Raw genomic sequence first — 57,671 nt, 5'->3', positions numbered from 1 at the left:
AAGCATTGCTTGGTGTACTTCGGAGTGATGACACGATTGCTGTAACTGGCGGCTCCACACTGGCCGAAATGGCGGATCAGCTTACACCGCCGCTACCCCTATCTTACAAGGATGCCTGGTTCGTACCGGCTCGTGGAGGATTAGGAGAAAGCATGGAGATACAGGCCAATACGATTGCCTCAACAATGGCAAAACGGGTTGGAGCACAATACCGGTTGCTGCATGTTCCAGATCTGCTTGGTGAGGATGCTTACCAGTCCCTTGCCCAGGATTCCAATACAAGGGAGATTGTGCAGATTATCCGTCGTTCACGTATTATTGTTCACGGAATTGGAGACGCCATCGAAATGACTCGACGCCGGAAGCTGGATGAGGCAACGGTTTTGGAGATTCAGGAAGAAGGCGCAGTAGCCGAATCATTCGGTTATTATTTTAATGAAGATGGTCAGGTTGTTCACACTATGCTTACGATGGGACTGCGTCTTGAGGATATCATTCGCACGGAAGTCGTAGTCGGTATAGCTGGTGGCAAACGCAAATCCAAAGCCATTCACGCCATGCTCCGGTTTGGGCAAGAGGATATTCTTGTGACGGACGAGGCGGCTGCAGTGGAAATTGGCAGAGAAATTGATGAACATGTACAATTAGTGCACTAGCTTCCATTATGTGGGGGGCGCAATCTGTTTTTTTGCATTATACTTAACTTTGTTGTCTTGACAAGCTTAACGGCCTGTCTTGAATAAATAAAACGAATTCTAGGAGGAACTATTCAATGAGTGTTAAAGTTGGTATTAATGGTTTTGGACGTATTGGACGCCTTGCATTCCGCCGTATTCAAAATGTAGAAGGTATCGAAGTGGTAGCAATCAATGACTTGACTGACGCTAAGATGCTTGCTCATTTGTTGAAATATGATACAACTCAAGGAACTTTCAACGGTGATGTTGAAGTTCATGAAGGTTTCTTCAAAGTAAACGGTAAAGATGTTAAGGTTCTTGCGAACCGCAACCCTGAAGAATTGCCTTGGGGCGAGCTCGGCGTTGATATCGTACTGGAATGCACAGGTTTCTTCACAACTAAAGAAGCTGCTGAGAAACACTTGAAAGGCGGAGCTAAGAAAGTAGTTATCTCTGCACCAGCTACTGGCGACATGAAAACTGTCGTTTACAACGTAAACCATGACATTCTTGATGGTACTGAAACTGTAATCTCCGGTGCTTCTTGCACAACTAACTGCCTGGCTCCTATGGCAAAAGTTCTTCAAGACAACTATGGCATTGTTGAAGGTTTGATGACAACAATTCATGCTTACACTGGCGACCAAAACACTTTGGATGCTCCACACGCGAAAGGCGACTTCAGACGCGCTCGTGCAGCAGCTGAGAACATTATCCCTAACACAACTGGTGCTGCTAAAGCAATCGGTTTGGTTATTCCTGAACTTAAAGGCAAATTGGACGGTGCAGCTCAACGTGTTCCAGTAGCAACTGGTTCCCTGACTGAATTGGTTACTGTTCTTGAGAAAAATGTAACTGTTGAAGAAATCAATGCAGCTATGAAAGCCGCTTCTGATTCCGAAACTTATGGTTACACTGAAGATGAAATCGTATCTTCCGACATCAAAGGAATCACTTTCGGTTCCCTGTTTGATGCTACACAAACTAAAGTATTGACTGTTGGCGACAAACAATTGGTTAAAACAGTTGCTTGGTATGACAATGAAATGTCCTACACTGCACAATTGATCCGTACTTTGGAGCACTTTGCAAAAATCGCTAAGTAATATTGATTTTATATAAGTTCAGCTCGGGGAGCGGAAACAGAACGTCCTTGTTTCCGCTCTTTCTGAGAAAATAAGCAAAGTATAAGGTTAACTTCATACTTTGCTTATATTTCTTGAAAGTACATTCCTTGGATTCCTGACCGTATAAATTTTGGGTGTGGAGGAAATAGACATGAATAAGAAAAGTGTTCGTGATGTAGAAGTAAAGGGTAAACGCGTTTTCGTACGGGTGGATTTCAATGTACCTGTAGAAGATGGAAAAATCACCGATGATACACGTATCCGTGAAACTCTTCCAACAATTAAATATTTGATCGAGAACGGTGCAAAGGTTATTCTTGCGAGCCATATGGGCCGTCCTAAAGGCGAATTCGTAGATTCCATGCGTTTGACAACTGCAGCAACTCGTCTGTCCGAACTTCTGGGCAAACCGGTAGCTAAAGCTGATGAAGCTATTGGCGAAGCTGTAAAAGCTCAAATCGCTGAACTTGGCGAAGGCGATGTAATCGTTCTTGAGAACGTTCGTTTCTACCCAGGTGAAGAAAAGAATGATCCTGAACTGGCTAAGCAATTCGCTGAGCTTGCTGATCTGTTCGTAAATGACGCTTTCGGCGCAGCTCACCGTGCTCATGCTTCGACAGAAGGTATCGCTCATTTCTTACCGGCTGTATCCGGTCTGTTGATGGAGAAGGAATTGTCTGTTCTAGGTAAAGCTCTTTCCAACCCGGAACGTCCTTTCACGGCTATCATTGGCGGTTCGAAAGTTAAAGACAAGATTGATGTTATCGATAACCTGCTGACTTTGGCTGACAATGTTCTGATTGGCGGCGGCCTTGCATTTACATTTACTAAAGCTCAAGGTCACGAAATCGGTAATTCCCTTGTAGATAACGACAAAATCGATACTGCTCTAGGATTCATCGAGAAGGCTAAAGCCCTTGGCAAAAACTTCTTGCTTCCAGTGGATGCAGTTATCGCTGACAAATTTGGTGCTGATGCCAACACTAAAGTGGTTGACGTAGCAGATATTCCTGAAGGTTGGATGGGTCTGGATATCGGTCCAAAAACTGCAGCAATGTATGCTGATGTAATCAAAAACTCCAAATTGGTTGTTTGGAACGGACCTATGGGTGTGTTCGAAATCGATATTTTTGCTGAAGGTACTATTGCAGTAGCTAAAGCTTGTGCAACTACTGAAGGTTACACTGTTATCGGCGGCGGAGATTCCGCAGCTGCAGCAGAGAAATTCCAACTGGCTGACCAAATGGATCATATCTCCACTGGCGGCGGCGCATCACTCGAGTTCATGGAAGGCAAGGCGCTTCCTGGCGTAGAAGCTTTGAACGACAAGTAGGACGTAGAAGGAGGCTATCAAGTTATGAGAACACCAATTATTGCAGGAAACTGGAAGATGTTCAAAACGGTTCCGGAAGCCGAAAGCTTTATCTCCGAAATCAAAGGCCAAGCAGAAGTAGAAGGCGTAGAGACTGTGATCTGCGCGCCATTCACTAACCTGCCGGCTTTGGTAGCAGCGGTAAAAGGCACAACCATCAAGGTTGGCGCACAAAACCTGCACTTCGAAGATAACGGCGCCTACACAGGCGAGATTAGCGGCGTAATGCTGAAGGATCTCGGTGTGGATTATGTTATCATCGGACACTCCGAGCGTCGCGCTTATTTTGGCGAGACTGACGAAATCGTGAACAAAAAGATGCATGCGGCATTCCGTCACGGCATCACTCCAATTGTCTGTGTTGGCGAAAAGCTTGAAGAGCGTGAAGCTGATCAGACTAAAGATGTGTGTAAAGTTCAAACTGAAGCTGCATTCGCAGGACTCAGTGCTGAACAAGCTGCACAAGTAGTTATTGCTTACGAGCCGATCTGGGCTATTGGCACAGGTAAATCTTCTACATCTCAAGATGCTAACGAAGTTATTGCTTACATCCGTACCCTTGTAAAAGGTCTGTATGATGAAGCGACAGCTGAAGTTGTTCGTATTCAATACGGCGGTAGCGTGAAGCCTGAGAACGTAACTGAATATATGGGCCAAAGCGATATCGACGGCGCGCTTGTTGGCGGTGCCAGTCTGCAACCTGCTTCCTTCGTTTCACTAGTTGAGGGGGCATTGTAACGATGTCAACACCAAGACCCGTTGCTTTAATCATTATGGATGGTTTCGGATTGCGTAACACAGCTGAAGGCAATGCAGTTGCCCAAGCTAACAAACCTAATTACGACCGTTATTTGACTCAATATCCGAACACAACTCTTACCGCTTGCGGTGAAGCTGTTGGTCTTCCGGAAGGGCAAATGGGCAACTCCGAAGTTGGCCATTTGAATATTGGAGCAGGACGAATCGTATATCAGGATTTGACTCGCATTGACAAATCTATCCGTGACGGAGAGTTCTTCGAGAACGAAACGCTGGTTGCTGCAGTAAGAAATGCTAAATCAACCGGCAAAAAGCTTCACCTGTATGCGCTTGTATCCGACGGAGGGGTACATAGCCATATTAAACACTTGTTTGCCATGCTGGATCTTGCTAAGAAAGAAGATATGCATGAAGTATATATCCATGCATTCATGGATGGCCGCGACGTAGCTCCCGACAGCGGACAAAAGTTCGTCCAAGATCTGATTCTCAAGATTGAGGAAGTCGGCGTAGGAACAATTGCTACCGTATCCGGACGTTATTTCGCGATGGACCGTGACAAGCGTTGGGAACGTGTTGAAAAGGCCTACCGCGCTATGGTTTATGGCGAAGGCCCGAAATATACCGATGCACTTCAGGCGATCACTTCTTCTTACCAGAATTCTGTGTATGATGAATTTGTTGAGCCAAGTGTAATCGTAGACAGCGAAGGTAAGCCAGTAACAGCAGTTGAGAGCGGCGATTCCGTGGTGTTCCTCAACTTCCGTCCTGACCGTGCCATCCAACTGTCGCAAGTATTCACGAACCAGGATTTCCGCGGTTTTGATCGTGGACCCCTGTTCCCGCAAAATCTACACTTCGTATGCTTGACCACGTTCAGTGAAACGGTGCAAGGCTTCGTTGCCTATTCTCCGAAGAATTTGGATAACACATTAGGTGAAGTGCTTGTACAACAGAACAAGAAGCAGTTGCGCATCGCGGAAACTGAAAAGTACCCGCATGTTACCTTCTTCTTCAGCGGTGGACGTGATGAGGAGCTTCCTGGTGAAACCCGCATTCTGATTAACTCCCCTAAAGTGGCAACTTATGACTTGCAGCCAGAGATGAGTGCTTACGAAGTGGCGGCGGCCTGCGTAGCAGAAATTGAAGCTGATAGACAAGATGCCATTATCCTGAACTTTGCTAACCCTGATATGGTTGGACACTCCGGTATGCTGGAGCCAACAATTAAGGCTGTTGAAGTTACGGATGAATGTGTGGGTATGGTAGTGGATGCAGTAGTCGCTAAAGGCGGCGTTGCAATCATTATCGCGGATCATGGTAATGCGGATATGGTATTTGACGAGAACGGTCGTCCGTTCACAGCTCATACTACGAACCCAGTTCCTTTCATTCTTACATCTGAGAATGTTGTACTGCGTGATTCCGGTATTCTTGCAGACGTAGCACCGACGATTCTGGATCTGATGGGACTTCCGCAACCTGTGGAAATGACCGGACAATCCATGATTGCCAGCCGTAAGTAATCCCATTCCTATCTGGTTCATCAATTAATACCAAAAAACAAAAGTTAAAAGGAGACTAAATTACATGACTATTATTTCTGATGTGTATGCTCGCGAAGTCCTCGACTCCCGCGGTAACCCAACTGTAGAGGTTGACGTTTATCTTGAATCCGGTGCTAAAGGCCGCGCTATCGTTCCTTCCGGCGCTTCCACTGGCGCTCATGAAGCTGTAGAGCTTCGTGATGGCGACAAATCCCGTTACATGGGCAAAGGCGTTCTGAAAGCTGTTGAGAACGTAAATGAAATTATCGCTCCAGAAGTAATCGGTATGGACGCTCTTGACCAAGTGGGTATCGACAAATTGATGATCACCCTTGATGGTACTCACAACAAAGGTAAGCTCGGCGCTAACGCAATCCTGGCTGTATCCATGGCCGTAGCTCGTGCAGCAGCAACAGCTTTGGATATTCCTTTGTACGTATACCTGGGCGGATTCAACGCTAAAACTCTTCCAGTACCAATGATGAACATCATCAACGGTGGTGAGCATGCCGACAACAACATCGACGTTCAAGAATTCATGGTTCTTCCTGTAGGCGCTCCAAGCTTCAAAGAAGCTCTTCGCATCGGTGCAGAAATCTTCCACAACTTGAAATCCGTACTTAGCTCCAAAGGCTTGAACACAGCTGTAGGTGACGAAGGTGGTTTCGCACCGAACCTTGGTTCGAATGAAGAAGCTATTACTACAATCATCGAAGCGATCGAAAAAGCAGGTTATAAACCAGGTGTTGACGTATTCCTGGGTATGGACGTTGCTTCTACTGAGTTCTACAAAGACGGTAAATACACACTTGCTGGCGAAGGTAAATCTTACACTTCCGCTGAGTATGTTGACCTTCTTGCTTCTTGGGTTGAGAAATACCCAATCATCACAATCGAAGACGGTATGTCCGAAGACGACTGGGATGGCTGGAAATTGCTTACTGAAAAATTGGGCGACAAAGTCCAATTGGTTGGTGACGACTTGTTCGTTACTAACACTGAGCGTCTTGCAACAGGTATCGAAAAAGGTATCGGTAACTCTATCCTGGTTAAGGTTAACCAAATTGGTACATTGACTGAAACTTTCGATGCTATCGAAATGGCTAAACGTGCCGGTTACACAGCAGTTATCTCTCACCGTTCAGGTGAATCCGAAGATAGCACAATCGCTGACATCGCAGTAGCGACTAATGCTGGTCAAATCAAAACAGGTGCTCCTTCCCGTACAGACCGTGTTGCTAAGTACAACCAATTGCTTCGCATTGAAGATGAACTGGGTGAACTGGCTCAATACGACGGTATGAAATCTTTCTACAACCTCAAAAGATAATAGGCTTTCTTAACCAAAGCCTATGAAAGGCCTGCCGATTTCGGCAGGCCTTTTTTTCGGTAAAAAATAAAGTGATTATAGGCGGCATCAGCAGTTAGGCTGTTGTATTACCTTCCTTCTTATGTTAAAATAAAAATGCTGTTTATGAATCGTGAAAACTAAAATTAGCATAGATAGTGATGCTTAGGCGTAGGAGGTGGAAGTGAATGGATATCTTTTTGAAAGTAATGCTCCTAGTTTTTTCCGTCGGTCTTATTGCGGTCGTTCTTCTGCAAAAAGGGAAAAGCGCAGGTCTTTCCGGTGCCATCTCCGGCGGTGCTGAGCATCTCTTCGGTAAATCTAAGGCACGTGGTATGGAGCTCGTACTGCAACGTGTAACAGTTGGACTGGCAGCAGGATTCTTTATCATGGCAATCCTTGCAGCTGTTTTTATCGACTAATTACTATTTAAATAAACCTTCGCTCTCTTCTGTATGGGATGGGTGAAGGTTTTTTTGTTGTAATTTTACAAGGTTTAATCTTTAGATTGCAGGAACAGGGATGCCGGAGATTGATTTCGTGTATACTAGGGTATGAAGTATTATAAAGGTAAAATTTACTTGTAGGTTTTTTTGTGCAGTAGGACAAGACATACATATATACTGGCGGCTAAAGGCTGCCATGGAGGCCGAGGTGACGAACATGATAACAGAAGAAATACTACTTGATTTTATGCGGGAAACCGCTTATAAGCCAATGCCTTATGACGAGTTAGTGAGCCATTTCGCTCTTAGCGATGATCTTCAGTTCAAGGCGTTCGAAGAACTGTTGCTTGCTCTAGAACAGGATGGACGAATTGTATTGACCCGTAGTGCCGCTTATGGTGTTCCGGAACGTATGGATTTAGTGAGAGGGCGTCTGCAGGCTCATGCCAAAGGTTTTGCTTTTCTCATTCCTGACGATCGGGATCACCCGGATGTCTACATTCATGCCAATGATTTAAAAGGAACGATGAACGGTGATATCGTGTTGGTACGAGTGACCGGGAAAAGTCCGTCCGGTGGCCGGATGGAAGGCGAAGTGGTAAGGATTGTTAAAAGAGGAGTGCTGCAAACCGTCGGTGTATTCCAAAGCTTTGAGACTTACGGTTTTGTACTGCCGGATGACAAACGGATTAATCGTGATATTTTTATCCCGAGAGAGTCATTTAAGGGCGCGGTAGACGGCGAGAAGGTCGTTGTTCGAATCGTGAATTATCCGGAGGGCCGTTCGGCTGCAGAGGGTGAAATTGTTGAAATTCTAGGTCACAAGGATGACCCGGGTGTGGATATTCTATCCATTATCCGTAAGCACCAACTGCCGGAGGGATTCCCGGATGAGGTTATGAATGAGGCGAACCAAGCCCCTGACTCCATTACGGATGAAGAAATCATACAGCAGGGACGCCGTGACCTACGTGGGCTTAATATTGTCACCATCGATGGCGAAGATGCCAAAGATCTAGATGATGCTGTTAACGTGGAGCGTCTAGAGAATGGAAATTACAAGCTGGGCGTTCATATAGCGGATGTTGGGTATTATGTTCGTGAGAGCTCGGAACTGGATAAAGAAGCTTACGATCGCGGCTGCAGCGTGTATTTGGTTGACCGCGTAATTCCGATGCTGCCGCATCGTTTGTCTAACGGGATTTGCAGCTTAAATCCGCAGGTAGACCGGCTGACGATGTCTTGCGAAATGGAATTTAATGAGCATATGAAGGTTGTGAAGCACGATGTCTTCACGAGCGTAATTCGAACCAAAGAAAGAATGACCTACTCGAACGTCCGCAAAATTGTGGAGGATGAGGATCCGGAGCTGTTGGAACGCTACAGCCCTCTGATCGAGGATTTCCGTCTGATGAAGGAGCTTGCGATGAAGCTGCGCGATGCCCGGATGCGGCGCGGAGCTGTCGATTTTGACTTTGAAGAAAGCAAAATCATTGTGGATGAGAACGGCAAGGCCATTGATATTGTAAAACGTGAGCGTTCTGTCGCGGAGCAGATTATCGAGGAATTCATGCTTGCAGCTAACGAAACGGTTGCAGAGCATTTCCACTGGCTGAAGGTTCCATTCCTATACCGGATACATGAAAATCCGGATCCAGAGAAACTCCAGAACTTTATGGCCTTTGCAGCTAATTTTGGCTACCATGTCAAGGGTCGTGGCAATTCGGTACATCCGCGGGCTTTGCAGGATCTTCTGGAGCAGATTCAAGGTACTAAAGAGCAGACGGTTATCAGCACAATGATGCTGCGCTCGATGAAACAAGCGAAGTATGATGCCGAGAGCACAGGCCATTTTGGATTGGCTGCTGAATATTACTCTCACTTTACTTCTCCGATCCGGCGCTATCCCGATTTGGTGATCCACCGTGTAATGCGTGAGGTTCTTGAGAATGGCGGTGCCCTGAGCGAGAAGCGGCACGAGTACTTGTCCAGCCGGATGCCGGACATTGCCCAGCAATCATCCGAACGTGAACGTGTTGCGGTGGAAGCCGAGCGGGATACGGAGCAGCTGAAGAAGTGTGAATACATGAAGGACAAGGTAGGCGAGGAATTCGATGCCATGATCAGCAGTGTGACCAGCTTCGGGATGTTCATCGAGCTGGATAACACAGTCGAAGGCCTCATTCGTCTCAGCGCGCTGACAGACGATTACTACCACTTCGACGAAGCTCATATGGCGCTCATTGGCGAGCGCACCTCGAAGGTGTTCCGTATTGGGGACGAGGTTAAGATCCGAGTCGCTAAGGTCAACATGGACGAACACACGATAGACTTCGAGTTGGTCGACATGAAACCGCGTGCGGAGGGCGAGCACCGCAGAGGTGGCTTTAACGGCGGCCGCGGGGGCAACGGCGGCCGCAACGGCAACGGCAGCAGCCTCGGCAAAGCTGCCGCTGGGGGTAAGGTCGGCGGCGGCAATGGCAAAGGCCGCGGCGGTAAGGGCAAGCCCGGGGCCGCAGGCCCGGGCAGAGCGGACGCGGGGGGCAAAGCCCGCGTTGGTGAAGGGCCGCGCGGAGCGGCCGGTGGCGCCGCAGGCAGTGCGGCGGGCGGGCGCGGCAAGCGCAAGCGCGTGCAAGGCGCCGGCGAGGGCGCAAGCGGTGCCGTGGCGCAACTGCCCGGCATAGAAGGCGCAGGCGCGCAGCGCGGCACTGGACCGGCGGCAGCGCGTGAGCGTGCCGGCGTGCCGGCAACGAACGGCTCCGGTGCCAACGGAGGCCGTGGTATTAACTTCGGCTTCGGCTCCGGCAAAGGCGGTTACGGAGGTCCGGGCGGGGAAGAATCCCTCGGCTTTGACCGTAACACCAGATTCCGCAGCCGCGAGGATCGTGGACCCAACGGCGGTGGCACCCCTGACCGCGCTAACAGCGGTACAGAAGGCAAAGCCCGCCGTAAGAGAAAGCCAAAGAACGGCGGCGTCTTCATCGGCCAGTCCGTAACACCGGGCAACGGAGAAAACACCGACAATCCAGCTGCTGCTAAGCGGAGCGATAATGCTCCAGGCGGCAACGGCGGCGGACGTAGGAAGAAAAAACAAACATAATCCATTACTATTGAGCGTTGTTCCCTCGGTTAGGGAACAACGCTCTTTTAAATATTACTGAAGCGATTACCACCACTCCAACCGCCCCCACCACTCATATCGCCCCCCATTATGCCACTTCGCACGTCCCGACTCCGGTTTAATTGTACTTTGTACAACTAAACGACTCTCTTTTTAACAAATTAGCGGTTTAGATGTACTTTATACAACTAAAATCAGCTAACAACCTCTAAAAGAGCCTGCACCACCAAAATAGATGTAAAAAGTGCAACTAACTGAAGTTTGAGGTAGGCAGATGCGGAAATAGTTGTATGGAGTGCAATTAAAGTGGCGAAAGCGATCAGAAATAATCAGGAAACCTAAAAGGACGGGGGAGTTGAACAGCTGACGTCCTTGCGTTACTTCGAATTCATTTGTTACAATATAGATCTGACGTTCTAATAACCCTAAAGGTTGGATTTTTTCAATTAGAGCTCTGAATTTGATTCAAGGAGTGATTCTCATGGGCAAAAAAGCAGATGGGAAAGTGCTCGCTCAGAACAAAAAAGCTTCCCATGATTATTTTATCGAGGACACTTATGAGGCTGGCCTGGTACTGACGGGAACGGAAATTAAGTCGCTGCGGAATGGGCGTGCTAACATTGGGGATGCCTTTGCCACCATTCGGAACGGCGAGATTCACATTCACAATATGCACATCAGTCCTTTTGAACAGGGCAATCGAGCGAACCCGGATGACCCGACACGTACACGCAAGCTGCTGATGCATAAGGTCCAGATACTTAAGCTGCTTGGACATTCCAAGCGTGAGGGTTTCACTATCGTGCCACTTAAAATTTATGTGCGAAACGGTTACGCCAAGTTATTAATCGGTTTAGGTAAAGGTAAGAAAGAGTACGACAAACGGGATACAGCTGCCAAAAGAGATGCACAGCGCGATATCCAACGTGTACTGCGTGATAAGCAAAAGATCGCCAGATAAACTTGGATCACCAAATCGCAAGGTTCCAGAATCAACCTTCAATTCCTTTAACCCTCGTGTTAAAGTATTGATAAATGTGATATAATGTTTAAGTAAAAGCTTAATGCTTAACTTCTGAACAGTCTCTTCTGATGAAGTAGCTGTGGATTGGATCTTTTTTGCTTGAGGATCCGCTTGATCCGAAGAAGCCCTTTTAATGAGGGGCCGTTCTTGGATTCGACGGGGGTAGTTCGAGCATGAGTAGCGAGTAGTGGGGACGCGTCCGCTTCATCAACGCTAAAGCCTATTAAACGGCAAACAACAAACAAACTACGCTTTCGCAGCCTAAGAAACTGTGCGCGTGCTTCTACTCTGCATCGTCCATGTGACAGGGCTAGGGGCTAACAAGTAGTGGAATACGCTGTCTCATCTCCGCCTGGGGTGAGCTGAAGAAGATAATCAGGCTGACCCAACGTATAGCCGGTTACGGGGCGATACTCGGGTGACATCAAAACTGTGACTACACTCGTAGAAGCTTATGTGCCGTTATCTTCGGACAGGGGTTCGACTCCCCTCGGCTCCATTATGCAAACCCGCTTATATAGCGGGTTTTTTGCTATTTCAGGGGCTATTCATTGTAGTCCAAATGGCTACAATGAATAGCCCCCAATATTTAGAGCCTCCTTACTGTCGGTTTATTCGTTTTCACTCTGACATAGTTCTGCTAAAATGGGTCATATAAATTAAGGGGGATGATTGAAATGAAATTGATGGACGAGCTCATAGAAGCCTATTTGGATCACAACTTTGAGCATTCGTATTTTTTGGATCTACTTTCTGGACAAGTCATTCTGGATCTGGATGAATCGTATACTGGTGAACCGGGTATTGATTGGGATGATGAGGAAAACGAGGAACGTTACGTCGATATTCCAAAAATTGATTCGAATGAGGCATTTTTTGTTATGACAAAATTTGCTCAGCGTACCGAATCCGATCCTGAAGAGAAGCTATTTTATGCCCTTAATAGTAATAAACCTTTTCGAAAATTTAGAGATACGCTTTATGAATTGGATATTTGGGAAGAGTGGAACAAGTTCGAAAACAAGTATGCAGAAGAAGCAATCCAATCGTGGATGGATCGCTCTGAACTGAATTATAATGAATTGAACGATAAGTTCTTTTTCACTATGAAAGGGCGTAGTTCGTTTGAATAGACATGAGTTACAGAAAAAGGTTCGCCATACGGTGCATCAATTGATCTGGGAGAAAGGGTATGCGAGCCCACTGGATTTGTTCTTGAAGATGGAGAAGATCTCCCCGAAGCTTGTAGAGGAATGGCGATTTGGAAGGGTTCCATACCTCGAGCGGGTTTTGCACGGTAACCTAGGTCAATTCAGCTTCATCATGAAAGAATTCCGGAAAACAGCGAGGGAGTTAGACCTTAAGGAATCCTACACCGCTTATATGTCCTGGGGAAAAGGAACGAAACGTCCGCTCCGTTTCTCGAGATCAGGTGAGTCTCAAGTTGAACGGCACTATTCTACTCACTTTGTGTTGCCCCGAAAAGTTGATCCAGTTAAACCTAAACCCGATGTAGAGGGATTATATCAAGCCGCAAGGATGTGATGAGATGGAAGAAGCACCGCTATACGGCATATGGTTCCGAACTCATTTGAATCAGAGGCAGACTAATTCCAGACACAAGGAAGCATTATGAAAATATTTGCCGGCTTTTCGGGATGAATTGATGAAACTGAACTACCGATAAAAATACATGGTCGATATGATTATTAAAAGGTGGGAATCACAATATGCCAACTCCCCATGCAGCTATTAATCCGTTGCTTATTTCCACTCTAACAGGGCAACCATTATCAAGCATTCCTGAGAAACCGACAGCTTCCCTGCTGCCTGGCGTTTTGACCAAACTCATCGTCAAACACAAAAAGAAGATCAATCCATATTTTGAACCCTACAAGAAGGTATTGATTTGCGGTCATTGCGGGAGTAAAGGACATTACGATCTCGGATTCATCGCGTTCAACCTGGACCATTGGCAGAAAGATGAGAAGGATTCAGAAGGCCAGCACACCCAAAGAGACATTTTGGATTATGTCCAAACAACAGGGTATTTTCGTTGCAAACAATGCAACAGAGCTGGGAACTGGAAACTTAAGGACCCATTATTCGGATTTAGTTTTTTGACGAGGTTGCTAGCTGGAGCTAAAGAAGATCAATCCCGTTACGGGGTAGGCCAAATTGCCCTTTATGATGGGAGTACTCCCAAGTGGGTAACCGATGCAGAAGAAAACTTCCTAACTAAGCTTTGTGAAAATGGTCAGGACGGATTTCTGTGGAATCGGTTAGGCAACCTGTATTTGAAAGGAGGGAGACCAGAGCTGGCCGCCGCTGCGTACGAGAAATCTCTTCAGGTGGATCCGTCCCAAGTGGAATCCCATTATTCACTGGGGGGGCTTTTATTTCAGGTTAATAACCTTGAGCAATCCGCTTATCATAGCAGAATGATGCTGATATACGCCCGCCATTACTCCAAGATGCCCATCCTTGAACTGAGAGAGATTTTGGCTATAGGACTGCAAAACTTATATGACATTCATACGGAGTCAAACCAGAAAATAGCGTTTATGCCGACAAAGGAAGAGCTTGAGGTTTTAGAATCATTTAAGGAAACGGCTGCAGGGGCTGAAGCTCCTACATTATCATTAGTGGACTTGGAGATTTTTCCGGATGAACGAAAATCGTTTTACCCTTTAGCGGAAATGTATATGTGGCTCAGAAGGGATGAAATTCCGGCCAGCGAGAGAACTTTAGATCAATACCTCCAAGAGAACCGCAAGCAGATCGTCACTAAGGCGATGAGTCATTCTGCACCTCAATTAGGCTTTGAGAATAGACCTATTGTCATAAAAGTAAGATCAGAAGAGAGAGCCGAGAAAATTTTTCAACTATGTGAACGCTATGAGCTCCAATGCATCATTGGAATTGAATATATAGAAGAGTTATCCGACCTTAGAAAAGCGTTAATGCAAAAGCTTAGCCCGACCAACGTATATGCTCCATGTCCATGCGGTAGCGGGCTGAAATATAAATTTTGTTGTGCCAATAAGCTTAAGAATTTCGATTTAGAACGGTTTATCGACGAAAATGATGCAGACGGTGGGGCTAACTGAAATTTGACGGAAAAGGAGTAGTTAAATTAATGGATGAGTCATGTTAGGAGACTAGTGCACGACTTTTGAAATAACCAATCAGTTAACGGAAGAACCGTGCCTAACTTTTTATTAAGCATGGTTTTTTTTGTTGGAGGGGTAGAATATTGAAACATTCAGTGGAAAGTATCTCGGAACAAATAAGGAACAGGGTTGATGCAAAGTTTTCAGTATTATTGGCTAATTTAGCAGAAGAGTTGGCATATGATTTCATGTTCGCACCTAAATACAAAATCACTCACAGATACGATCCTCCATGGGATTGTTCGGGCATGCTGATTCGGACAAATGAATCAATTTCAATTGATGATTATTATAGTGTTGAAGACTTTTTTGATGAGTGTACAGGTCAATCTACAGCTAGCTATACAAGTGGTATCGGTTTTTTACATAATAGTTTTGAGGAAAAGTACCAAGATATGATCAGAGAATTTGTTTTTGAATGTTATATTGAGGTTCTGTCTGAAATAGATGACAACCTGCTTGTTCAGCAGTTGTTGGAAAATGGATATGATATCGCGGAAGTGGAGAGAAATAACATTATACAAACGGTCACGGATTATGAACTTTTTGAAGAGCCATTCTGGTATCATTACGAAATTATTGAGCGTGTGAAGCCGCTTAGTCTCAAAATGATGATTGCTCGTGGTAAAAATGAAGCCATAAAAACATATCACCATCAATTGGTAAGGTGGATGGAAGAAGAGGGAAAAATAAGTTTTGAACAGAAAGGTGCACAAAAACTTTGGAATAAACTCCAGAAACTATTCAGATTGCAAAAGGGATATCCACTCCCAAAAATTGAAATGAAGGATTATAAAACGTTTCAGGAATTTTTGGATCATAACCGAATATCGATCGAAGAAAGGATCATCTTAGCTAAATATATGGATAATAAATTTTCCAACAAAGTATGCATGTGTTTAAGGAATGGGCAAGGGGATCAACTATAGTGGGTGGGCTATTGCCTCTTCTTAGTTACTGGCACATAGATGTCATAACTGAATCGGGGTGGAAATGATAACGCTCATCATAATATTCAAAGTCTAACCTCGTATCATCATATTCATAACCGCTTTCTTTGAACCATTCTTGGAAGACATACTGCCATGTAAGTCTTATTGCATTTGGGAAATCTTCCTGATTCACTTCGCCGTGCTTCTCCGACTGTTACATCAACAGGGAGAGTTATGATGGGCTTGGTATGTCTGGAGTTGAATTTTTTTGAAGGGGATTGCGGTTACTCAGAGTTTTGCGAAACTAACATTTTTGGTCTTGTACTAGCTTTAAATTTGTAGAGAAAGATGATAAAATGTACATACGTTATAATTGTTATTATGTTATAACTTATTGTGTGTAGATCATACTATAGGAGGAAAAGATCAAATGAATGGTGTGGTCAAAGTGATGAATGATAAATCGAATGTGAACCGTTATTTCCGTAAAATAGGACGAATGGGCAATAGCCTGGGAGTAAGCTTGCCTAAAAACTTGGCTGCTAAGTTGAATGTTTCGCAAGGGGATGAAATCGAATTTGTTGAAAATGATCGCGGTGAAGTGGTGTTAAAAAAAGCCCGGCAAGTCCAACTTCCCGATCATGTAAGACCAGAAGTTCTTGAAGCGTTCTTTGATGTATTTGAAGAAGATACGGGTATTCTTGAGGACTTAAGGGATCGATGATATGATCTACTTTCTTACCAAAGAAGAGGTAATTTCAGCACACTATTTCATGATGAAAAGAATGAACGACGCAGATCAAGCGGGTGTTAAAGATCACGGCCTGCTAGAATCTGCGGTACATAGGCCACAGCAAAGTATTTTTGGAGAGGATGCTTACCCAACTTTATTTGACAAGGCCTCAACTTTACTAGAATTTTTGGTAAAGAACCATTGCTTTCACAATGGCAATAAGCGGACAGCCTATCTGGTTACTAAGTCATTCTTAATGTTGAATGGATACCATCTACGAATGGAACGTGAATATGCAGTGGAGTTTATAGTAGATATTGCAAAAGGTTTGCATTCGTTAGAGATGATCGCTCATATTTTGAAAAAACATTCTGAGGAAAGATAATATATAGGTCTCTGAGGATGACATCAAACGGTGACAACACCCGTAGAGACCTATGTGGCGTTACCTTCAGACAGGGGTTTGACTCCCCTCAGTTTCCAGAACCCCTTTCCCAGCAAGGCATTAAGACCCTTTTTGGGAAAGGGGTTCAACACGCCCATTCTATTTTTATGCACTTTGTTACAATTCCGCACCCTTATATCCCATCATCCGATAACCCTTTACTCTTTTCTTGAACATCGCCATTAACATAGGGACCTGAAGGTCAATATAATCATATATTTTCACTTCTTCTTTATTCACATGACTTCGGTGCAAGCGGCCCGCATATTGCTGCAAGGTGCCTGACCAGGAGATAGGATGGACCAGAAATAAGGTGTCCAGTCTGGCATCATCGAAGCCTTCGCCGATCAGCTTGCCGGTAGCGATAACTACCCGTTCTTGATCGTCTGGAATAGAGGCGATTTGGGCGCGTAGAGCTTCTCTCTGCTTTTTTCCTATTCCGCCTCTAAGCACAATTACATTTTTGGCAAAAGCCTGCAATCTCTCTGCAAAATATTCAGCATGAGCGGTTCGTTCAACCAGCAGCAGAGGAGAGCGGCCTTCATCCAGGCAGGTAAGCAAATCGTCAAAAATAAGCGTGTTACGTTCCTCGTTGTCTACAAGCTGCTGATAGATGTCCTGGATACCGGAAGCCTGTTCCCCTGACTTGATCTGAAAGTGAGTATAACGGGGGACAACCCTTAATGAAAATCCTCTGGAGCTGCTTAAGGTTTTGGCATCCACCTTCAATAGCACCGGTCCAAGCTGGAATCGTACAATTGCTTCTTGTCCGTTTTCACTTACGAAGGGTTTAACATTTCCTTTATTGTTGAGGCTCTGAATGACAGCGATGTCGATGATGCCGGTTCGTTTATTTTTGCCGCCGCCGATTATACCGATTGCTTGCTTAGGAACTTCGAGAAAGGTTTGCAAACGTTCCTGCCATTGTTCCATAAGCTCCCGGCGGTGCACTAGAATAAGGGTGTTTGTCTTTCTTGAAGCGATGATGCTGGCTGCTCCGACAGTTTTACCGAACGCGGTTGACGCAGAGAGAACGCCTATATCCCGGTTTAGAATCGCTCTGGCTGCTGTATCCTGAAGAGTGGTCAGCGTACCGGTGAACTCTGCCTCTATTGAAGTTCCAGACGATCGTTGTTCCTCAAGTGATATTTTGACCTGATTTTGCTCGAAAAAGGATAACACATCCTGCAGGCATCCCCTTGGAAGAACTACATAATTCCCCGTATCCTCTGCGCATGAGATGCCCGGGGTTTACCGTAGGTGGAGAGCCGCATCGCTTGTGCTTTATAAAAATCAGGGTTGGAGAAGGAAGCTATTTTGATCAGAGCATGAATTGCACTTGAGGGAAGTCCAGACTTGAGGATATAAAGACGATCCGAATACAGGACCTGTATTTCAGCAGGCAAAGGTTCCATCAGAACCTCTTCTATCTGAGTCTGGTTCTCTTGTAACAAGGTCAATCCATCTGCTCCGTGGTCTGATCCCGCTGTAATACTGTCATTGTTAAAAAGCCCACGCTCCCCGTGCTTGTATATAAATTGCTTCACCTCGTCTTCGGTCATCTTGCCAAGTCCGGATAAAACACTCCATTGGTCAGCATAGGGCTCGAAGTGTTCATCAATAAAGCTGCTGTTTCCCTGTTTACGTGGTCCACCCTGAAGCGGGAGAGCAATTAAGTTGCCAAAGCCGCCTTTGGGTAGCGTATCCTGATTGGGAAACAGACGGTCATAGGATTCCATGCCGATCTGATATCTCTTGTTCATGGTTAAACTCAGCAAAGTCATTCCAAATCTTCTTGCTGTAGCAGCCTCAACATTTTGACTGAAGAAAATCCAGATGTGACCACCATTGCCGGAACGTGAGCGTTCTAACAGTGCGGGTATATCATGACTTTTGCATAGCTGCATCACGGCAGTAACATCCTGTTGCCAATCATGTTTGTCAAAATCCATTGCCAAAAACCAACAGGTTTCATCTGGCAGCATTGGATATATGCCAATAGTTCTGTCTTGCCGTGCATCTAAATGGGCTGACAGCACTTCGCTTGTAAGAGACATGAAGCTCTGGTGTTTGCAAACCGAGCATTTCACTCTGGGTTTCTCACAGACGGAAGTCCACTCATTGGCGCAGGCGGGCGAGTATCCGGACTTACCTTGTTTGTTGCTCCAGCGAATCGGGTATACATCGTCTCTGCCGCGAAAATAACTTTTATATAGGGCGATCTTGTGCTCTACGGTAGAGTACTGGTGAACATTAGTTTCTCCAACAGTTGTCTCTTTGCTTTCTTTTGCTGGGGAGGTGGAATAAGACATTATTTGTTCATTCGTACTTGTTGTGTTGTCATCATTTAAAAGTCCCAGAAGATTTCTCAATCGGGCAACTTCCAGCTTGAGTTCATCGATATGCGTCAGAGCCGCATTATATTTGTCCTTGATATTGTCCATTTATAAGTCCTCATGGTTTTATTTCTATTATACCCTGTAAAAATTGGACTGTAGGTTGACAAAATTAGGTTAGGTTCTAGCTGTAGCCAGGTTAATTATTTAACCCTAAGGATTGTGTTATAATATTATAAATAAAAATCGAAATTCAAGCGAGGTGCTATTCTAATGCTGCCCCAAAGGGAAGAATTGCAACGGTTATTGAAAAAGGCCAATCAGCATGCAATCGCAGAGGCCAAAAAGGCTGGAGCATCCATTTATTATATAAAAGACGGCAAGCGGATACGTGAAGATGCCACTGGGCAAAAATTTGAGATTACTTACGATGTAGCCGGAAATCGCACTGAGTTTGTTAGCTATGACTGAACCAGAGTCTGTAATGACTGTTTTTGCTGGCACTAATGGAGCCGGGAAAAGCACAATCAGCTTTCAAATGAGGGATTACGTTGGAACTATTATTGATCCTGACCAGATTGCCAAAAAGATTAACCCGGAAGATCCCAGAAGTGCTGACCTGTCTGCTGGACGAGAGGCTGTAAAGCAAATAAGGGAGTTAATCGGGCGAAAAGAAAACTTCGCTATAGAAACTACTCTGTCGGGAAGTTTTGTTTTACGTCATATGAAGACAGCTAAAGAAAAAGGTTATAAGGTCGTCATGTATTATATTGGTTTGCAGGATGTGCAGATGCATATTGATCGGGTAGCTTCAAGAGTGGAACAGGGAGGGCACTGGATTGCGGAAGAAGATATCCGGTGGAGATATGGTCAATCTTTAAGTAACCTGAAGCCTGCCTTGGAGATTTCAGATGAAGTCACCATTATCGACAACACCAGTGAACCTGAGGTTGTGGCAGAAATCAAACGTTCACAAATCAGTTTTTGTAGACAAGAGATTCCTACGTGGGCTAGGGGAGCTTTGGAATTGTACTTGTATTAAGTTGGTCCCAATTAGGGCCAATTATGCGAGAGCAAGGGATTTGTAACGTCTTTGCTAACCGGCAACTGCGTACAGTTCTAACAGCGGTTCCCGCCGAATCGTGGCCGCCAATTTCTTAAGAAATACTAAAGACACTGACGAATTCGTATTCGTCAGTGTCTTTTTTTCAGCCAGAGGAGCGAGGCCGGATCTTTTTGCGTGGTGATATTGCATTGGACAAAAAAATTGAAATATATAGGAGTATAAGATAAACTAGAAAACTAAGAAAACAATTTAGTTTATTCGTTTTCCATTCACTTAAGTATTGGAGCGATAATGGCATGGGAAAAGTATTGAAGGCATTCATGTTGTTCACAGATATTGGATTTGTTTTATATTGGCTTATGGTTTACTCAGATTTATTGCCTAAAGAATATCTTTATAAGGATTATGAAAACGAACTTATGTTAGCTTGGAATTTGTCTTTCGTTCCGCTGGATCTTGTGATTTCTTTAACAGGTTTAATGAGTATTTACTTATTTAAGAGGCAACTAGGTGTATGGTCGTCCTATTGTATCATTTCTTTAAGCCTGACATTTTGTTCAGGTTTACAGGCAATTGCTTTCTGGGGACTTCGACATGATTTCGATGCATTATGGTGGGTTCCTAATTTATTTCTTCTTATATATCCGCTGATATTCATGCCCAAGTTGATCAAACATACGACGACATATTCAACACGAAGCTAGAGAAATCTATACATTTAATAATGATCGGATGTGTATCATGAAAGAGAGAATTATTCAAGTTACTATGGAGGAAATTATGCAGCGGGGTGTTAAGTTTTCAATAAGAGATATCGCAAGCCATCTGGGAATTAGCACAAAAACCATATATCAATATTTTGAGTCAAAAGAACAAATCATTGGACATATTGTTGATCAATCCATTAAAGAAATGAGAGAAGCCGAGAGAAAATTAATAGATGACCGTTCACTAACCATTCAACAAAAAGTAATGAAGGCTTTAGTGGTCTTACCACATGGGTTTGTATTTCATGACATACGAACTTTGCATGAACTCAAACAGCGATATCCAAAACAGTGGAGAGAGGTTGACGAGTATGTCAATCATGGCTGGGAGAATATTCGGCAGTTAGTCAAAGAAGGAACTACGGAAGGAGTTTTTCGACCCTTTGATTTGGAGCTTTTTATTCAGGTGTATATTGGGGCTTTGTATCATATGATGGATTACCATGTTGCAAACAGAATTGAGTTATCGCTGGAAAAGACATTGGCACAAATGGTAGAGTTCTTAATGTTAGGAATCAATAAGAGCGAGGATGGGAAAAAATTGGAAAAACCGACTGGGGGTGGTCGGGGATGAGGTCATATTTATTTTTGATGATTGCCATCATTAGTGAGCTCTTCGGAACATCCATGCTTAAGGTATCAAACGGCTTTACAAAGTTTTATTCCAGCCTATCAACGGTGCTATTCTTCGGGCTGGCGTTTTACATGCTCTCCCTATCACTTCAACAAATTCCTCTAGGAAAGGCTTATGCAATATGGTCAGGAGTAGGGACAATGGTTACAGTGATCATCGGCATTATTGTATGGAAAGAAACCGTCAGTATTACATATATTACTGGAATACTCCTGATTGTTGTGGGAGTCGTTCTAATAAATCTAAAAGGTACGGCTTATTAATAGGGAAGACGCCCGGTTGAGATCAAAAACTGTAACTACACTCGTAGAAGCTTATGTGCCGTTATCTTCGGACAGGGAAATACAAGGAAATTTTAGGCAGATTATGACCACCTTGATCCTTTCCCTGATAGAGCAGCATACTCCAGATGAAATTAATTTGTATATCCTGGACTTTGGCTCAGAAACGTTGGGGGCATTCTCGGAATCGCCGCATGTGGGCGATGTGATGTTCTCTCACGATACCGAAAAAATTAAGTCGAATTACACCTGAGATGTATAGCCCTGGTATTAATGGGTCAGTATCGATTCGGATGAAATAAAGCAAAAAGCGACCTCCCGAGGTCACTTTTTTGCTTATACTCGTTCCTATTCACGAAGAGCGATCCCTACGCTGAAGAAGTAACCTTATTGGTTTTTCCTTCCGAAATCAACGACCCCAGAAGTGTAAGTCCCGTCCCCAGCCCTGTTACCCAGGTTATTTGCTCCTGCAGAATCAACAAAGATGCGAATACGGTAATGACAGGCACCAGATAAATATACACGCTTGTTTTGACCGCACCCAAAAAGCCGACGGCCCGGTTCCAGGTCACAAAGCACAGAGCCGAAGCTCCCAGGCTGAGAAAGAGCATGTTGGAGAGATTCGTCATATTTCCAAGACGGCCCAGGTCGAGGTGGAATTCGAACAGGAAGAGGGCAGGAATTATGAACAGCAATCCATAGAAGAACACTCTGCGTGTACTCCCGATGGTGTGGTAGTTCCGCTGGCTGATTTTGCGCATTAGTACGGAATAGACTGCCCAGACCGCAGGGGCCAGGAAGGCCAGCAGATCTCCAAGCGGATTAAGCTTCAAGATGAAACTCCCGTTCAGTCCGATTAGTATAATCCCGGTGAGGGCTATCCCGAATCCGAAGAGGAATTGCCGATGCAGCTTTTCTCCCTCCAAGAAGAAATGTGCCAATACTGCTGTCAAAAAGGGAGCAATCGACACAATCACGCCTACGTTGGAGGCAAGGGTATAGACCAACGCTATATTCTCAATGAGAAAATATAAGGTTACCCCGCATAATCCAGCCGCCATGAACAGCAGTTCTTCCCGAAAGGATGCTGTCCGCACGGGACGTGAGTAGATCAGGATCAGCACCACATATCCAAGCAGGAAGCGGAAAAAAAGGATTTCCACGGGCGTAAAGTCAATAAGCAGGATCTTGGTGGAGATAAAAGTCGTTCCCCAGATCAGAATGGTCAGCAAAGCGAGCGAGTGCCCGGTGGTTGTCTTACGTTCCTCCGTCATGAGGGGGTATCCTCTGCACGTGCTTGCTGAGTGAATATGAGCATATATTGCTTGGGAGTGAGACCGATCAGTTTTTTGAAGAAATTCGTAAAATGGCTCTGGTCACTGAATCCGGTCTGACCGGCAACCTCCAAAGGGGGCATGCCTTGCCCCAGCAGTCGCTTGGCGTGGTTAATCCGCAGGGTCTCCAGGTAGCAATAGGGGGAGATGCCTTTTTGTCTGGTGAACAGCCGCAGCAAGTGATATTTGCTTAATCCGACTAGGTCGCTTAATTGATTGAGGGTAATGCTCTCCGTATAATGGGACTCCATGTATTCGCAAATGGTCATAATCTCTAAGGTCAGTTCCTGTGCGGGAGGAGGAAAGTCCGCATCCGTATATTCATTCAGCAACTGCTCCAGCAGGAACAGAAACAACTCCTCTTTGTGGAAATCCTCCTTGTCCTCCAGAATGATCTGATGCAGATCATGAAGGGGAAGAGCCAGCTCGCTCTGGTAAAGTACGTTCTGTGTGAACTGCGGCGTGTACTCCTGGCCTGTAATTTCCAGCACATATTTACGCATGACCTCCGGCTGAATATTGATGCATCGGTAGTCCAGGGTGCTTCCGTCAATCTGAGCACAGGCGTGAGGGTCGTGCGGATTGAAGATAATGACATCCCCGCTATTTAGAATATATTCTTCCTGGTTGCAGACCAGATGCCGCTTGCCTTGCTCAATAAACCCAATCACATAATAGTCGTGAAAATGGTTGGGGAACTTCTGCATAATCCCCTCAAACTGATAGGCTTCAAAATTCAGGTCTGTGTCGAAGACCACGGTTCTTACTTCACGAGTCAATACCTGCACCTTCTTTGTCCGGGATATAGTAGTGTTCATTATATTATGAATCAGGCGCTGGTTTCTTGGATAATGTTGCGGTAGAGCTGTAGATTTGAGGCTACAGATGAAGCTAGGTTCATTTGCTACTTGACGGTAGGGGATTCCTTTTTCACACCCGTTTTCTTGTTTATTGTCCCGTAGAAGGAAAAAGGAGGGTTTCACAAAAAATGTGGGACGACGTTGTATCGAAAAAGAGTAGCATAACAAAAAGTGAAGATTTCAACGGTTTAGGGACCCTACTATTCTAAAAAGGCAAACGACAATCAAACAACAGAATGGAGGGACGGCATTGCAGTCTGTGTGGAAGTATACTTCTCGGGACCGGTTTTTGTATTTGCTTCTGGTACCGGTGGTTATGTATTTGATTCTTTAAAATACGCTGCTGTTAAATTTGTATACTCTTCTGTTTGCTTTTCCTGCGCCCATTATTTTGGCGTTAATGCTGAATGAGGTGCGGGTGGAATGGTACAAACGAACGTTGCAAAATTTGTTGTACATTCCGCATTTCATCTCTTGGATCGTACTTGGCAGCATCGTTTACGCTTTATTATCGCCGTCCACAGGTATTCTGAACTACGCGCTGAAAGGCGTTGGACTTGAACCGATTTATTTCATGGCCGACAAGTTTTGGTGGACGGTTTCCAAGGTGTTGGTCTGCATAGTATGTGCGTAGTATTTGGTATAGGTACTGTGAAAAGCACCAAAAGGAAGTGGATAAGGAGTATATTTTTAAGGCGTATTGAAAAAGAAGATGTGAGAAATTTTTATCATGTAGAGTGTATTCAAAATCAATGGAGAACACGTCAATTGGAGCGTCAAATTAATTCTTTTTATTATGAGAGACTATTGTCGAGTCGAGACAAATCATTTGTCCGGTAGGAAATTCAATTCTCATTAGAACTTGGTAAGGGCGTCCCTTTATTCACTATGCTTGAATAATCTTTAATTATCATATCTGAAAGCGCTCTAGAAGTTGCCAGAATTCTTCTACCATATCCTTCGCGGGATAAGGCATAGAGTTCGTAATCCACCATTCTATTACACCAACCCCTGCTGATGCTAAAAATTGTATAAGTACCTCATTTTGAATATTTTGATTGCTGCCGCTCTTATTAATTTGTTCACTCAGGCTATTCTTAGCCATATCTAGTAGTCGCTTTCTAAAAGCAGGGATACCTTTATTGGTTAGTATGGTGGAATAGAAAAAAGCATGCTGCTCTAAATATTCAAACATACGGAGCATAAGATCTTTTGAAGAAAAATTATCGGTGTCTCCACCGGGAGGACATTTCTGAAATAATTGATCTAAATGTATCTCAATACATTGTTCCAGAAGATCATGCTTGTCCACATAATGCAAATAAATAGTACCACGGTTTACATTAGCCTTGTCTGCAATTTCATTTATCGTTATTTGTTCAAAATTCTTTTCTGCCATTAGTCCTACAAATGCTTCAATAATAGCGTTTCTTGTTTTATGTATTCGTCTATCCATTGGTTCCCCCTTAGGATGTATATATGTTCAATTGTGAAATTTAGTTTTGTAGTTAATCAACAAATAGCAGGATTTTGTTAAAAAATCAACAAATCCAAATGTTTTACTCATTGAAGGAATATAAAGTTCTGATAGTATGTAATCATACAAGACGTTAGTTGATAAATCAACATATGTTAAAATACAGGAGTGATTTTTATTTCAGTAAAACAAAATAGAATTTTAATTTTTGGTGCAGGTGTTATAGGGAGCGCATACGCAATCAAATTCATTGAAGCAGGGATTGACGTTACTATGTATGCACGTTCCAATAGATTTAAAACATTGAAAGAAAATGGCCTGCAATATAATGAAAAAGGTGTGGTCAAATCTTTAAAAGTAAAGGTCATTGATACGCTTGAAAATGATGATGTGTATGATTTTATTTTCGTTACCGTTCGTTACGATCAATCCGAATCAGCGTTGTTGGCACTAAAAGACAATCAAAGCAAAAATATTGTTACAATGACTAATAATTCAATAGGATTTTCTGCGTGGCTGGATATTGTTGGAGAGAGACTTTTACCCGCTTTTCCCGGTGCCGGCGGACAGATTAAAGATGGAATTTTGTATGCCCGATTTCCACCAAAGATTCTAATAGCTGCTATGTTTGGAGAAATCAGCGGATTAGTGACAGCACGTGTAGAAAACCTCGCGCAATTATTTAAAACAGCAAAGCTTCCCTACGCCATTAATAAGGATATGAAGGCGTATCTAATCACGCACTCAATATCGGACATTGCATTGGTTGGCGCTTTACATTTTGAAAATAAGATCATTGAGGAAAAAACAGCCAGAACCAGAAAAACGGCACACCGAATAACCTTCACTTTAAAAATGTATTTAAGGGCAATACAAAAAGCCGGCGTTGCCATTAATCCATCTGTATTTAAAATTGTACTTAAATGTCCAGATTTGATTTTGGATTTGTTCTTTATGATGTGGCTGCGGACTAAAATGGTGAAGGATATGCTGTTGCCGGATTATGCGAATAATGCAAACAAGGAAATTGTGCAGCTGAATAACGATTTATTGAAGTTTTTAAGTCAAAATGATATTTGATGGCTACAATCCGTCTACAATTGCGCCCATAGACAGCAAAAAAACCGCTTAGATAGCAGGTTTTTCTGTCTAAGGACTCTGATTTTGATCCAATTTAGCTTTAATCAAAATCGTACTACACTATGTAGTAGCTAATGTGCCGTTGTCTTCTGACAGGGCGACTCCCCTCGGCTCCATCAAACCTTGAGAAACCCGACCGCGAGAGGTCGGGTATTTGTTTGAATTACTTTACATGGAATCGAAATTTCTGAGCCGCTTTTTTGCTAAGTATCGCTTAGGCTTTTTAATAGACAGATACAATATGGAAACTAATATTAATGTATAAATAGATATAGAATAAATGAGAGCATTATAATTGAGCTCCTTAATGAAATTAGAAATCCAAATATTCATGAACAACAAAGAACTAATCAATAGCACGACCTTTATCAAAAACCAGCCTTTTCTAAAGAGCTTTCCTCTAGAAAAATAAATGAGGATGATCCCTGACGCCATGGCAACTATATGAGATGGATTTAAAATAAATTGATGAAGATTTTTAACCCAAGTCTCTGAATTCAGTACAGCACCCAGTAATAAGAAAAAGCTTGCACCCATCCACAGGCTGATACTGACCATATGGATCATTATCAACATTTTTCGATTTCGAACACTCGATTGTATCATTCGCTTTCCTCCCCTAAGTCAAATCTCCCGATGTAATCCCCCATTAAAGTACCTAGATAAATTGTATCGTTCTTTCTTAATGCGGTACTAATAGAAAAGACTCGACCACTGGGGTCATGATAACTGGATTTTATCTCGCCAGTTGATCCAATGCGAAGTACAATACCATATCGATTACTTTTTTGAGTAGGTATTTTCATTAATAGTCCGTGAGGAAGCTTGGCTATCTGTTTCTTGAGAAAGGGTTTGGATTGCATTCCGTCAATCATGGGCAGACGTTTATTTCCGGCGATCCAGTAATCGCCCTCATCATCAATCGATATATTATCAGGCATTAAAGGGAGATTCTCAGTGAACACTTCGGTGGTATGGGCCTTAGGACCTTTTAGCCAATAACGTAGAATGCGATAACGAAACATCTCGGCTATCAAGAGATAATCTTCATCTGGAGATAATACAACCCCATTAGCAAAATGAAGTTTACGAATAATAATGGAAGTTTCATTTGTTTTTGGATCATAAGAAAGTAATCTGCCATGTGGCTTACCTTCAAGCAAATCATAAGGCCATCCAGCGTCATAGTCAGTACTTGAATCTGTAAAATATATGATCCCTTCATTTAAAATTGTTAGTTCATTGGCGTAGGATATGGGTTGATTTTCTACAGAATTTGTTAAAACTGTGATTTCATTATTATTATTGGGATCAATCGAGACCAGCCCAACTTCTTTTACGGCTGCAATCAAATGGCCATCTGAGTCAAACTGCAGGCCTAATGGATAACCGCCTGTCTCTGCGATCACTTCCAAACTTTCAATTTCCTGATTATTCAATATTAAGCGGTTAATCATCCCGTCTTTTGTACCCGTATACAACCTTCCCTCTTCATCAAAGAGCAAGTCTTCAGGCTGGATTAAATCATGGGTAAGGATTTGAGTGCGTTCTAGTAGGGAATTGGGTTGTAATGGTCCTTCTTCTATTCGTTGTTTCGGTGGATTCCATGCAGTAGGATCGATAGGCGATGGAATAATAAATAGGAAGACTACAATCACGACAAAACAGAATACAAGAATGGATAAGCCAACTTTTTTAAGCATTTTTTTTAACCTCCCGAATCATACCCTTTATCAAACAATGTGTTCGGAATTTATTATATCGGCTACAATGATATTCAAGGAATAATCAAATCAGAAGCAAATGTAAGATATGGAACATTATCAACTTATATGTTCAAGGTAGGAGGGGGATTTGGATGAAATCGGTGGATCGACGTGTTCAGAAGACACGTGCATTACTGCACGAAGCTTTATTGGATTTAATAGTGGAAAAAGGCTACGAGGCTATTACCGTACAGGATATTATTGAGCGGGCTAATATTGGACGATCTACGTTTTATTTTCATTTTGAAGATAAAGAAAAGTTGTTAAGGGGATGTATTGATCAATTATTTCATTTTCTGCAAATTTCACCTAAATCTAGTTCTGAAGAAAAGCTAAATGGCAATATACATTTTCAATTTAGTTTAGCTATGCTTCAACATGTTCAGAGTCATAGGCTTATATACACTGCTGTAGTAGGTAAACAAAGTGGCGTAGTGGTCCTTTATCATATGAAAAAAATGTTAAAGACTGTTATCTCAGAAGAGATTGATCAGCTATACGAACGGGATTTATTGAAAAAGCTTCCGACTGGAGTACTCACAGCACACATCTTAGGTTCATTCTGGACAATGCTGAACTGGTGGATGGAACAGAAAACACCGTACTCTGCTATTCAAATGGATCAGATGTTTCATGAAATCGCATTATCAGGTGTTCGCGCATAATATCAGCAACTATATACAGGTTGCTCAGATTAAGGAACTTATAACCGGGGGATATGTTTCTAATTCGGTCAGCATATAATTTTATTGTCATAAGTAATTCAGGAACTTGACAAAAAAGAGGATATTGAAGTAATTTTAGGAATAATTCCGCGTTCAGGAGAGGACGAAGTCATGTGATGGCTAATTGGTGGTTGGCGCTCATTATTATGGTCGTGTTAAACGGGATTCTGGTATGGACTTTGTTTGTAGAGGGAGAGTCCACAAGCCGCAGGGCCAAAAAGTGGTTTTTTATCATTGTGAATGCCATTGGGCTTATCCTTTCAGTCTCTCAATTTTTCTGGATGGAGTTTTAGCCATTCCCCTCGGTCCAATATGGATGATCAGAAGAGACCCCGAGGGGTCTCTTTTCATGTTTTTAGGGGATATTTAATAGTCGTTTGCAATGACACTCTTAATTCCTGATCCGGAAAGCTAAGGTACTCTACTATCACTCGTATTTAAAATTTATAACCCATATGGAGTATCCTGTTGTTTCTTTGATATACTTTTTCAAAAGGAAATGCGATGAAATAAATTAATTAGAAGCTTACAAGGAGGAAGTACTGATGAAACAAAATCGCATAGGTATTTCGGATCTGTATGTCAGTGAAATTGGTCTCGGCTGTATGTCCCTTGGAACGGATGAAACCAAGGCTGTTTCCATCATACAAGAGGCGTTAGAGCTTGGGATAAACTTTTTCGATACGGCTGACCTGTATGATGACGGGCGAAACGAGGAACTGCTCGGCAAAGCAATCAAGCACCACCGATCTGACGTCATCTTGGCAACAAAAGTTGGTAATCGTCGGATGGCGGGTAAAGAGGGCTGGATATGGGACCCGTCCAAAGCTCATATTTTATCGGCTGTGAAGGAAAGTCTTAAAAGGCTGGGTACAGATTATATCGATTTGTATCAACTGCACGGAGGAACGATTGAGGATCCCATCGAGGAAACGATTGAAGCCTTTGAGGAGCTAAAGAAAGAAGGTCTGATTCGCTATTACGGGATATCTTCCATACGTCCGAATGTCATTAGGGAATATGTCCGTCGCTCGAGTATTACAAGCTTGATGAGCCAGTACAGTATGCTTGATCGGCGTCCTGAGGAGGAGGTGCTACCACAACTGGTGGAACATGGAGTCGGCTTAATTGCACGCGGTCCGCTTGCAGGCGGCATCTTGACCTCTGGAGGGGCGAACAAGGCAGAACGAGACTATCTCGATTATAGCCGTGGGGAGTTATCCGAAGTTCGACAAAGACTTATTGAGCTTGCAGGCGATACGCGTACACTGGCACAGACCGCAATTCGATATGTTCTGGATGAACCTGAAGTGAGCGTTGCGATCCCTGGAGCGAGCAGCTTGGAACAGCTTCGGAATAATGTGTCGGCTGCAGACACACCGCTTTCAGCCGATGAACGGGATGCCATTCGGACTGTAACCAGAGCAAATCGTTACACGAATCACCGGTGAGTAATAGTTAGTAAACAGTAATAATATAATTCTAGGGGTAAGATTCAGGTAGTGGGGGTGAAATGGGATGGCAGCTAATTGGTGGTTGGCTCTCATTATTATGGTTGTGTTAAATGGAATTTTATTTTGGACGTTGTTATCTGGAGAGCCGGTAAGCCGAAGGGCCAAAAAGTGGTTTTTTATCGTGGCGAATGTTATTGGGCTCTTGCTTGCGGTCTCTCAATTTTTCTGGATGGATTTTTAAACCTGGATTCGATAAGCATACCTGAGGCTCCGTATGGAGACAGCAAAAGACACCTTGATGGGTGTCTTTTTTAGGGGTTGGGACAGAAATTACAAGTTACTCAACCAGCTTCTCAGACTTCAGCAGCATTTCCCGTAACACGTGCGCGACATGGCTTTTCCGTCCGGTTGCTTTCTTTTTTATCCATCTTAGTGATTTTTGGTGTGCTTGGGTATTGTTTTGCTGATAGAACTGCTTGGCTGCAATTCGCAGTGTTCTCTGGAGCAGCAGTGCGGACGAACGTGTTAACTTAGATCGGTACCCTCTGCGCAATACGCGCAGCGTATTTTTGTAAGCCTCCAGATCCTCGGATGGAGGTACAAGCGCTAATAAATTGATTGAGGAGTCATTGAATCCATAGGTCTCGAACATGATTTTTAAATTTTCAATATTTATAGTATTTCCTCTGAAAGAGGTAGGGTGTTCCTGATGATATCCGACAACCTCTTGTATGCAATGAAATCGGGTCTTCAAGCGGTGCAGCCTATAGCCCAGGTCCCAGTCTTCTAGACCATAGAGTACAAAGCGTTCATTGAAACCCCCAATGCGAGTCAACTGGCTGCGTCTGATAGATACACAACGAGTCACAAGCAGCATCCAGGGAGCTTCATCTGTTGCGGCAAATTGTTCTTTAATATGGGGGGGGACCCTAGAGGGGAACACAACTTTTGACAAAATATCACTCTGATGAAGGATATCTTCGGGTGATATTAGCGGAATAATATTATTTGCGGCTTCAAAGTCCGGATTCCATAAGCCGGTTTGAGTAAGTGTATTCCGACAATGTTCTTTTTCCTCAGGTGAAAAGTCAGGGTAATAATGGGTATAAGCATCATCCCATGAGTGAGGAATACCTGAAAGTACGGCTTTCGGATACTTGCGGTGATAGCGGCTCATCGTTCTAATGAATTCAGGCAACACCAAAAAGTCAGCATCGCAGAAGATGACATATCGCCCTTTCGCGCGCCTTAGCCCCAAGTTTCTAATGGCAGATCTACCGCGTTGTTCCTGATGAAATACATAGATAAGAGGAAAGGTTGCTTGAAAACTTTCAACCATTTCCCTCGTACCGTCTGTAGAACCGTCATCTGCTACAATCACTTCGAAAAGATGTTTTGGATAAGTTTGTGCTTCAAATGAAGCGAGTGTGAGCAACAGTTGCTGGTTTCGGTTAAAAGTTGGGATGACGATGCTGTAGCGGATAGCCAATATGATTCCCCCGATCATTTTTAGAAACCTCTTTTATAAGATAGGTAATAACAATATATTCAACGACTTTAGCCTGGTCTAGTCAAACACCCTTTAAAGGTTGAAATGAGCTTGGTTTATTAAGGCCTTTCATACAAAAAAAGCCTCTCCGTGGTGAATGGTTATTTCGTACAACCATTCAGAGGAGAGGCTTATTTAATAATTTCTAAAATCTACCGTAGAACGCATTCCGATAAATATCTGCAAGTTCTGTGACTAGGGGCATGCGGGAATTGGCTGTTGTACATTGGTCCTCGAAGGCGAGGTCAGCCAGAAAGTCGACCTTTGATTCAAAATCGGTAGGGTCGAAGCCGAGATCCTGGAATTTTTCCGGGATGCCGAGGGATTGGTTGAGCTTGCGAATAGCCATGATTAAGCTGTTAACCCCTTCTTCCGTAGTGCTGGCGGGCATTCCCAGCATTCTAGCGATTTCCGCATAACGCTCATCGGCGATAAAATAGCGGTATTTCGGGAATGACGCGAATTTTGACGGTTTCTGGGCATTATACCGAATGACGTGCGGCATCAGAATCGCGTTCGTACGGCCGTGCGGTGTATGGTATTCTCCGCCCCATTTATGCGCCAAGCTGTGGTTAATACCGAGGAAGGCATTTGCAAAAGCCATTCCGGCAATTGTTGATGCATTATGCATCTTCTCACGAGCCGTTGGGTCAGCCGTATGAAATGATTTCTCCAAGTACTGAAATACAAGCTTGATGGCATGAAGCGCCAAACCATCGGTATAATCACTGGCCATGACGGAAACATAGGCTTCAATGGCATGCGTCAGCACGTCCATCCCGGTATCCGCAACCGCCGTTTTCGGAAGGGAAAACACAAGCTCCGGATCAATAATCGCCACGTCCGGCGTTAATTCGTAATCTGCAAGCGGGTACTTGGTATGTCCATCTTTTTTATCCGTAATTACGGCGAACGAGGTTACTTCCGATCCTGTCCCTGACGTTGTCGGGATCGCGACGAATTGGGCTTTTACGCCTAATCGCGGATATTTGTAGACCCGTTTACGGATATCCAGGAACTTCTGCTTCAACGAATGGAAACTCGTATCCGGGTATTCGTAAAATAGCCACATCGCCTTCGCTGCGTCCATGGGCGAGCCGCCCCCCAGCGCAATAATGCAGTCCGGCTTGAAGTTATCCATCATTCGAGTCCCGCGTTCAACCGTCTCCACAGACGGATCTGGCTCGACATCGGCAAAGATTTCGATAGTAACCGGATCCGAACGTTTTCTTAAGTAATATTCGATTTTTTCGACATAGCCCAGCTTCACCATTATTTCGTCGGTAACAATAAGCACCTTGGAGATGTTAGGCATTTTCTCAAGATACTGCGTGGACCCTTTTTCAAAGTAGATCTTAGGCGGAATTTTGAACCACTGCATATTTACTGTCCGGTATGCAACACGTTTGATGTTGATTAAGTTGACTGCAGATACATTGGAGGTGGTCGAGTTTTTACCGTAGGATCCGCAGCCTAAAGTTAGTGACGGTAAGTTAGTGTTGTAAATGTCACCGATAGCCCCCTGAGTCGAAGGAGAATTAACAATCACACGTCCGGTCTGTAACCTTTTCGCAAAGGCCTCGATTACCGTCTTGTCCTCGGAGTGAATGACGGAAGAGTGACCCAAACCGCCAAAAGCGACAATTTCCGATGCACGATCAATGCCTTGTTCGGCTGATGATACCTTATAACATGCCAGAACGGGGCTTAGCTTCTCGGCAGACAGCGGGAAGTCCGTTCCCACGCCTTCCAATTCGGCAACAAGAATTTTGGTGTCCTTAGGCACCTGAAGACCGGCCATCTCGGCAATTTTATAAGCAGATTGTCCGACAATAGCACCATTGACGGCACATCTCTCCCCGGTAATCACCAAACCTGATACTGCATCTGTTTCCGTTTTATCTAGAAAATAGCAACCGTTGTCCGTCATCATTTCCCGGACCTGCTCATAAATCGGTTCCTCAATGATCACGGCTTGCTCGGAAGCGCAGATCATGCCATTGTCGAAAGTTTTAGAAAGAATAAGATCGTTGACCGCTTGTCTCGGGTCAGCCGTTTTTTCGATAAAACACGGGACATTACCCGGTCCGACACCAAGCGCTGGCTTACCGGTACTATAAGCAGCTTTTACCATAGCTGAGCCGCCCGTAGCGAGTACTAGGGCTACATCCGGATGGTTCATGAGCAACTGTGTGGCTTCGAGAGACGGATTCTCAATCCACTGCACACAGTGTTCCGGCGCACCTGCTGCAACTGCTGCATCGAGCAGTGTTTTTGCCGATTCAGAACTGCATTTCTGCGCAGACGGATGAAAAGCAAAAATGATTGGGTTCCGCGTCTTCGTGGCAATCAGCGTTTTAAATATTGTGGTGGAGGTCGGATTCGTCACGGGTGTCACACCGGCGATAATGCCAACCGGTTCGGCTACCCGCTGGTAATTCTCATAAGGGTTTTCCTCAATAATTCCAACGGTTTTGTCGTTTTTGATGCTGTTATAAATGTATTCTGTTGCAAAAAGATTCTTCGTAATTTTATCTTCGTACACGCCGCGTCCGGTTTCTTCAATCGCCATTTTCGCGAGCAACATATGCTTATCTAATCCGGCAAGTGCCATCGCCTGGACAATGCGGTCAATCTGTTCTTGATTCATAGAAAGGAACGTTTCTTGCGAAGCCCTCGCACGGGTAACCAGACGGTTGACCTCATCCTCTGCGGAACGATTCTTCCCTGTCATGCTTTCCTTGCCATCTGCCTGGCTTTGTTTGACAGCCATCAATTTTCCTCCCTGACATCAATAAAGTCGTTATTAACAAAGTACAGTTTTTCCTGCTTTCGTTTTATTATCCCCGTTTCCAGTCTCTGCCGTTTCAGACACTCTTGTAAAAGTGGCGATATCCCCCAAACGAACCATTTATGTACCTCCTTTATATTTGCTAAGACGGATCATACTAAGCACATCTCGTAAACATGACGAAGGTGATAAAGGAGGAAACAACGCGATGCTGGCATGGGAAGGCTTTAAATCAGGAAGCTGGCAGGAAGAGATCGATGTCCGCCAGTTTATCCAGCTCAACTACGAACCGTATGTAGGAGATCCGTCTTTTCTGGCGGGTCCCACGGAAGCAACGCAGCAACTCTGGAAACAGTTCATGGAGCTCGCCAAGAAAGAACGAGACCAAGGTGGAGTTCTAGATATGGATACTGAGGTGGTTTCCAGCATTACTTCGCATGGACCCGGCTATTTGAATAAGGAGCTTGAGGTAATCGTGGGTATTCAAACGGACAAACCGTTCAAGCGGGCGCTTCAACCTTACGGGGGGATCCGAATGGCCAAAAATGCTTGTGAATCTTACGGTTATGAACTGGATCCGGAAATCGAGCATATTTTCTCTACTTACCGGAAAACTCACAATCAAGGCGTATTTGACGGCTATTCGCCTGCCATGAGTCTCGCCAGAAAAGCGGGCATCATTACAGGGCTTCCGGATGCATATGGCCGGGGACGAATTATCGGCGATTACCGGCGCGTTGCCTTATATGGCACGGATTTTCTAGCCAAAAGCAAAAAAAACGAGCGATCCTTCTTCGACGAACGCACGATGACTGAAGATGTAATTCGGGCACGTGAAGAAATCGCGGAACAGCTTCGCGCCCTTACGGAGCTGAAGCAGATGGCGGCCAGCTATGGATTCGATATTACGAAGCCGGCGGAGACCGCGCGGGAAGCTTTTCAATGGCTGTACTTCGGGTATCTTGCCGCAATCAAGGAACAGAATGGAGCAGCTATGAGTCTTGGCCGCACCTCCACCTTTTTGGACATCTATATAGCGCGTGATCTAAAGGAGCAGAGGCTAACGGAGCAAGGGGCACAGGAGCTCGTCGATCATTTTGTCCTGAAGCTGCGTATGGTAAAGTTCGCAAGGACACCGGAATATAACGCGCTGTTCAGCGGCGATCCGACATGGGTCACCGAGTCGCTCGGAGGCATCGGTTTGGACGGTCGTCCGTTAGTCACCAAGACCACCTTTCGGTTCCTGCATACGCTGGAGACGCTTGGGCCATCGCCGGAACCGAATTTGACCGTACTTTGGTCCCATCGGCTCCCACAGCAGTTCAAGGAATATTGTGCGCGCATGACGATTCAGACAAGCTCACTTCAGTATGAGAATGATGATTTAATGCGGACTTATTTTGGTGACGATTATGGAATTGCCTGCTGTGTGTCTGCCATGCGGATCGGAAAGCAAATGCAGTATTTCGGCGCTCGGGCAAATCTGGCCAAAGCACTGCTGTATGCAATTAACGGCGGAATGGATGAACAAATGAAAGTGCAAGTATCCCCGCCAATGCGGCCAATTCTGTCGGATAAACTGGATTATGACGAAGTAATGGACGCCTTTGACTATATGATGGAGTGGCTTGCGGAGCTCTATATTAACACCTTGAATGTAATCCACTACATGCATGATAAATACTGTTATGAACGTATCGAGATGGCTCTTCACGATCAGGAAACGATGCGAACAATGGCAACCGGGATCGCCGGGCTGTCGGTCGTAACCGATTCGCTCAGCGCCATTAAATATGCTAATGTTCGGCCGGTTCGAGATGAGAATGGCCTTGTTGTTGACTATATCGTTGAAGGGGAATATCCCGCCTACGGCAACAACGATGACCGTGCCGATGATATCGCTATTGACCTCGTGAAACGGTTCTTTCGCAAGCTGAAGAAGCATTCGACTTATAGGGAGGCCAAGACCACGATGTCGGTGCTGACCATTACCTCCAATGTGGTATACGGTAAGCTGACCGGGAATACCCCGGATGGGAGAAAGAAAGGTGAGCCATTCGCTCCAGGAGCCAACCCGATGCACGGTAGAGACCGGAAAGGTGCAATTGCTTCATTGGCCTCCGTAGCTAAGCTGCCTTATGAATACGCCTTGGATGGTATTTCCAATACATTCTCGATTATTCCGGGGGCCCTTGGGAAAAGCGATGAAGATCGAATCCGTAATCTGACTGCGATTCTGGACGGGTATACAGCCAAGGATGGTCATCATCTCAATATCAATGTGTTCGACAAAGAAACCTTGCTGGATGCGATGGATCATCCGGAGCAGTATCCGCAGCTCACGGTGCGAGTGTCCGGCTATGCGGTTAATTTCATTAAACTAACGAGAGAACAGCAGCTTGATGTCATCAACAGAACCTTTCATGAAAAAATCTAACGGGGGAAGCGCTATGGGGCAGCACCAAGGTCGCATTCATTCCATTGAAACATCCGGTATGGTAGATGGACCGGGTATTCGATTCGTTGTGTTCATGCAGGGATGCTTACTGCGCTGCCTATATTGCCACAACCCCGATACCTGGACGATTGGAAAAGGCCAACTCGTAACCGTTCAGGAATTGGTTGAAGACATTCGCGGATATCTCCCTTTTCTGCAGTTTTCCGGGGGAGGAGTAACGGTCAGTGGCGGAGAGCCTTTATTGCAGGCTGATTTTCTGCTTACCCTGTTCCAGGCTTTAAAACGAGAACACGGCATTCACACCGCAATCGATTCTTCAGGCGGTTGCTTTACCCGGCGCGGCCATTTCTTTGAGACGCTACAGCAGTTAATGAAGTTTACCGACCTCGTTCTGCTTGATTTGAAGCAAATCGATCCGCAAAAACATCTCGCGTTAACCGGTAAGCCAAACGATCATATTCTCGACTTTGCCCGTTTTCTCTCCGAGGCTAATATTCCGGTCTGGATCAGGCATGTTCTTGTTCCCGGCCTATCGGATGATGAAGCAGATCTTCGGAAGCTGGCCGACTTTATCAAGACCTTGCGTAATGTAGAGCGCGTTGAAATCTTGCCTTATCACGAAATGGGGAAGTTTAAATACGAACAGCTTGGAATTGAATACCCGCTTCTCCATACCAGGCCACCGGATGAAGAGACCATTCGAATGGCAAAAGAGATTTTGGGCGCACATTAATACCGCTTCTTTATGGAGTATAAGTGAAGACACCTTAGGGGTGTCTTTTTTCGTTCTATTTATTTAAATATTCTGGGACAAATTCATAAAATTTCACTAAGTCTTTTTGCAAAATATATTCTACGGTTTCGACCTGTGTATTGTTTAATGAGTATCTATAGAGTGTAAAACGATCTGCTGGTTTCTCACTAATAAAATCTAAAATATCTCCTTCTTTATTCCACAAAATAAATTGTGTAGTAATATACTCCCCGGGAATGGTCTCGAACGTATTAGTTACTGCGTTATAGAATCCGATTTTACTGGACCCTGTATTACCATAAGCGAAAGCTAAAATGTCTTCTTTTGGGGACCAATTAAAGGTATGAATGGTTTCAATGAAGCTTTCGCCGGTTTGATCGTTGAGTATAATTTGCTTCCCATTACTTAAAGAAATAAGAATGACGTTATTACCAACATTCTGATAATACAGGCTTATTGCCAGATATTCACCGTCAGCTGAAACGGCTACCGAAGAAATATTATATGGCTTATCCATTATTGCAACGGATTGATTTTGATTTCCTTTTTGAATGGTTATGGATTCGATAGAGGTTTTTGTTTTTTTTGCTAATAATGTAACTCCTCCTTGGTTCCAAGTAATCGTATCCTCCGTAACACTTTTTTCTCCGTGGTCTGGGGAATAATATGGTTCAGTATTTAAAGTAGGTTCCTGATTACTTTCTTTAATCTGAAATGAGGGTCTTGTTTGTACTTCCTCATTGTTGCTACAAGCCATTAATGCGGATGAGTATAAAATAACGAGAAGAAAAAGAATTGTACGTCTCATAAGAGGGCTCCTTATAAATAATTTTTTTGGATATTTATTTAAAAGTGTAAGCTCTGCTCCATATGCTAAACCCACTAATCTCATAACTCATATAAGGAGTCAAGAGGTCAGGCGCCCTAAATTAAAGTAGAAAATACTGGTATCTCATAGTATCATTAAATTTGGTAGAAAACCAAAATTATACAAGGGGCGTAGTTGGATGAAAAAGGTGAAAAATAATTATCTGATTTTACTGTTACTAATGTTATTTATGTTTAACTCATTAGGGGTTGTGGCCCCGGCAGCCAGCGCGGATTCATCACTTTACCGAATAATTTGACCGACTGGCTATTGGACGAAGAAGCTGGTTATATTTACGCAATCTCTAGCGGCGATAATAACCTTTATTTTATTCGACTCAGCGATTTTAAGATTGAAAAAACGATAAATATTGGTTCTAACCCTTATTCTCTTGCACGGGATGGGCAGTTTCTGCAAGTCACGCTTTCCGGAGCGACACTGATAAAGACGGTTGACCTCGCTACACAAGATATTACAGATACGATTACTACAATAGAAATACCTTACTCGATAGCGGCCTCTTCTAATCATCTTTTCTACGAGACTAATAACGGTAAGATCTACAAATATGATAAGGGTACAGGAACAACCAGTTTATTGTTCAATGATTATTATATTCACAATAAAATAACTCTAGCAGTTGATGATTTATCCAATACACTTTATGTGGGTCAATTGTCCTCTTATGGCGGATTAATGGCTATAAACGCTGAGACCGGAGAAAAGCTGAGTGAGGACATAGATGACAGCATGGAGATTGGAGGACCTTCGTTATCGCTTAAACATATTTTTATTGATGAGCAATTCGTATATTTTGGCGGACATCGGTTTAATAAAAACAACTTGATAGAGACCACAGGTACATACACCAGAGCGAATAACGACTACAACTATCTCGAATCCGTGATATTGGATGTATCAGACACCTATGTTATTACCACGGAAGGGGTATACGATAAAAATACTTATGCTCCGTTAGCTCTGTTCCCTTCAAACAGTAAATTTGCCTTGCTGGACTCGAACGGTCATGCATATCTTACAGGCACAGCGAATGGGTATGAGGATACCAATAAGATCAAACGAATTGATCTTACAATTGCACAAAGGACTTCGGCTACTATTACCGCGGATTCTTATTCCGTCCGAAGTGATCAGGCAATTACCGACTGGGTCACTTCGGACAGTTCCCCCTATATCTACGCCATTGTGGCGAGCACTAACGAGCTTGTCATTATTCATAAAGAAGATATGAGTGTAGAAAAGAAGATGTTTATTGGTTCTAACCCAAGAGAGATTAAGATTTTCAATAACAAGTTATATATCATCTTCAAAGGTGAAAACCACATCAATATTATGGATTTGGGCGACGGTATTCCAACAGAAGCGGGCGCTGTCAAAATCACCACAAAGCACTATCCGCTAAATGTCTATCCTGACAACAATAATCGTATTTTGTATAATGGCCGAACATTTGCAGGCGGTATCAGCGTGACATCAGCGGTCTATACCTCTGTTACGGATACGGTTTACAATGAAAAAAGTACAGCAATCTATTCTTCTGGCAGCTACTTGTTGGACCCCGATCAAGAGATACTTTATGGCGTAGGTAGTTATAACCTCTCTATATATAATAGTCAAAATTTTGATTTGCTTGAAAGAAAAAGTGTGGATAGTGGTGCTTTCGATCCCAAATTATTTCTCGATGAAGGCAGTTTATACTATGGGACACGCAGGTATAATGCCAACCAGACTTCCATGCTTTACGGGTCCTATCCAGAAGGGGTTATATACGCACGCGGCAGTCTCGTGTTCAGTAATGGTGCCGTCTACGACAGAGACAGTTTTACAAAAACCTATGATTTGTTAATGTACATCCAAGATGCATATGTTGATGCAGATCAAACCATTTTCGTATCCACAAATAACCGTCTTTATAAGTTTAGTACCTTTGAAGAGTTGCAGTCTGTTATGAATGAGGCCCGCTTGCCTTCTAATGCCGTTTTCGTGGATGAAGATTTGAATTCCGGTACGATTAACGGGTATTTGTCCTTTGTACCGCCGGCCGACCAGGATGGGATTAAGGGGTATGCTGCGTACTATCTAGACGAGAATGGCAATAAGCTTCAGCAAGTCGGAATATATAAGAAGAATCTGTTGTCAACGGATTCATTCTTTATTTATGAAATATCACAATCAAGATTGCCCGCAGGAGCAGTAAGTATTGGGCTGTATCCGGTGGTTCGTCTGGATACCTATGGCAGTGAGCATATATTAGACGTTCATATCTCTGTTCCCATCTATGATTCACCGGGATATCTGCCTGTAGATTTGTTAATGACGGATACGAACTCTGACATATCTAAATTTGCTGGTACAGTGACGTGGAAACCAGGAATAGCTGAAATGCCAGGTGTCCGTTATTACTTGTATTTTATTAATGCAGATGGTGCCATGGGAGATGAGATAGCCGTCGTAAATGGTGGGCAAAAGATGTATTCCGTGACTATTCCAGTGAAAGATGTACCGGCGGAAGCCTTTGGGATCGGCGTTTTCATGGAAAATGAGGATTTCAGTTCGCCATTCTATAGTGAGTCGCTATTGGAAGATAAACGAACACCGGCTATCCCGGCATCATCCATTACCGTACACAAATACATGGTTCTAGCGGATAATATCGTCATGAATAACCTTGTAGCCGGTGATATTATACGTGTATACAATGAGGAACAAACAGCCCTTCTAGGGGGCGGGATCGTTGATCTGAACAATAGCACCATTACCATTACGATCGGAAACCTTGGGAATCCCGGAGAAAAGCTACTCCTAACCCGACAAACAATCCATAGAGGTGAAAGCACAGGTACTTTAGTTGTTATACCTCCTGTTACGAATCCTAGTGGTGGAGGTAGCAGCGGCGGTGGCGGAGGAGGAAGTGGTGGAGTTGGCGGTGGCGGTGGCGGTGGCGGAGTAGTTGGCGGCAACAAGCCTGAAGATGCCAAGATAGTCACAACAATCAAAGAAAACACAGATGGAACCCATGTATCTTTGACAGAAGTGAACCCGACATTTATTTCAAAGGCCGTAAGCGATCCCGAATTTAAAAAAAGTCCGGTGATTATTATCAAGGCTGATGAAAAAACGGCAGCTCAAAGCAGCCAGTTCCAGATAGATTCAAGTTCATTAACAAGTATCATTATTAATTCAAAGGATGCTGTACTTATTCTAGAATCAACATCGGGCAAGCTTCGGCTTCCCGTGTATTCCTTAACCTCTTCCATTTCCCGGGACAATGGTTCAGATCAGAAGGTTGTCATTACAATTGCCCAAGCAGCAAGCGACTATAAAGCCAAGTTGAGTGCTCAACTTAAGGGCTCTACCACTGTTCCGTTGGGAAGTCCTGTGGAATATGAGGTTAAGCTTACAGGAGGCAGCCAGGATCGCATTCTTTCAAGTTTCTCTGATTATGTCGGTCATGTGATGAACTTTAATGTAACAAAAGACTCGAATGCCGTTTATGCAGGCTTAACCTATGATCCGATTACACAGACATACGTTCCGGTTCCAACCACTTGGGAATGGAAAGATGGAATGTTACAGGTCACATTAAAGCGTAAGGGGAATTCCGTATACACTGTTGTTCAAAATCATGTAGAATTTAATGATTTGGATAACAGCAATCTGTATAAAGAAAGTATCTTAGCCTTAGCGAACCGAGGGGTTATCAACGGTTATAGTGATGGAAGCTTCAAGGCGAGCTCGGTGGTCACGCGTGCTGAATTTGCTGCCATGCTCAATCGAACTTTAGGCATTTTACCTAAGTTGCAGGCTTCTAAAAGCTTTAGGGATGTTTCAAAAGAAATCTGGTATGCACAGCAGGTAAATGCAGCCGTCGACGCGGGTCTAATTAACGGCTTTACGGACGGTACTTTCCGGCCGAATCAAGAAATTACGCATCAAGAGATGATTGTTATGCTGGTGAATGCTCTGAAATATGGCGGAACGGACGCAGCAGTAAATAAGACCTCTTCGGTAGAGTTTCCTGATAAGTTGCCGAATTGGGCGAAATCATATTACACAGCTGCCTTGGATAATGAAATACTGCCGTCGAACAGTCCATTCCATTTCCAGACGGGCCAGAAAACACAACGTCAAGAAAGTGCATGGCTATTGTACCAATTGATGAAGGTATTGAAGCTTACAAACTCCTAGTAAACAATCGGCGAGTTGTGGATGTGCTGGGTCGGCGTTGATCAACCTTAAAAACCCGCTTAAATAGCGGGTTTTTTGTTGTTTATATTTCAATCCTCATCGGAAAGAACATTAGGAGAAGATAATAATGCGATGAACACATGAATACACCGCTCTTCAGTGGGCCTAAGGGCTTAAAGTTTGATTCTAATATGTAATTATAGTGCGAATTACACAACATTCGGGAAAGTTTTCAGGGAAAAAACCGGGGCTTATTTCCTGAACAGGAACCTAAGTCATATTTATTTTCTCTGGACTGGAGTATAATTCTTTATTAGTAATCTTGTGGAATTCAGGTTTAAATCAAAACTTTATGATTGTAAAGAACAATTCTAAGAAAACTGATGTTGTGCTTGGCATATTAAAATGGATAACAATCCTCTGATTTCTTTAGTTAAGATAAATCGAAAAGGGAGGCTTCACAGAATTGCTGAACAGAAAAATTCGGCTGTTATTAGTACTATGTGCAGCTATGTTGGGAGTGACGGGGTGCGTGGGAAAAGATCAGAAAGTACAAAAGATGATCAGTTATGTGGAAGATAAGTACGGCCAGTCTTTTGAAGTGGAACAATTGGACAAGGGTAGTACTTTCTTTGCTGAACTTTATGGTGGAGATAAACTACTTGTTCATCCTAAAGGTCAGGTTAAAGAACCATTTTTTGTGTTTGAACACAGCACAAAACATACTTATAGCGACAATTATGTGCAGGCAAGTCTTAGTAATACGTTTACTGAAATACATAAGCTAAAAATCGAACAATTTGACAGTAGAAAAAGGGCGGTGAAGTTAGCTTTCCGCGGTACGAATACTCCTAGTGGGGCTGCATTTCTCGGAACGTCCGCCGAGGACTTTAATCGGGATTTATCATATGATGCAGATATATATGTCGATGTTGTCGTTAAGATGGATTCAAGTTATGGCATAAGTCAGGATGCGGAATTTCTTTATCAGCTATATAACTATATGAAGAGTATAACTCAACGGAATTTCATCATATCCATAGCGTATATCAAGCCGGAGAAGTTTGAAGAGGCAGAGGAAATTATCCGTATTGCTCATACTGTCAATTTTGCTTGGGCTTGGTTAGGGGACGGAGTTGAACAGGAGTTTAGCTTTGAACGTAAGGATCCAGTTCAAGATGCATCCTATTTTGTTAATATCAATCGTTAGCGGGTGAGGTTATGTCGATCAATGTAAATGATCTAACGAACAGAGAAAAATACTTCCTTTTAGAGTTATCCTATATCGATTTAGATGTAAAGAGCTCGAATCTAGAACCTAATGATTATAAAACAATAGATGAAGCGCTTAAATCGGCTCTGAAATTTAGTGAAGGAAATGAGGAAGCCCAAGAGAAAATTACAACTTTGCAGAATAGTTACGCTGATATTATCGGTATAAACGGATCTTTACGTGATGTTAAGCTGGTTGGATATGAGAATGCCAATCGGTTAAGAGTCAAAGGGAATGAAGCAAGTACTGGTTTTGTAGGGTATGCACTGGAAGATAGTAGTGGAAACCGAGGGTTTTTATACCGAGGCAGTGAGCGCGAGGATACCGATAATTTATTGGATGGACTTGCTGACTGGACGGATAATTTTGACTCCACTATATCCGGAACTTCACGGCAGGTAATACAGGCTAATGCATTCTTTGAAAAATATTCGACCGATGCTCATGGTAAGCCACTTGATATTACATACTCGTTCTATGGTCACTCCAAAGGTAATAATCTTGCTACGGAAGTATTCTTGAACAACCTTGATAAGGATGTTTATGGGTATAGTGTAAACGGACAGCCAGTCTACTGGTATGACCTCACTGAACGCCAGAAGAATGAACTAAGAGGCGACAGATATACATTCATTGTACATGAGGGCGACATTGTCAGTTCGCTCGGCTATGTAGATTATGTAGATCTTGTTGTGAAAACCAAAGAGGGAACCCATGGTATGTTTGGGCCGCACTCCCTAAGTTCCGTTGATTTTGAATCTTCCGGGAACCTCTACAATGCCAGAAAACCGACGGCAATGGATCAATGGATGCAGAGGCAACGTGATCTGGAGATCACAGTTTCGATCGCCGCGATTCAGATTGTTGCGGATTCGCTCGCAGGGATATCTACTATTCTCGAAATGGTCGGGATAAAGAGATACGGCTATTTTGTGGTTGATTCCATTAAACAATCTCTTGTAATGCTGGAGAAAGGTTCTAAGCAGGTTGCCATAGCAATCAAAGATGGCTGCGTTGCGCAATTGAAAAAACTGAATCTTTGGAGCCAAGAGCAAATTGGAAGCATCTCTAGCTGGTTTGACGGAGTGATAATAAAAGCGACAAAATGGTTAACTCTCGTTCGCGAAGCTTATGGAGCCCGTTCTGCTTTTATAGAAGAAGATCACTTGTCAGTAGATCTCATGCGGTTAACCCATTACGCCCAGAGACTGTCTAGTTTAGGCAGGCAGGTAGAGGACATTAATGATGTGATTGACTCTTTATATAGGCGTATTAGTTTATTGGACCTGGGACATTTGCTTAAAGCTGATTACTTTACTGGACACACAAACCAGCTAGGCCAGTGTATGCAGTATTTGAACAACAGTCGTGAACTGCTGCAGTCTACGGAGTACAAACTGAATCAGCAAGCGAATATGTTCTGATAGGAGGCACTGAAGGTATGTTGAATTTAGTGGAACAGGAAAGAGAACGTCAACGTGAGCGTCAACGGGAACGAGAACGGATTCAAAATGAGATTAGAGAAATTAACGCACGCCTGCAATCAGTCTGCATGGAGTTAGAGAGTATTTCCGGAGAAGTGGAAAGAGAGTTTAAAGGTATAGGCGCGTCTCTATGCTCACAAAAATTGATTCAGGTATCTGGCCGGTACAGGTCGGTTATCAACGAGTTGAGCCAAATTTAGAGGGGAAAAATTAGATGGCATTCAATCCAGAAACAAATGATGAATTGGTGATCGACGGCAAGGTTTATGCCGTTCAGGGGCATCCATTCTTTATTGAAATTCCTTACGGTCAAGAGGGTAGACAAGGAACGGTATATAAACTCACCAGTGTACAGGATGGCCTCTCCAAGGCACTGAAGGTATTCAAACCCGCCTTCCGGCAGCCTTCCAATGTCTATTTATCGGAGCAGCTTGCAGTATTTTCTAAGATTGAGGGTCTTCAAGTCTGTGAACGTTCTGTGCTGATTCCACAGCGGGACATGGAACTATTGGGAACTCATTCCGAGCTGTTGTATGCGGTTCTTATGCCATGGATCAATGGCCCAACCTGGATGGATATCATGCTGGATAAAAGGGATTTCACGAAGGATACTGCGCTCCATACCGCTAAATCCTTGGCTGAGGTATTATCTTTCATGGAACAGCGCGGGTTGGCGCATGGAGATTTATCGGGTTCGAACGTTATGATTCCCGGACTCTTGCATGAGATAACACCATTAGTCAAATCATGGATTCAGCTCATTGATATGGAGCAGATGTTTGCGGTTCAGCTCGACAGACCCGAATATCTGGCAACAGGATCACCCGGATACTCTTCTAGAAGAAGCGAATACCAGCATCTCTGGAACAAATATGCCGACCGTTATTCCGGCAGCATATTGCTTGCAGAGATGTTAGTTTGGTTTCATCCGGAGATCAGAGAAGCAGCCTGGGGTGAGAGCTATTTTGATCCGGAGCGCATGGAGGAGGATCATGACCGAGTAGTCTTGATCAACAAGGTGCTGGTGGAAACTTACGGGAACGAAGTTGCTAGACTTTTTCGCAAAGCATGGAATAGTGATGCGCTGTATCAATGTCCGGCATTCGGAGAGTGGTTCATCGCACTATCATCTGTCAGTTTTAAAAATATAGTAATTCCTGAAATTCCAGCAGGGAATGTAGTAGATTCGGAGGCTCTCCTTCCGCTTCATCATCCGGTTCCAGCCGAGGTATTACCGGAATGGAGTGAAGCAGGGTTAAGCAGGGCAAGAATGCTGGAAAGTGAAGGAGACTTGAATGGGGCACTGGCGGCCTATACAGCATTACTTGCTAGTCCTCTTGTTAATTCTGCAGTCCGCTATGAAATAGAAGCTGCGGCAGCCGTAATCCAGTCTCTGATCGCCAAGCAGCAACTGCAAGTGGTAACCCCAGAGTCTGAAGAACCACCTGTAAGGAGGAAATGGAGAGCCGGAATAATTGTTGCATTGGCATCGGCTATTCTCCTCGGCGGAGGTCTGACTGTACGCGGAATGATGCGTGATTCCGACTCTAAAGAGCCATTAATGAATGCAGTTGCCCAGACTTCAGAGCCTACTCCGTCTGAAACAGTGAATGCTGTTTCCGCAGTAGATCAAGTTATAGCCGAGGAAACAGCGACTCCGCAGCCTGCTTTGCCTTCCAGTCAGCCGACTGCTACATTGGTGGCCAAACCGACCATTCAGCCAACGGCCAAGCTAAGCGTAAAACCGTCAAAGAAACCGACTGCTCCAACCACTAAACCAACTGCAAAACCAACGGTTAAGCCGACAAAAAAACCGACGGCTACGAAATCGGTGGCAACAGTGAAGCCAATATCGAAGGATCAAAAAATCAAAGCTCTTGAGGATAGTATTTTTAATGCTTACAACGTTGAAGACGATACGGAGAAGGTTATTCGTCTATCTAAACAATTGAAGGCACTGGACAGTCATAACAGTCTGGCGCTAAGAATGTTAAGAGAGCTTACAGGAGAGTAGTTAAATGAATTGGCATCAGCTTTCTGGGGGCCAGCGTTGTACAAAACTAATCGAAGGGTGAAGCCCATATTATGTTAAGGAGGAATTGACATGAAGAAGTTTATCTCAGGCTTTGTGTGTGGCGCAATATTGTTCGGAGGTGTTACTGTATTTGCGGCAGATTTAAAAGGGGCCTTATTTAACATTAACAATGTTGAAGTAGATGGGAAAAAGATTACCGTTAATAGCCAAAACAAACCGTTTACCTTTCAGGGATACGCCTATTTTCCAAGCTACATGCTGTCTGACATGGGCTACACACCTTCTCGTTCCAGTGATGGAAAGACTATAACTCTAAATTCAACGGGTAAGAAGGTTTATGCAACCGGCGGCGCTGTTGGACCGGGAATAGATTATTTAATTGCTGCTTCCGATGTTGTTAATACAAGTGCATTGAGCTCCGTTGCGTATGATAGCAGCACAATAATTAGAGATCAGAAGGGGACAACCCACTCCAATTATATGTATGCGATGTTAGGTGATAATACCCCGGATAGCAAGGGACAAGTAAAGATTACATATCAGGTGGATGAAAAGTATAGACAGTTTAATGCAAAGGCGGGTGTGATTCAGCACCAATTAGGTAACATGAGTACGCAACCAATCACTCTTACCGTCTATACAACGGATAAGGCGGGACAAACAACCTTATACGGGACGTATAACTATACCTCCAAGCAAAGTCTCACCAATTTGATTGTGCCACTTCGTTATGTTGATAAGATTACTTTTACGATGAGTAGTGTCGGCGATGCCAAAGTGGAATTTGCCATGTTTGATCCTGTATTTATCAAATAGTACTACTCTAAGAAGCCAGAGCGGAGTTTTTTAGAGAGTTCTAATAGGGAGTGGAGGTAGGAATGCAGTTATCACTGCTTAAAGACACGGTTATCTATACCTGTGTTCTTCCTAAGAAACAGAAGGGAAAATACTGGATCACGCAAAGAAATGATCAGAATTATGAAGAAAACATCATCAGTGTGGAAGGCATAGAAGGGAATTGGATTTTAAAATCCAATAAGCAGGCGGTTATTCTGGATGACAACAGGTCCACGGTCAAGGAAATAGCCGTTGAACCCATGAATATATACCATATTCATCTCACGAGAACAGATGAGTATGTTGTGTTATTTTCCGAGCCTGTTTCTGCGGACAGAAATACCTTCAAGAAGCTGAGGCTTCCTGCATCCAGCAGAATAACCATTGGACGGGCAGAGAGTTGTGATCTTCACTATGCCAATAAGTATACTTCATCCATTCATGCAGAACTGCTGATCAATGGCGCTATTATAACGATTCAGGACCAGAACAGTGCAAACGGAACGTTTGTAAACGGAGAACGGGTCACAAGCAAAGTGTTGAGGCCGGGTGATGTGATTTATATTATCGGTCTCAGAATGATTATGGGTCTCGATTTTATCGCCGTGAACAATCCGGATGGGCAGCTTAAAAGCAAAAACTCCGTCTTTTATCCCTACATTAAGCAGGCTGTTGCTGCTGTGGCAGAGGAAGAGGAGGAACTGGAGGAGATCTCATCTTCCCAGGACTGGTTCTACCGTTCCCCGCGGTTCAAGCGGGATATAAAGAAGGCGGAGTTCGTGATTGATCCTCCACCCTCTCTCGGTAATATGGAGCAACTGCCGATCATGTTAATGCTGGGTCCGTCCATCACCATGGGTATGGCCTCGCTCTTTACAGGTTTGTTCACGCTCCAGACCGTACTTAATACCGGAGGCAGTGTCAGAAATGCCATGCCAACGCTGGTAATGTCAGTGAGTATGCTGCTTGGCACAATATTATGGCCTATTTTGGCCAGAAAACATGAAAGTAAGCGGCGAAGACTTCGTGAACAGAACAGAAATGTGAAATACAAGGAGTATTTGGAGCATCTTCGACTGCAAATTGCTGAGGAGTGTGTGCATCAGAGTGACATTCTGCATGAGAACCTCGTTACTGTAGGCGACTGTATTACCCGTATAGAACAGCAGCAGCGTAATCTATGGGAGCGAACTCGCACACATAATGACTTTTTAACGCTTAGACTGGGCCTTGGGGCCGTTGCTTTGCAGGCCGAAATAAAACATCCGGAAAAAAGATTTACTCTGGATGAAGATGAGCTTCAAGAGGAATTGAACACTCTTATCGAAGAACCTAAGTTCCTAAATAACGTGCCATTGCCACTGTCATTGACTGAGGATTGGGTAACCGGGATTATCGGAAACAGAGAAGCTACCGTGACGCTTACAAAACAATTTATTCTGCAACTTACCGCTCTTCACAGCTATGACGAGCTAAAGCTCGTATTCCTCTATGACACCAAAGAACAGGGTATCTGGGAATTTGTGAAATGGCTTCCCCATGTATGGAATGAAGAAGGAAGTCTGCGGTTTGTCGCATCCCGATTAAATGAAGTGAAGGAGTTATCCGCTTATTTGGAGAAGGAGCTGTCCTCTCGGGAGAATCTCTCCTCTGATGAAGCAATTCAGGATGTGGTGCCTTATTACGTGATTATAGCTGCAGACAGGCATCTAGCGGGCAAAGCGGAAATAATCAATGGATTATTAAAGCAGAAAAAAAATCTCGGATTCAGTATCCTACATCTTTATGATCAGCTGATGAATCTCCCTAAAGAGTGCTCCCTGGTCATTGAGTGTGACGGAGAAAATTCAAAAATTTATGACAAAGATGATATTTCTGGAAATTCAATATCTTTCTGCCCTGATCCTTATGAAACCAGTAACGAGCTTGCACTTGCTGTCCATCTGGCCAATATTAGGCTCGACACGTCGGGCTCCAAGTACAACCTGCCGGATATGTTGACGTTTCTGGATATGTTTGAGGTCGGTAAGGTGGAGCACCTTAACGCCTTGACCCGTTGGAAGGATAACGATCCGGTACTGTCTCTTGAAACTCCTATCGGTGTGGATACCTCAGGAGCCTTATTTAATCTTGATCTTCATGAAAAGTTCCACGGTCCGCACGGATTAATCGCCGGGATGACAGGCTCAGGAAAAAGTGAATTTATAATGACCTATATATTGTCATTGGCTGTAAATTATCATCCGCAAGAGGTTGCTTTTATACTAATCGACTATAAGGGTGGGGGAATGGCAAGCGCGTTTACGGGTCTGCCTCACCTAGTGGGAACGATAACTAATCTGGACGGCGCTGCGGTGAAGCGTTCGCTAATTTCAATCCAGAGCGAGCTTAAGCGGCGTCAGTCTATTTTTCAGGACATTAATAGCCGATTGGGATTAAGCAACATCGATATTTATAAATACCAGAAGCTCTTCCGGGAAGGCCAAGTTACAGAGCCGCTTCAACATCTGTTCATTATTTCTGATGAATTCGCCGAGTTGAAAACCCAACAGCCGGAATTCATGGAACAGCTGGTAAGCGCAGCGCGCATCGGACGAAGCCTGGGCATACATCTAATTCTGGCAACCCAGAAGCCTGCCGGCGTGGTTGATGACCAGATTTGGAGCAACAGCAAATTCCGCATTTCACTGAAGGTCCAAGAGCGGGCTGACAGTATGGATGTAATCAAAAGGCCGGATGCCGCCGAATTGTCTGTAACCGGGAGGTTTTATATTCAGGTAGGCTTCAATGAATTGTTTGAGCTGGGGCAATCCGCATGGGCTGGAGCACCGTATTATCCCGCGGACCGGATGGAACAAACGAAGGATCAAAGCTTGACGGTAGTTGATAATCTGGGCCGTATTGTGAAGCAGGTAGCTGCAGACAAGCGGAAAAGAAGATTCCATAATCCGAGCAAACAGATCAATAAGATTAATGAATATCTCTCCCAAATAGCTGTTGAAGAAGGCATTAAGGTGCGGCCGCTGTGGTTGGAGCCGATTCCTGCTGTTATTTATCTTGATGAATTGAAAAAGAAGTACCCGCATCACACGGATTCTTACGGCGATATCAATCCTGTGATCGGCGAAGTGGATGATCCGGTGAATCAAAGACAGCTGGCTATGACCTTTCCGCTTTCCCGGGATGGGAACGCAATCATTTATGGGGCTGCGGGAAGCGGCAAAACAGTCTTTATGACCACTTTAATCACTTCGCTGATAGAGCAGCATACTCCAAATGAAATAAATATGTATATCCTGGACTTTGGCTCGGAAACGTTGGGGGTATTCTCGGAATCGCCGCATGTGGGCGATGTGATGTTCTCCCACGATACCGAAAAAGTTAATAATCTGTTCCAAATGCTTCAGCGAAAAATAGTAGCTAGAAAGAAACGGTTCTCCCCGTTTGGAGGTGACTTCCGCTCTTATAACCGCAGCTGTACGGAACAGGAGCCTTCGATAACCGTTATTATCCATAACTATTCCGCATTTACCGAGCTTTTTGAAGGCAAGGAAGAGAGCATCTCGCTGTTGAGCAGAGAAGGCGTGAAATATGGTATTTATTTTGTTCTGACTGCACTTAACACAGGTGCTGTACGGTACAAAACACTACAGAATTTCAAGCAGTTGTTTGTGCTTCAGCTTAACGATTCTTCCGATTATTCGGGTGTGCTGGGCAATGTCGATGGTATCTACCCTTCGAAACTGAAGGGCAGAGGAATCTTCAAGACTGACAATGTATATGAATTTCAGCTAGCCCATATTCAATCAAACGGTGGTAACGTGCTAAGCGAATTGCGAAGCAGCTGCAGCAGCTGTGCGAACCAATGGATGGGAAATGCGGCTGAACGGGTACCGATATTACCAGATAAGGTTGACCTTACGTTTCTAAAGAAAGATATTCACCAGCGGAAGGACGGATGGATTCCTGTAGGTGTGGAGAAAGAGAGCCTTGAAGTGTCTTATATGGACTTTAGCCAATCCTATATCCAGCTGGTGCTTTCTCGGGATCTTGACATGACCGCTTTCGTGCAGGGACTAGTTGAGGTGCTCGCGGAGAAAGGGACTTCCAAGTTGTTGGTATTCGATGCCGAGGGGCGGTTTATGGAAGGGCGCCGAGATCATTACCGTTATGTCGATGACCAGAGCGATGCTGCAGAGAAGATGGTTATTGAACTGTTCAATACGCTGGTGAAGCGGAATAATGCCTTTAAGGATGCGATGGCTGCAGGTCAGCCGGTTCCTGCGTTTGAGAAGCTAACGGTCATTGTGCTTTCAGTATCCGCCTTGATGTCCAAGCTATCGGAGGATGCCAAGAATAAATGGAAGGTTCTGCTTGATAAAGGTGATACGGCCTACCAGGTGCATTTTGTTCTGGCTGAACGAGCCGCTTATATTGCTACAATTTCTTATGAGGCTTGGTATAAGGAGCATGTGGCTGCGGGTGAAGGGATATGGATTGGAGACGGCTTTACCGATCAATATCAACTGAAGACAGCTAGATTTGCGAATGAAATGTACCGGGAGATTGGGGATGATTTCGGTTACGTGCTGCATCGCGGCAAGGCTGTTCTGGTCAAGCTGCTGAGTAGTAGTGCACTCGGGGAGGAGGCGGTACCCGTTGGATAAAATCATTATTGAGGTGTATATCCCGGCGATAAGCCAGACACTTGATGTGTTTATTCCTCAAGATCTTCGCCTGTCTGAGATTGAAGGTTTGATGATAGCCGCAGTCACGGAAGTATCAGGGGGATTCTTTACCAGCTCTCAGGATACCGTCATCTGCGACAAGACCACTGGAACAGTGCTTGATGTTAACATGTCGGCACGTGAGCTGGGTTTGAGTAACGGCTCCATGCTGATGTTAATATAAATTTTAATTCTTTATATCTGAAAGGGGCAGGAAGAATGGCTAAGATCGTAGTAGACCCTGCGCGGCTGGACTCAGCGGCACAGAAGATGGACAGTCAAGCTGCGGAGTACGCAGCACAATACAACAAGTTATTCACTGAGGTAAATGGAATGGGTTCCGCTTGGAAAGGGGCCGACAATACAGCATATGTTACTCAGATTCAAGGATTTGAAGATGACTTCAAGAATATGCACGACCTGCTTTTAAAATATTCTGATTTTCTGAAGCAGAGCGCCAAACTGTATCGGGATACACAAAATGAAATAATTAATTCTGCTAAGAAATTAACCAATTAAGAAAAGGAGGCTGCTGATATGTCAACAGAAGGAATTAATATTTCATTACCCGAGGTATCCAATACGGCTGGAACCCTTAGATCCATCAATGAAAGTCTCAGTGCCAGACTGCAAGAAATTAAAAACGAGATGAACGGACTTGCCGCTACCTGGCAAAGTGAAGCAAGTAATACGATTCGTGAGAAGTTTAAAGGAATGGAACCGCGATTTGAGGAATATAAGAATGTAATTACTTCCTATGCCACTTTCCTGGATAATACAGTAAAAGGATACGAAAGTGCCGAAAGTTCCATCAATAGTAATGCGAGCCAATTTAAATAGTATGTTCTGAATAGGGTAATGGAGATAATCCGTTGCCCTTCTTTTCACTTAAGAAGCAGGAAGCTATGGATCATACAGGGATTGGGGACTATGTAATATGTTAACGAACGGAGAGGTTCTTGGTGGGAGATATCTGGTGGAGGGGCTTATTGCCAGAGGGGGTATGGGTGCTGTCTACCGGGTGCGGGATTCCAGGTTAAATAACAAGCTTTGGGCGGTCAAGGAAATCAACGTCGATCAGGAAGCTGATACTAGCAGGTTCCTAGACGAAGTGCGTATTCTCAGCGAGCTGTCCCACCCTTACATTCTGAAAGTGGCTGATTATTTCGAGCCGGATGCTGAAGGCAGATGTTATCTGGTGATGGAATATGTGAATGGGCACACGCTTCAGGAAATATACGGTGAACATGCCTCTCCGCTGTCTATGCAGCATGTGCTCAAATACGCAATGCAGCTATGTGAGATCCTGAATTACTTGCATGAACAGCCCAAACCAATTATTTTTCGCGATCTAAAGCCCTCCAATATTATGGTTGATGAGTATGACAATTTGAAGCTAATCGACTTCGGCATTGCTAGAACTTTCAAGCAGGGACAGCTAAATGACACCGTTGCGCTTGGTACGCTTGTATTTGCTGCTCCGGAGCAGTTGGAGAATCGGCAGACTGACCTCAGAAGCGACTTGTATTCATTGGGTGCGACGTTATACTTCCTGCTTAGCGGAGGAAAATATTACTCTTCAACGCACTCCACCTTTGAGTTAATTCCTTCTGGGGTTCCCTATGAATATGTTATTCTGATCAAAAAATTGCTGGAATCTCACCCGGATCAAAGGTTTCAAAACGCACGCGAAGTAAAAAAACAGCTAGAGTTTATTACTAAATTAGTGACTGACAAAGCGCCCGTTGTCGAACCGACTGTTCGAATTAATCGGCAAAATGAATCCTCGCCGTTAACTGGAGATTTAACTGGTGGTTTGCTCCCGAGAAAAAACTTTACTGTTCAAGCTACACAGAGCACCCCGGCCTTAATTATCTACCTAATTGATGTAAGTGCTTCAATGGGCATGGAAATGAATAATGTCAGAAGAATTGATGTCGTAAAAAAAGCATTGGTTTCCGCCATAAAACAAATGGTCTTTCGTTCCACCAAGGGAAGTCGAATTGCGGCACGTTATCGAATCGCAATTCTTGCATATAGCGACGAGGTTTACGACCTACTGGGAGGCATCAAGGCGATAGATGAAATTGCCGGGACGGGGACACTGCCAGAGCTCACGCCCATACGATTCACAGATACGGCTAGCGCCTTCAAAAGAGCTGAGGAAATGCTCAGGGAAGAGCTGCCCCGTATGCAGAAATGCCCGGCCCCATTAATTTGCCATATGACTGATGGCGCGCATACCGGGGAAGACCCCGAACCAGTGGCCAGACGGATTATGCAGATGAGCGTGCCGGACGGTTCAGTACTTGTCGAGAATATATTTATTAATGATGATTTTCTTGAAGAATCGATTCAAGATCCGCGGAGCTGGAAGGGGATTCATCCCGAAATGGCCCTGAAGGATGACTACGCGGTTAAACTCAGAAATATGTCTTCTTCGCTTCCGGAAAGCTACCGCGAGATGATGTCGGAATTCTCGTATTCCCTACAGAGCGGAGTCGTTATGATGCTCCCTGGCAGCAGCCCGGAAATGGTATCTTTGGGCTTCCAGATGTCTGCTGCTACACCGATACGATAGGACAGGGATGATAGAGATGAGATTGTTTCAGATTGACCAACGATTGGAATATCCTCTGTCAGTACTGCAAGCAGGCCCGTTTGCCATCCGGTATACCTATGCCCGCTCCAGGGAGACACAGCAAGGGGATGATATCGGTCAGGACTACCTAACCTACAAAGTAACGAATGATGGGATTATGTTCTGTGTATGCGACGGAGTCAGTCAGTCCTATTACGGAAATCTAGCAGCAAAATATTTAGGAGATGCGCTGCTGCAATTCATGTCTGAATCGGATTGCTTCAATTCTATGGATAGTGAATACGTAAAGTATAGGTTATGTTCAAGTTTGCAACGAATGACCGCTCAGGCAACTGCAATGATCAACCGTCATGAAATCCCGACTCATATTGGAGGCCTCTTCCGCGAGGTATTGGAGGAGAAACGTATGAAGGGCAGTGAGACTACATTTGTCTGTGGGAAAATTATCTATTCTGCTGCACAAAAGAAAGGGCAGATCACGGCTGCATGTTTGGGGGATACGGGTATCCGCCTTTTTGATTACGGCACTGAAATACCGGGTCTGTTAACGGGAGAAATTTCCCACTGGAACCGTTGGTCAAGCTGTGATGGGGTTTTGGGGGAGGGGCCGTCTATTCTAACGGTGAGTCTTGAGAGAGACGCAAGCGGGCCTAATTGCATCCAAGTTTTCACGGACGGATTAATGGGATACAAGAAATGGCGGCGTCCTCCAGATGATGCAGAACTTCGGCAGATGATACATACCTCACATGATCATGCTGCCAGTGATGATGTTTCTTTTTTAGAGATTAGTTGGAATGAAGTAACTGGAGGATTCAAACGATAAAGCTTTAAAATGTAAGCTCGGCTCCATATGGAGTTAAACAAAAGACACCCTATAAGGGTGTCTAGATGGAGTCAGTTTCAAATGTCGCGAGAGGAGGAATCCTTTGGTTTACCAAATAGCAATATGTATGTAATATAATATAACGCCGTAACGTTAAATTTCTTTGATAATTATCTTAAATTTTAAGTTAAACTGTTATAATGTTATTAAAAATGACATAAAAGTGTGGACAATATCGTTTTCTGTATGTATTATAAGGCTAACTCCACGAGATGAGTGGGGGATGTGTGAGGTTACGGTTATATTATCAAGCTAAGGGAAATTAAAGCCTGAAAGACTAAATAAATAATTGTATACAATTATACAATTACACTTTTGAGTATAAGAGCTAGAAGATTATTGATTAGGAGATGGGCTATGAACACTTCTGTTATGCGGACACGCAGACTATCCAAGGATAATACCTATTTTGCACTCAAACAAAAAATTATTGATAGTGAGTTGAGGCCTGACCAGGTTGTACATGAAGAGAATTTGGCAGCTTTGCTCGGAGTTAGCCGCACTCCATTAAGAGAGGCGATACAAAGGTTAGAGAATGAAGAATTCCTCGTTCGACAACCTAATGGAAGGTTGAAAGTGGCGTCAGTAACCATGAAAGAGGTTGAAGAAATATTTCTTATTCGCAGCATGCTGGAAGGATATATTGCTAAAAAT

General features: G+C 44.0%; 52 protein-coding genes, 1 other RNA gene and 1 pseudogene (2 of these 54 cut by a window edge). 45 read left to right on the top strand and 9 right to left on the bottom strand.

Annotated elements, in window-relative coordinates:
* The 16 genes from J2T20_RS15110 to J2T20_RS15035 all read left to right on the top strand — a co-directional run.
* Window positions 1-656: the 3' portion of a sugar-binding transcriptional regulator gene (locus J2T20_RS15110; protein WP_307589671.1), read on the top strand. 397 nt of this gene lie to the left of the window's left edge; the window shows 656 of its 1,053 coding nt (coding positions 398-1,053); the start codon falls outside the window, past its left edge; the stop codon is at window positions 654-656.
* Between the two features lie 116 nt (window positions 657-772).
* On the top strand, window positions 773-1,783 hold the full coding sequence (gene gap, locus J2T20_RS15105) for a type I glyceraldehyde-3-phosphate dehydrogenase (protein ID WP_307589669.1): 1,011 nt from the start codon (window positions 773-775) through the stop codon (window positions 1,781-1,783).
* 172 nt (window positions 1,784-1,955) lie between these two features.
* Window positions 1,956-3,137: a phosphoglycerate kinase gene (locus J2T20_RS15100; protein WP_307589667.1), complete on the top strand. Its 1,182-nt coding sequence runs from the start codon at window positions 1,956-1,958 to the stop codon at window positions 3,135-3,137.
* Window positions 3,138-3,161: 24 nt separating this feature from the next.
* Window positions 3,162-3,914 carry a triose-phosphate isomerase gene (gene tpiA / locus J2T20_RS15095; protein WP_307589665.1) on the top strand — a complete coding sequence of 251 codons (753 nt, stop codon included), beginning with the start codon at window positions 3,162-3,164 and terminating at the stop codon, window positions 3,912-3,914.
* 2 nt (window positions 3,915-3,916) lie between these two features.
* A complete protein-coding gene (gene gpmI, locus J2T20_RS15090) occupies window positions 3,917-5,461 on the top strand; it encodes a 2,3-bisphosphoglycerate-independent phosphoglycerate mutase (protein ID WP_307589663.1) in 1,545 nt (514 codons plus the stop codon).
* A gap of 64 nt (window positions 5,462-5,525) precedes the next feature.
* Window positions 5,526-6,812 carry a phosphopyruvate hydratase gene (gene eno / locus J2T20_RS15085; RefSeq protein ID WP_307589661.1) on the top strand — a complete coding sequence of 429 codons (1,287 nt, stop codon included), beginning with the start codon at window positions 5,526-5,528 and terminating at the stop codon, window positions 6,810-6,812.
* A gap of 206 nt (window positions 6,813-7,018) precedes the next feature.
* Window positions 7,019-7,252, top strand: a complete 234-nt coding sequence (gene secG, locus J2T20_RS15080) for a preprotein translocase subunit SecG (protein ID WP_307589660.1) — start codon at window positions 7,019-7,021, stop codon at window positions 7,250-7,252.
* A gap of 241 nt (window positions 7,253-7,493) precedes the next feature.
* Window positions 7,494-10,376: a ribonuclease R gene (rnr, locus tag J2T20_RS15075; protein ID WP_307589692.1), complete on the top strand. Its 2,883-nt coding sequence runs from the start codon at window positions 7,494-7,496 to the stop codon at window positions 10,374-10,376.
* Between the two features lie 502 nt (window positions 10,377-10,878).
* A complete protein-coding gene (smpB, locus tag J2T20_RS15070; RefSeq protein WP_036651280.1) occupies window positions 10,879-11,358 on the top strand; it encodes an SsrA-binding protein SmpB in 480 nt (159 codons plus the stop codon).
* Between the two features lie 200 nt (window positions 11,359-11,558).
* Window positions 11,559-11,923: a transfer-messenger RNA gene (gene ssrA / locus J2T20_RS15065) on the top strand.
* Between the two features lie 175 nt (window positions 11,924-12,098).
* Window positions 12,099-12,554, top strand: coding sequence for a UPF0158 family protein (locus J2T20_RS15060; protein ID WP_307589658.1), 456 nt, complete (start codon window positions 12,099-12,101; stop codon window positions 12,552-12,554).
* The gene (locus tag J2T20_RS15055) at window positions 12,547-12,966 is read left to right on the top strand and encodes a hypothetical protein (RefSeq protein ID WP_307589656.1); all 420 of its coding nucleotides are present in this window, start codon (window positions 12,547-12,549) and stop codon (window positions 12,964-12,966) included. Before J2T20_RS15060 ends, J2T20_RS15055 begins: the two co-directional genes overlap by 8 nt.
* 185 nt (window positions 12,967-13,151) lie before the next feature.
* Entirely contained in the window at window positions 13,152-14,531 is a 1,380-nt protein-coding gene (locus J2T20_RS15050; protein WP_307589654.1) for a tetratricopeptide repeat protein, read from the top strand.
* Window positions 14,532-14,677: 146 nt separating this feature from the next.
* Window positions 14,678-15,523 carry a hypothetical protein gene (locus J2T20_RS15045; protein ID WP_307589652.1) on the top strand — a complete coding sequence of 282 codons (846 nt, stop codon included), beginning with the start codon at window positions 14,678-14,680 and terminating at the stop codon, window positions 15,521-15,523.
* A gap of 433 nt (window positions 15,524-15,956) precedes the next feature.
* Window positions 15,957-16,250, top strand: coding sequence for an AbrB/MazE/SpoVT family DNA-binding domain-containing protein (locus J2T20_RS15040; protein WP_307589651.1), 294 nt, complete (start codon window positions 15,957-15,959; stop codon window positions 16,248-16,250).
* Between the two features lies 1 nt (window position 16,251).
* Entirely contained in the window at window positions 16,252-16,644 is a 393-nt protein-coding gene (locus tag J2T20_RS15035) for a type II toxin-antitoxin system death-on-curing family toxin (protein ID WP_307589650.1), read from the top strand.
* A gap of 177 nt (window positions 16,645-16,821) precedes the next feature.
* On the opposite strand, the gene J2T20_RS15030 is transcribed toward J2T20_RS15035, so the two are convergent.
* The gene (locus J2T20_RS15030; protein ID WP_307589648.1) at window positions 16,822-17,886 is read right to left on the bottom strand and encodes a DEAD/DEAH box helicase family protein; all 1,065 of its coding nucleotides are present in this window, start codon (window positions 17,884-17,886) and stop codon (window positions 16,822-16,824) included.
* Between the two features lie 26 nt (window positions 17,887-17,912).
* Window positions 17,913-19,148 carry a TOTE conflict system archaeo-eukaryotic primase domain-containing protein gene (locus J2T20_RS15025; protein ID WP_307589646.1) on the bottom strand — a complete coding sequence of 412 codons (1,236 nt, stop codon included), beginning with the start codon at window positions 19,146-19,148 and terminating at the stop codon, window positions 17,913-17,915.
* Between the two features lie 165 nt (window positions 19,149-19,313).
* On the opposite strand from J2T20_RS15025, the gene J2T20_RS15020 reads away from it, so the two are divergent.
* From J2T20_RS15020 to J2T20_RS14995, 6 genes are all read left to right on the top strand, one after another.
* Entirely contained in the window at window positions 19,314-19,511 is a 198-nt protein-coding gene (locus J2T20_RS15020; RefSeq protein WP_307589645.1) for a hypothetical protein, read from the top strand.
* Window positions 19,504-20,082, top strand: coding sequence for a zeta toxin family protein (locus tag J2T20_RS15015; RefSeq protein ID WP_307589643.1), 579 nt, complete (start codon window positions 19,504-19,506; stop codon window positions 20,080-20,082). The genes J2T20_RS15020 and J2T20_RS15015 overlap by 8 nt, the downstream gene beginning before the upstream one ends.
* A 320-nt stretch (window positions 20,083-20,402) precedes the next feature.
* The gene (locus J2T20_RS15010) at window positions 20,403-20,810 is read left to right on the top strand and encodes a DUF5360 family protein (protein ID WP_307589642.1); all 408 of its coding nucleotides are present in this window, start codon (window positions 20,403-20,405) and stop codon (window positions 20,808-20,810) included.
* 37 nt (window positions 20,811-20,847) lie between these two features.
* A complete protein-coding gene (locus J2T20_RS15005) occupies window positions 20,848-21,447 on the top strand; it encodes a TetR/AcrR family transcriptional regulator (protein ID WP_307589640.1) in 600 nt (199 codons plus the stop codon).
* A complete protein-coding gene (locus tag J2T20_RS15000) occupies window positions 21,444-21,770 on the top strand; it encodes a DMT family transporter (protein ID WP_307589638.1) in 327 nt (108 codons plus the stop codon). The genes J2T20_RS15005 and J2T20_RS15000 overlap by 4 nt, the downstream gene beginning before the upstream one ends.
* Window positions 21,771-21,786: 16 nt before the next feature.
* Window positions 21,787-22,041, top strand: coding sequence for an FtsK/SpoIIIE domain-containing protein (locus J2T20_RS14995; protein WP_307589636.1), 255 nt, complete (start codon window positions 21,787-21,789; stop codon window positions 22,039-22,041).
* A gap of 115 nt (window positions 22,042-22,156) precedes the next feature.
* Here the strand turns inward: J2T20_RS14995 and J2T20_RS14990 are convergent, their stop codons facing one another.
* Together J2T20_RS14990 and J2T20_RS14985 are read right to left on the bottom strand one after the other, a co-directional pair.
* Window positions 22,157-23,062, bottom strand: coding sequence for a DMT family transporter (locus J2T20_RS14990; RefSeq protein ID WP_307589635.1), 906 nt, complete (start codon window positions 23,060-23,062; stop codon window positions 22,157-22,159).
* Entirely contained in the window at window positions 23,059-23,901 is an 843-nt protein-coding gene (locus J2T20_RS14985) for an AraC family transcriptional regulator (protein ID WP_307589634.1), read from the bottom strand. Before J2T20_RS14985 ends, J2T20_RS14990 begins: the two co-directional genes overlap by 4 nt.
* Window positions 23,902-24,400: 499 nt before the next feature.
* Here J2T20_RS14985 and J2T20_RS14980 point away from each other — a divergent pair, with 499 nt between their 5' ends.
* Both J2T20_RS14980 and J2T20_RS25780 read left to right on the top strand, forming a co-directional pair.
* Complete coding sequence (locus J2T20_RS14980; RefSeq protein ID WP_307589633.1) at window positions 24,401-24,616, top strand: hypothetical protein; 216 nt, start codon at window positions 24,401-24,403, stop codon at window positions 24,614-24,616.
* Window positions 24,607-24,822 (top strand): DUF1016 N-terminal domain-containing protein, encoded by a 216-nt coding sequence (locus J2T20_RS25780; protein WP_373457807.1) that lies wholly within the window; start codon window positions 24,607-24,609, stop codon window positions 24,820-24,822. Before J2T20_RS14980 ends, J2T20_RS25780 begins: the two co-directional genes overlap by 10 nt.
* 70 nt (window positions 24,823-24,892) lie before the next feature.
* Here J2T20_RS25780 and J2T20_RS14975 read toward each other — a convergent pair whose 3' ends face one another.
* Window positions 24,893-25,438, bottom strand: coding sequence for a TetR/AcrR family transcriptional regulator (locus tag J2T20_RS14975; protein ID WP_307589632.1), 546 nt, complete (start codon window positions 25,436-25,438; stop codon window positions 24,893-24,895).
* Window positions 25,439-25,627: 189 nt separating this feature from the next.
* On the opposite strand from J2T20_RS14975, the gene J2T20_RS14970 reads away from it, so the two are divergent.
* A complete protein-coding gene (locus tag J2T20_RS14970; protein WP_307589630.1) occupies window positions 25,628-26,539 on the top strand; it encodes a ketopantoate reductase family protein in 912 nt (303 codons plus the stop codon).
* A 662-nt stretch (window positions 26,540-27,201) separates the two neighbouring features.
* On the opposite strand, the gene J2T20_RS14965 is transcribed toward J2T20_RS14970, so the two are convergent.
* Window positions 27,202-28,302 carry an SMP-30/gluconolactonase/LRE family protein gene (locus J2T20_RS14965; protein WP_307589629.1) on the bottom strand — a complete coding sequence of 367 codons (1,101 nt, stop codon included), beginning with the start codon at window positions 28,300-28,302 and terminating at the stop codon, window positions 27,202-27,204.
* 155 nt (window positions 28,303-28,457) lie between these two features.
* Between J2T20_RS14965 and J2T20_RS14960 the strand changes: the two genes are divergently transcribed.
* The 4 genes from J2T20_RS14960 (at window position 28,458) to J2T20_RS14945 (ending at window position 30,785) form a co-directional block, all read left to right on the top strand.
* Window positions 28,458-29,030 carry a TetR/AcrR family transcriptional regulator gene (locus J2T20_RS14960; RefSeq protein WP_307589627.1) on the top strand — a complete coding sequence of 191 codons (573 nt, stop codon included), beginning with the start codon at window positions 28,458-28,460 and terminating at the stop codon, window positions 29,028-29,030.
* Window positions 29,031-29,206: 176 nt separating this feature from the next.
* Window positions 29,207-29,383, top strand: coding sequence for a hypothetical protein (locus J2T20_RS14955; RefSeq protein ID WP_307589625.1), 177 nt, complete (start codon window positions 29,207-29,209; stop codon window positions 29,381-29,383).
* A 252-nt stretch (window positions 29,384-29,635) separates the two neighbouring features.
* A complete protein-coding gene (locus tag J2T20_RS14950) occupies window positions 29,636-30,541 on the top strand; it encodes an aldo/keto reductase (protein ID WP_307589623.1) in 906 nt (301 codons plus the stop codon).
* A 67-nt stretch (window positions 30,542-30,608) separates the two neighbouring features.
* A complete protein-coding gene (locus tag J2T20_RS14945; RefSeq protein ID WP_307589621.1) occupies window positions 30,609-30,785 on the top strand; it encodes a hypothetical protein in 177 nt (58 codons plus the stop codon).
* 96 nt (window positions 30,786-30,881) lie between these two features.
* Here J2T20_RS14945 and J2T20_RS14940 read toward each other — a convergent pair whose 3' ends face one another.
* Window positions 30,882-32,033 carry a glycosyltransferase family 2 protein gene (locus J2T20_RS14940; protein WP_307589690.1) on the bottom strand — a complete coding sequence of 384 codons (1,152 nt, stop codon included), beginning with the start codon at window positions 32,031-32,033 and terminating at the stop codon, window positions 30,882-30,884.
* A gap of 205 nt (window positions 32,034-32,238) precedes the next feature.
* Complete coding sequence (gene adhE / locus J2T20_RS14935; RefSeq protein WP_307589619.1) at window positions 32,239-34,866, bottom strand: bifunctional acetaldehyde-CoA/alcohol dehydrogenase; 2,628 nt, start codon at window positions 34,864-34,866, stop codon at window positions 32,239-32,241.
* A gap of 226 nt (window positions 34,867-35,092) precedes the next feature.
* Between adhE and pflB the strand changes: the two genes are divergently transcribed.
* On the top strand, window positions 35,093-37,321 hold the full coding sequence (pflB, locus tag J2T20_RS14930) for a formate C-acetyltransferase (protein ID WP_307589617.1): 2,229 nt from the start codon (window positions 35,093-35,095) through the stop codon (window positions 37,319-37,321).
* A 13-nt stretch (window positions 37,322-37,334) separates the two neighbouring features.
* A complete protein-coding gene (gene pflA / locus J2T20_RS14925; RefSeq protein ID WP_307589615.1) occupies window positions 37,335-38,075 on the top strand; it encodes a pyruvate formate-lyase-activating protein in 741 nt (246 codons plus the stop codon).
* Between the two features lie 55 nt (window positions 38,076-38,130).
* On the opposite strand, the gene J2T20_RS14920 is transcribed toward pflA, so the two are convergent.
* Window positions 38,131-38,904: a hypothetical protein gene (locus tag J2T20_RS14920; protein WP_307589613.1), complete on the bottom strand. Its 774-nt coding sequence runs from the start codon at window positions 38,902-38,904 to the stop codon at window positions 38,131-38,133.
* A 315-nt stretch (window positions 38,905-39,219) separates the two neighbouring features.
* Between J2T20_RS14920 and J2T20_RS14915 the strand changes: the two genes are divergently transcribed.
* From J2T20_RS14915 to J2T20_RS14850, 14 genes and pseudogenes are all read left to right on the top strand, one after another.
* Complete coding sequence (locus J2T20_RS14915; RefSeq protein ID WP_307589612.1) at window positions 39,220-43,173, top strand: S-layer homology domain-containing protein; 3,954 nt, start codon at window positions 39,220-39,222, stop codon at window positions 43,171-43,173.
* A 466-nt stretch (window positions 43,174-43,639) separates the two neighbouring features.
* Entirely contained in the window at window positions 43,640-44,383 is a 744-nt protein-coding gene (locus J2T20_RS14910; RefSeq protein ID WP_307589610.1) for a hypothetical protein, read from the top strand.
* Between the two features lie 11 nt (window positions 44,384-44,394).
* Window positions 44,395-45,870 (top strand): DUF6792 domain-containing protein, encoded by a 1,476-nt coding sequence (locus J2T20_RS14905; protein WP_307589608.1) that lies wholly within the window; start codon window positions 44,395-44,397, stop codon window positions 45,868-45,870.
* Window positions 45,871-45,887: 17 nt separating this feature from the next.
* The gene (locus tag J2T20_RS14900) at window positions 45,888-46,130 is read left to right on the top strand and encodes a hypothetical protein (RefSeq protein ID WP_307589606.1); all 243 of its coding nucleotides are present in this window, start codon (window positions 45,888-45,890) and stop codon (window positions 46,128-46,130) included.
* Between the two features lie 14 nt (window positions 46,131-46,144).
* A complete protein-coding gene (locus J2T20_RS14895) occupies window positions 46,145-47,944 on the top strand; it encodes a hypothetical protein (protein WP_307589604.1) in 1,800 nt (599 codons plus the stop codon).
* 90 nt (window positions 47,945-48,034) lie between these two features.
* On the top strand, window positions 48,035-48,781 hold the full coding sequence (locus J2T20_RS14890) for a hypothetical protein (protein ID WP_307589603.1): 747 nt from the start codon (window positions 48,035-48,037) through the stop codon (window positions 48,779-48,781).
* A 62-nt stretch (window positions 48,782-48,843) separates the two neighbouring features.
* Window positions 48,844-53,469, top strand: coding sequence for a type VII secretion protein EssC (gene essC, locus J2T20_RS14885; RefSeq protein ID WP_307589601.1), 4,626 nt, complete (start codon window positions 48,844-48,846; stop codon window positions 53,467-53,469).
* Window positions 53,462-53,713 carry a methyltransferase gene (locus tag J2T20_RS14880; RefSeq protein ID WP_307589599.1) on the top strand — a complete coding sequence of 84 codons (252 nt, stop codon included), beginning with the start codon at window positions 53,462-53,464 and terminating at the stop codon, window positions 53,711-53,713. Before essC ends, J2T20_RS14880 begins: the two co-directional genes overlap by 8 nt.
* Window positions 53,714-53,748: 35 nt before the next feature.
* On the top strand, window positions 53,749-54,048 hold the full coding sequence (locus tag J2T20_RS14875; RefSeq protein WP_307589596.1) for a WXG100 family type VII secretion target: 300 nt from the start codon (window positions 53,749-53,751) through the stop codon (window positions 54,046-54,048).
* An 18-nt stretch (window positions 54,049-54,066) separates the two neighbouring features.
* Window positions 54,067-54,369 (top strand): pore-forming ESAT-6 family protein, encoded by a 303-nt coding sequence (locus J2T20_RS14870; RefSeq protein WP_307589594.1) that lies wholly within the window; start codon window positions 54,067-54,069, stop codon window positions 54,367-54,369.
* A gap of 97 nt (window positions 54,370-54,466) precedes the next feature.
* Window positions 54,467-55,198 (top strand): annotated as a pseudogene (locus J2T20_RS14865) (serine/threonine protein kinase); the annotation flags it as partial.
* Between the two features lie 147 nt (window positions 55,199-55,345).
* Window positions 55,346-56,110, top strand: coding sequence for a vWA domain-containing protein (locus tag J2T20_RS14860; RefSeq protein ID WP_373457808.1), 765 nt, complete (start codon window positions 55,346-55,348; stop codon window positions 56,108-56,110).
* 16 nt (window positions 56,111-56,126) lie between these two features.
* The gene (locus tag J2T20_RS14855; protein WP_307589592.1) at window positions 56,127-56,957 is read left to right on the top strand and encodes a hypothetical protein; all 831 of its coding nucleotides are present in this window, start codon (window positions 56,127-56,129) and stop codon (window positions 56,955-56,957) included.
* Between the two features lie 417 nt (window positions 56,958-57,374).
* A protein-coding gene (locus tag J2T20_RS14850) for a GntR family transcriptional regulator (protein WP_307589590.1) crosses the window boundary here: on the top strand, window positions 57,375-57,671 show its 5' end (the start). Its footprint extends 384 nt past the window's final position; 297 of the gene's 681 nt are visible here — the first part of the coding sequence; the start codon lies at window positions 57,375-57,377; its stop codon lies beyond the right edge, outside the window.

Origin of the sequence: Paenibacillus wynnii (genome assembly GCF_030812855.1) — a bacterium.
GTDB classification, from domain to species: domain Bacteria; phylum Bacillota; class Bacilli; order Paenibacillales; family Paenibacillaceae; genus Paenibacillus_AQ; species Paenibacillus_AQ wynnii_A.
Note: the sequence above shows the minus strand (reverse complement) of the source record. Positions and strands in the feature narration are given on the sequence as shown.

Excerpts from the sequence above, each read along its gene's own strand:
- J2T20_RS14950 (WP_307589623.1), top strand. The coding sequence starts at position 29,636 with ATGAAACAAAATCGCATAGGTATTTCGGATCTGTATGTCAGTGAAATT.
- adhE (WP_307589619.1), bottom strand. The coding sequence starts at position 34,866 with ATGGCTGTCAAACAAAGCCAGGCAGATGGCAAGGAAAGCATGACAGGG.
- J2T20_RS15060 (WP_307589658.1), top strand. The coding sequence starts at position 12,099 with ATGAAATTGATGGACGAGCTCATAGAAGCCTATTTGGATCACAACTTT.
- secG (WP_307589660.1), top strand. The coding sequence starts at position 7,019 with ATGGATATCTTTTTGAAAGTAATGCTCCTAGTTTTTTCCGTCGGTCTT.
- J2T20_RS14875 (WP_307589596.1), top strand. The coding sequence starts at position 53,749 with ATGGCTAAGATCGTAGTAGACCCTGCGCGGCTGGACTCAGCGGCACAG.
- gpmI (WP_307589663.1), top strand. The coding sequence starts at position 3,917 with ATGTCAACACCAAGACCCGTTGCTTTAATCATTATGGATGGTTTCGGA.
- J2T20_RS14905 (WP_307589608.1), top strand. The coding sequence starts at position 44,395 with ATGTCGATCAATGTAAATGATCTAACGAACAGAGAAAAATACTTCCTT.
- J2T20_RS15015 (WP_307589643.1), top strand. The coding sequence starts at position 19,504 with ATGACTGAACCAGAGTCTGTAATGACTGTTTTTGCTGGCACTAATGGA.
- tpiA (WP_307589665.1), top strand. The coding sequence starts at position 3,162 with ATGAGAACACCAATTATTGCAGGAAACTGGAAGATGTTCAAAACGGTT.
- J2T20_RS15010 (WP_307589642.1), top strand. The coding sequence starts at position 20,403 with ATGGGAAAAGTATTGAAGGCATTCATGTTGTTCACAGATATTGGATTT.
- J2T20_RS15000 (WP_307589638.1), top strand. The coding sequence starts at position 21,444 with ATGAGGTCATATTTATTTTTGATGATTGCCATCATTAGTGAGCTCTTC.
- J2T20_RS15025 (WP_307589646.1), bottom strand. The coding sequence starts at position 19,148 with ATGGACAATATCAAGGACAAATATAATGCGGCTCTGACGCATATCGAT.
- J2T20_RS14900 (WP_307589606.1), top strand. The coding sequence starts at position 45,888 with ATGTTGAATTTAGTGGAACAGGAAAGAGAACGTCAACGTGAGCGTCAA.
- pflA (WP_307589615.1), top strand. The coding sequence starts at position 37,335 with ATGGGGCAGCACCAAGGTCGCATTCATTCCATTGAAACATCCGGTATG.
- J2T20_RS15100 (WP_307589667.1), top strand. The coding sequence starts at position 1,956 with ATGAATAAGAAAAGTGTTCGTGATGTAGAAGTAAAGGGTAAACGCGTT.
- J2T20_RS14960 (WP_307589627.1), top strand. The coding sequence starts at position 28,458 with ATGAAATCGGTGGATCGACGTGTTCAGAAGACACGTGCATTACTGCAC.
- eno (WP_307589661.1), top strand. The coding sequence starts at position 5,526 with ATGACTATTATTTCTGATGTGTATGCTCGCGAAGTCCTCGACTCCCGC.
- J2T20_RS14895 (WP_307589604.1), top strand. The coding sequence starts at position 46,145 with ATGGCATTCAATCCAGAAACAAATGATGAATTGGTGATCGACGGCAAG.
- smpB (WP_036651280.1), top strand. The coding sequence starts at position 10,879 with ATGGGCAAAAAAGCAGATGGGAAAGTGCTCGCTCAGAACAAAAAAGCT.
- J2T20_RS14955 (WP_307589625.1), top strand. The coding sequence starts at position 29,207 with ATGGCTAATTGGTGGTTGGCGCTCATTATTATGGTCGTGTTAAACGGG.
- rnr (WP_307589692.1), top strand. The coding sequence starts at position 7,494 with ATGATAACAGAAGAAATACTACTTGATTTTATGCGGGAAACCGCTTAT.
- gap (WP_307589669.1), top strand. The coding sequence starts at position 773 with ATGAGTGTTAAAGTTGGTATTAATGGTTTTGGACGTATTGGACGCCTT.
- J2T20_RS14855 (WP_307589592.1), top strand. The coding sequence starts at position 56,127 with ATGAGATTGTTTCAGATTGACCAACGATTGGAATATCCTCTGTCAGTA.
- J2T20_RS15040 (WP_307589651.1), top strand. The coding sequence starts at position 15,957 with ATGAATGGTGTGGTCAAAGTGATGAATGATAAATCGAATGTGAACCGT.
- J2T20_RS14945 (WP_307589621.1), top strand. The coding sequence starts at position 30,609 with ATGGCAGCTAATTGGTGGTTGGCTCTCATTATTATGGTTGTGTTAAAT.
- J2T20_RS15050 (WP_307589654.1), top strand. The coding sequence starts at position 13,152 with ATGCCAACTCCCCATGCAGCTATTAATCCGTTGCTTATTTCCACTCTA.
- J2T20_RS25780 (WP_373457807.1), top strand. The coding sequence starts at position 24,607 with ATGTGCGTAGTATTTGGTATAGGTACTGTGAAAAGCACCAAAAGGAAG.
- J2T20_RS15005 (WP_307589640.1), top strand. The coding sequence starts at position 20,848 with ATGAAAGAGAGAATTATTCAAGTTACTATGGAGGAAATTATGCAGCGG.
- essC (WP_307589601.1), top strand. The coding sequence starts at position 48,844 with ATGCAGTTATCACTGCTTAAAGACACGGTTATCTATACCTGTGTTCTT.
- J2T20_RS14965 (WP_307589629.1), bottom strand. The coding sequence starts at position 28,302 with ATGCTTAAAAAAGTTGGCTTATCCATTCTTGTATTCTGTTTTGTCGTG.
- J2T20_RS15020 (WP_307589645.1), top strand. The coding sequence starts at position 19,314 with ATGCTGCCCCAAAGGGAAGAATTGCAACGGTTATTGAAAAAGGCCAAT.
- J2T20_RS14890 (WP_307589603.1), top strand. The coding sequence starts at position 48,035 with ATGAAGAAGTTTATCTCAGGCTTTGTGTGTGGCGCAATATTGTTCGGA.
- J2T20_RS14975 (WP_307589632.1), bottom strand. The coding sequence starts at position 25,438 with ATGGATAGACGAATACATAAAACAAGAAACGCTATTATTGAAGCATTT.
- J2T20_RS14920 (WP_307589613.1), bottom strand. The coding sequence starts at position 38,904 with ATGAGACGTACAATTCTTTTTCTTCTCGTTATTTTATACTCATCCGCA.
- J2T20_RS14990 (WP_307589635.1), bottom strand. The coding sequence starts at position 23,062 with ATGACGGAGGAACGTAAGACAACCACCGGGCACTCGCTCGCTTTGCTG.
- J2T20_RS15035 (WP_307589650.1), top strand. The coding sequence starts at position 16,252 with ATGATCTACTTTCTTACCAAAGAAGAGGTAATTTCAGCACACTATTTC.
- pflB (WP_307589617.1), top strand. The coding sequence starts at position 35,093 with ATGCTGGCATGGGAAGGCTTTAAATCAGGAAGCTGGCAGGAAGAGATC.
- J2T20_RS14870 (WP_307589594.1), top strand. The coding sequence starts at position 54,067 with ATGTCAACAGAAGGAATTAATATTTCATTACCCGAGGTATCCAATACG.